The 42,750-nt window shown below is 55.4% G+C and carries 40 protein-coding genes and 1 pseudogene (1 of these 41 running past the window's edge); 19 read left to right on the forward strand and 22 right to left on the reverse strand.

Annotated features, from left to right (window positions below; translation table 11 throughout):
* Together NG99_RS02150 and NG99_RS02155 are read right to left on the reverse strand one after the other, a co-directional pair.
* Positions 1-826, reverse strand: the 5' portion of a protein-coding gene (locus NG99_RS02150) for a lytic murein transglycosylase (protein WP_034887927.1). Its footprint begins 293 nt before the window's first position; only the first 826 of its 1,119 coding nucleotides appear in the window; the start codon lies at positions 824-826; its stop codon lies beyond the left edge, outside the window.
* A 98-nt stretch (positions 827-924) separates the two neighbouring features.
* Positions 925-1,191 carry a YcgL domain-containing protein gene (locus tag NG99_RS02155; RefSeq protein WP_034887929.1) on the reverse strand — a complete coding sequence of 89 codons (267 nt, stop codon included), beginning with the start codon at positions 1,189-1,191 and terminating at the stop codon, positions 925-927.
* Between the two features lie 158 nt (positions 1,192-1,349).
* Here NG99_RS02155 and minC point away from each other — a divergent pair, with 158 nt between their 5' ends.
* The 3 genes from minC to minE are packed head-to-tail and all read left to right on the forward strand — an operon-like array spanning position 1,350 to position 3,173.
* A complete protein-coding gene (gene minC, locus NG99_RS02160; protein WP_034887931.1) occupies positions 1,350-2,045 on the forward strand; it encodes a septum site-determining protein MinC in 696 nt (231 codons plus the stop codon).
* Between the two features lie 42 nt (positions 2,046-2,087).
* Positions 2,088-2,900 (forward strand): septum site-determining protein MinD, encoded by an 813-nt coding sequence (gene minD / locus NG99_RS02165; RefSeq protein WP_034887933.1) that lies wholly within the window; start codon positions 2,088-2,090, stop codon positions 2,898-2,900.
* A 3-nt stretch (positions 2,901-2,903) separates the two neighbouring features.
* Positions 2,904-3,173, forward strand: coding sequence for a cell division topological specificity factor MinE (gene minE / locus NG99_RS02170; protein WP_034887935.1), 270 nt, complete (start codon positions 2,904-2,906; stop codon positions 3,171-3,173).
* A 50-nt stretch (positions 3,174-3,223) separates the two neighbouring features.
* On the opposite strand, the gene rnd is transcribed toward minE, so the two are convergent.
* From rnd to NG99_RS02195, 5 genes are all read right to left on the reverse strand, one after another.
* Entirely contained in the window at positions 3,224-4,333 is a 1,110-nt protein-coding gene (rnd, locus tag NG99_RS02175; protein ID WP_034887936.1) for a ribonuclease D, read from the reverse strand.
* Between the two features lie 110 nt (positions 4,334-4,443).
* On the reverse strand, positions 4,444-6,126 hold the full coding sequence (gene fadD / locus NG99_RS02180; RefSeq protein ID WP_157032530.1) for a long-chain-fatty-acid--CoA ligase FadD: 1,683 nt from the start codon (positions 6,124-6,126) through the stop codon (positions 4,444-4,446).
* Between the two features lie 207 nt (positions 6,127-6,333).
* On the reverse strand, positions 6,334-6,930 hold the full coding sequence (locus NG99_RS02185; protein WP_034887940.1) for a Slp family lipoprotein: 597 nt from the start codon (positions 6,928-6,930) through the stop codon (positions 6,334-6,336).
* A gap of 56 nt (positions 6,931-6,986) precedes the next feature.
* On the reverse strand, positions 6,987-7,688 hold the full coding sequence (gene tsaB / locus NG99_RS02190; RefSeq protein WP_034887942.1) for a tRNA (adenosine(37)-N6)-threonylcarbamoyltransferase complex dimerization subunit type 1 TsaB: 702 nt from the start codon (positions 7,686-7,688) through the stop codon (positions 6,987-6,989).
* A 56-nt stretch (positions 7,689-7,744) separates the two neighbouring features.
* On the reverse strand, positions 7,745-9,655 hold the full coding sequence (locus tag NG99_RS02195; RefSeq protein ID WP_034887944.1) for an ATP-dependent DNA helicase: 1,911 nt from the start codon (positions 9,653-9,655) through the stop codon (positions 7,745-7,747).
* A gap of 136 nt (positions 9,656-9,791) precedes the next feature.
* On the opposite strand from NG99_RS02195, the gene NG99_RS02200 reads away from it, so the two are divergent.
* Positions 9,792-10,136, forward strand: coding sequence for a RidA family protein (locus NG99_RS02200; protein WP_034887946.1), 345 nt, complete (start codon positions 9,792-9,794; stop codon positions 10,134-10,136).
* 21 nt (positions 10,137-10,157) lie between these two features.
* Here NG99_RS02200 and NG99_RS02205 read toward each other — a convergent pair whose 3' ends face one another.
* The gene (locus tag NG99_RS02205; RefSeq protein ID WP_034887948.1) at positions 10,158-11,156 is read right to left on the reverse strand and encodes a hypothetical protein; all 999 of its coding nucleotides are present in this window, start codon (positions 11,154-11,156) and stop codon (positions 10,158-10,160) included.
* 27 nt (positions 11,157-11,183) lie between these two features.
* Positions 11,184-11,432 carry a YoaH family protein gene (locus NG99_RS02210; RefSeq protein ID WP_034887951.1) on the reverse strand — a complete coding sequence of 83 codons (249 nt, stop codon included), beginning with the start codon at positions 11,430-11,432 and terminating at the stop codon, positions 11,184-11,186.
* A 111-nt stretch (positions 11,433-11,543) separates the two neighbouring features.
* Here NG99_RS02210 and pabB point away from each other — a divergent pair, with 111 nt between their 5' ends.
* From pabB to NG99_RS02230, 4 genes are all read left to right on the forward strand, one after another.
* Positions 11,544-12,908 carry an aminodeoxychorismate synthase component 1 gene (pabB, locus tag NG99_RS02215; protein ID WP_034887953.1) on the forward strand — a complete coding sequence of 455 codons (1,365 nt, stop codon included), beginning with the start codon at positions 11,544-11,546 and terminating at the stop codon, positions 12,906-12,908.
* Complete coding sequence (locus NG99_RS02220; RefSeq protein WP_034887956.1) at positions 12,901-13,488, forward strand: CoA pyrophosphatase; 588 nt, start codon at positions 12,901-12,903, stop codon at positions 13,486-13,488. The genes pabB and NG99_RS02220 overlap by 8 nt, the downstream gene beginning before the upstream one ends.
* A gap of 329 nt (positions 13,489-13,817) precedes the next feature.
* Positions 13,818-15,182: an L-serine ammonia-lyase gene (locus NG99_RS02225; protein ID WP_034887958.1), complete on the forward strand. Its 1,365-nt coding sequence runs from the start codon at positions 13,818-13,820 to the stop codon at positions 15,180-15,182.
* Between the two features lie 259 nt (positions 15,183-15,441).
* Entirely contained in the window at positions 15,442-17,004 is a 1,563-nt protein-coding gene (locus NG99_RS02230; RefSeq protein ID WP_034887960.1) for an EAL domain-containing protein, read from the forward strand.
* A gap of 39 nt (positions 17,005-17,043) precedes the next feature.
* Here the strand turns inward: NG99_RS02230 and NG99_RS02235 are convergent, their stop codons facing one another.
* On the reverse strand, positions 17,044-18,609 hold the full coding sequence (locus NG99_RS02235) for a TerC family protein (protein ID WP_034887962.1): 1,566 nt from the start codon (positions 18,607-18,609) through the stop codon (positions 17,044-17,046).
* A gap of 536 nt (positions 18,610-19,145) precedes the next feature.
* On the opposite strand from NG99_RS02235, the gene manX reads away from it, so the two are divergent.
* From manX to NG99_RS02255, 4 genes are all read left to right on the forward strand, one after another.
* Entirely contained in the window at positions 19,146-20,117 is a 972-nt protein-coding gene (gene manX / locus NG99_RS02240; protein WP_034887964.1) for a PTS mannose transporter subunit IIAB, read from the forward strand.
* Between the two features lie 66 nt (positions 20,118-20,183).
* The gene (locus tag NG99_RS02245; protein WP_034887966.1) at positions 20,184-20,984 is read left to right on the forward strand and encodes a PTS mannose/fructose/sorbose transporter subunit IIC; all 801 of its coding nucleotides are present in this window, start codon (positions 20,184-20,186) and stop codon (positions 20,982-20,984) included.
* A gap of 16 nt (positions 20,985-21,000) precedes the next feature.
* On the forward strand, positions 21,001-21,861 hold the full coding sequence (locus NG99_RS02250) for a PTS mannose transporter subunit IID (RefSeq protein ID WP_034887968.1): 861 nt from the start codon (positions 21,001-21,003) through the stop codon (positions 21,859-21,861).
* Positions 21,862-21,956: 95 nt separating this feature from the next.
* Positions 21,957-22,415 (forward strand): DUF986 family protein, encoded by a 459-nt coding sequence (locus NG99_RS02255; protein WP_034887971.1) that lies wholly within the window; start codon positions 21,957-21,959, stop codon positions 22,413-22,415.
* Here NG99_RS02255 and rlmA read toward each other — a convergent pair.
* From rlmA to NG99_RS02275, 5 genes are all read right to left on the reverse strand, one after another.
* Positions 22,396-23,241, reverse strand: coding sequence for a 23S rRNA (guanine(745)-N(1))-methyltransferase (rlmA, locus tag NG99_RS02260; protein WP_034887974.1), 846 nt, complete (start codon positions 23,239-23,241; stop codon positions 22,396-22,398). The two genes, NG99_RS02255 and rlmA, sit on opposite strands and share 20 nt — an antisense overlap.
* Before the next feature lie 171 nt (positions 23,242-23,412).
* Positions 23,413-23,622: a transcription antiterminator/RNA stability regulator CspE gene (gene cspE, locus NG99_RS02265; RefSeq protein ID WP_001062678.1), complete on the reverse strand. Its 210-nt coding sequence runs from the start codon at positions 23,620-23,622 to the stop codon at positions 23,413-23,415.
* Between the two features lie 21 nt (positions 23,623-23,643).
* The gene (locus NG99_RS27870) at positions 23,644-23,784 is read right to left on the reverse strand and encodes a DUF2627 domain-containing protein (RefSeq protein WP_072017508.1); all 141 of its coding nucleotides are present in this window, start codon (positions 23,782-23,784) and stop codon (positions 23,644-23,646) included.
* A gap of 534 nt (positions 23,785-24,318) precedes the next feature.
* Complete coding sequence (locus NG99_RS02270; RefSeq protein WP_034887982.1) at positions 24,319-25,323, reverse strand: MBL fold metallo-hydrolase; 1,005 nt, start codon at positions 25,321-25,323, stop codon at positions 24,319-24,321.
* A gap of 24 nt (positions 25,324-25,347) precedes the next feature.
* Complete coding sequence (locus NG99_RS02275; RefSeq protein WP_034888022.1) at positions 25,348-25,617, reverse strand: YebO family protein; 270 nt, start codon at positions 25,615-25,617, stop codon at positions 25,348-25,350.
* A 247-nt stretch (positions 25,618-25,864) separates the two neighbouring features.
* Here NG99_RS02275 and NG99_RS02280 point away from each other — a divergent pair, with 247 nt between their 5' ends.
* Positions 25,865-26,101 carry a YobH family protein gene (locus NG99_RS02280; protein ID WP_034887984.1) on the forward strand — a complete coding sequence of 79 codons (237 nt, stop codon included), beginning with the start codon at positions 25,865-25,867 and terminating at the stop codon, positions 26,099-26,101.
* Positions 26,102-26,136: 35 nt separating this feature from the next.
* On the opposite strand, the gene kdgR is transcribed toward NG99_RS02280, so the two are convergent.
* Positions 26,137-26,928: a DNA-binding transcriptional regulator KdgR gene (kdgR, locus tag NG99_RS02285; RefSeq protein ID WP_034887987.1), complete on the reverse strand. Its 792-nt coding sequence runs from the start codon at positions 26,926-26,928 to the stop codon at positions 26,137-26,139.
* A 194-nt stretch (positions 26,929-27,122) separates the two neighbouring features.
* Here kdgR and NG99_RS02290 point away from each other — a divergent pair, with 194 nt between their 5' ends.
* Positions 27,123-28,499 (forward strand): MFS transporter, encoded by a 1,377-nt coding sequence (locus tag NG99_RS02290; RefSeq protein ID WP_034887989.1) that lies wholly within the window; start codon positions 27,123-27,125, stop codon positions 28,497-28,499.
* A 60-nt stretch (positions 28,500-28,559) separates the two neighbouring features.
* Here NG99_RS02290 and htpX read toward each other — a convergent pair whose 3' ends face one another.
* From htpX to NG99_RS02310, 4 genes are all read right to left on the reverse strand, one after another.
* Complete coding sequence (htpX, locus tag NG99_RS02295; protein WP_034887991.1) at positions 28,560-29,441, reverse strand: protease HtpX; 882 nt, start codon at positions 29,439-29,441, stop codon at positions 28,560-28,562.
* Between the two features lie 249 nt (positions 29,442-29,690).
* Positions 29,691-31,730, reverse strand: coding sequence for a carboxy terminal-processing peptidase (prc, locus tag NG99_RS02300; RefSeq protein WP_034887994.1), 2,040 nt, complete (start codon positions 31,728-31,730; stop codon positions 29,691-29,693).
* 19 nt (positions 31,731-31,749) lie between these two features.
* Positions 31,750-32,433 (reverse strand): RNA chaperone ProQ, encoded by a 684-nt coding sequence (gene proQ / locus NG99_RS02305; protein ID WP_034887997.1) that lies wholly within the window; start codon positions 32,431-32,433, stop codon positions 31,750-31,752.
* Positions 32,434-32,529: 96 nt separating this feature from the next.
* Positions 32,530-33,030: a GAF domain-containing protein gene (locus tag NG99_RS02310; protein ID WP_034887998.1), complete on the reverse strand. Its 501-nt coding sequence runs from the start codon at positions 33,028-33,030 to the stop codon at positions 32,530-32,532.
* Positions 33,031-33,252: 222 nt separating this feature from the next.
* On the opposite strand from NG99_RS02310, the gene yebS reads away from it, so the two are divergent.
* From yebS to rsmF, 3 genes are all read left to right on the forward strand, one after another.
* Positions 33,253-34,497, forward strand: a complete 1,245-nt coding sequence (gene yebS / locus NG99_RS02315) for a membrane integrity lipid transport subunit YebS (protein WP_034888024.1) — start codon at positions 33,253-33,255, stop codon at positions 34,495-34,497.
* Positions 34,466-37,102 (forward strand): PqiB family protein, encoded by a 2,637-nt coding sequence (locus NG99_RS02320; protein ID WP_034888000.1) that lies wholly within the window; start codon positions 34,466-34,468, stop codon positions 37,100-37,102. Before yebS ends, NG99_RS02320 begins: the two co-directional genes overlap by 32 nt.
* An 88-nt stretch (positions 37,103-37,190) precedes the next feature.
* On the forward strand, positions 37,191-38,630 hold the full coding sequence (rsmF, locus tag NG99_RS02325) for a 16S rRNA (cytosine(1407)-C(5))-methyltransferase RsmF (protein WP_072017509.1): 1,440 nt from the start codon (positions 37,191-37,193) through the stop codon (positions 38,628-38,630).
* 5 nt (positions 38,631-38,635) lie between these two features.
* Here the strand turns inward: rsmF and NG99_RS02330 are convergent, their stop codons facing one another.
* Positions 38,636-39,283 (reverse strand): metallophosphoesterase, encoded by a 648-nt coding sequence (locus NG99_RS02330; RefSeq protein ID WP_034888005.1) that lies wholly within the window; start codon positions 39,281-39,283, stop codon positions 38,636-38,638.
* Between the two features lie 258 nt (positions 39,284-39,541).
* Positions 39,542-39,841, reverse strand: a complete 300-nt coding sequence (locus NG99_RS02335) for a hypothetical protein (RefSeq protein WP_034888008.1) — start codon at positions 39,839-39,841, stop codon at positions 39,542-39,544.
* Between the two features lie 296 nt (positions 39,842-40,137).
* On the opposite strand from NG99_RS02335, the gene NG99_RS02340 reads away from it, so the two are divergent.
* Both NG99_RS02340 and NG99_RS02345 read left to right on the forward strand, forming a co-directional pair.
* Positions 40,138-40,974 carry an MBL fold metallo-hydrolase gene (locus NG99_RS02340; protein WP_034888010.1) on the forward strand — a complete coding sequence of 279 codons (837 nt, stop codon included), beginning with the start codon at positions 40,138-40,140 and terminating at the stop codon, positions 40,972-40,974.
* A 420-nt stretch (positions 40,975-41,394) separates the two neighbouring features.
* Positions 41,395-42,750 (forward strand): annotated as a pseudogene (locus NG99_RS02345) (hypothetical protein); the annotation flags it as partial.

A 42,750-nucleotide genomic window follows, 5' to 3' on the forward strand; every position in this document is an offset into this window, starting at 1 on the left:
GCACCACCTCCCTTCCCCAGCTTTCACCTGGTTTCCAGCCTTCCTGCGCCAGGTAGTTAGCCGTAGAGGCAAATACGTCGTCCACGCTATTCCAGATATCAATGTTGCCGTCGCCGTCGCCATCTTTGCCATAGCGCAGAAAAGAGCTGGGCATAAACTGATTTTGCCCCATCGCGCCGGCCCAGGAACCTTTCATCTCGTCCGGCGCGATCTGCTGCTGTTGCATAATTCGCAATGCCGCAATCAATTCGTTAGTAAAGAACGCTTCGCGGCGGCCTTCAAACGCCAGCGTGGAGAGCGCCGAGATCACCTCTTCTCTGCCCTGAATTTTACCAAAGCTACTCTCCATCGCCCAAAGCGCAATGATATATTGCGACGGCACGCCGGACTGCTGGCTTATCGGCATCAGTTGCCCCTGATAGCGCTGTAAATTGTCACGTCCCTGCTGAATTTTCTTATCGGGCATCACTTTGGCGAGGTAGTCGCTGAGGGTTATTTTCTGCTCCGGCTGGTTACGGTCAGACACAATGGCGCGATCGACAAAATGAACGTCGGCAAAAGCGGCGGTCAACGTTGCCGGATCGATTCCCTGCCGGCTAGCCTGCGCTTTCAGCTGCTCAACATAGGCAGGAAACTGCGCCGGATCGCGCCCGGTGGTGGCCAGAGTGGCTTTGGCCGGCTGCTGAAGAAAACCGCCCTGAGCGGGGGCTGGAGCGGCAGGTTTCGCGGGGACGGGCGCTTCTGGCGCGGGAGCCGCGCTGTTTTTAGCGGCGCAGCCGGCCAGAATCAGGGAGAAAATAATGCTGCCGAGGGAGGTGAGCTTCATGCGGGCATCCTTTTGTTACCTGTGCCGCCACAATTTAAATCTAAAAGACTGGGCCCGTAGCGGCGTTATATTTTGCAGATGATTCCTAATTAGTTCTTCTACTCTTTTGCAAGATGAGTCTTAAGCAGACTTTCAACTGGAGGCGGAACCTGTAAATAATAGCCCTGCTCTTCGAGCATAGCTTTCACTTTCGTCAGGTCAGCGTTAGCCAGCTTCTTACTGCCGTCCAGCGGCAGCAGCATCGCCAGCTGCGGTTTTCCGAAGCCCTGCATCAGTTCGGCGGGAACGCGAGAGAAATCGTCTTTTTTTTCGACATAAAGATAAGTCTGGTCACGTTTGGGGCTTCTGTAGATCACACAAAACATATTTTTTACTCGAATTAACCTGGATGGTGACTTGCCTGAATATAGTAGTAACTATAACATGCTTGCAGAACTTCGGAATATTGTCCCAACTCGATTAAATGTCCTTTTACTGACATAATTTCGCTGGGATATGAAATAACAGGACTGAGCCGGGACAGATGTCGCAAACGCCAATCGAGTTAAAAGGCAGTAGTTTTACTCTGTCTGTTGTGCACCTTCACCACGGCGACCCCGATGTGGTTCGTCAGGCGCTACAGGATAAAGTCAATCAGGCCCCAGCCTTTCTGAAAAATGCCCCGGTAGTGCTCAACGTTGCCTCGCTGAGCAGTGAGGTCAACTGGCGTCTGATGCAACAGGCCATCACCTCGACCGGGCTGCATATCGTTGGCGTTAGCGGCTGCAAAGACGAGGCGTTAAAACGCATCATCAGCCGGGCCGGGCTACCGCTGTTGTCGGAAGGGAAAGAGCAGAAAAAAGCCGTTGAGGTGATCGAACCGGTCAAGCCAGCGGCTGAGCCTCCGGCCTTCAAGACCCGCGTAATCAATACGCCGGTGCGCTCCGGCCAGCAGATTTATGCCAAAAACAGCGATTTGATCGTCACCAGCAGCGTCAGCGCCGGGGCAGAACTTATCGCCGACGGGAACATCCACATTTACGGCATGATGCGTGGTCGCGCGCTGGCTGGCGCCAGTGGCGATCGCGAGTGCCAGATTTTTTGCACCAGCTTGTCAGCTGAATTGGTTTCCATCGCCGGTGAGTACTGGATTATGGACCAAATTCCGGCCGATTTTTTTGGAAAGGCGTCACGCCTCTGCTTAAGAGACGGCGCAATGACTATACAGCCCCTGAACTGAGCCAGGCTCACGAGCCCTTTCTTTTCTTAAGGAAATTATTTTATGGCACGCATTATTGTTGTTACATCGGGTAAAGGAGGCGTGGGCAAGACCACGTCCAGCGCGGCCATCGCTACCGGTTTAGCCCAGAAGGGTAAAAAGACCGTCGTTATCGACTTCGATATCGGTTTGCGTAACCTCGATCTGATTATGGGTTGTGAGCGCCGCGTGGTGTACGATTTCGTGAACGTGATTCAGGGTGATGCCACGCTGAATCAGGCGTTGATTAAAGATAAGCGCACCGAGAACCTGTTTATTCTGCCTGCGTCGCAGACCCGTGACAAAGATGCGCTGACCCGCGAAGGCGTTGAGAAAGTTCTCGACGATCTTGGCAAGATGGACTTTGATTTTATCGTCTGCGATTCGCCTGCGGGCATCGAAACCGGCGCGCTGATGGCGCTCTACTTCGCCGATGAAGCCATCATCACCACTAACCCGGAAGTCTCTTCCGTGCGTGACTCAGACCGTATCCTCGGCATCCTGTCTTCCAAATCCCGCCGGGCGGAAAATGGGCAGGACCCGATTAAAGAGCATCTGCTGCTGACTCGCTACAATCCGGGCCGCGTAAGCCGTGGCGATATGCTGAGCATGGAAGACGTGCTGGAGATTCTGCGTATTCCGCTGGCTGGCGTCATCCCTGAAGATCAGTCGGTGCTGCGCGCCTCTAACCAGGGTGAGCCGGTGATCCTGGACAATGAGTCCGACGCGGGCAAAGCCTATTCCGATACCGTTGACCGTATTCTCGGTGAAGAACGTCCCTTCCGCTTCATTGAAGAAGAGAAGAAGGGTTTTCTGAAACGCCTGTTTGGGGGATAAACCATGGCCTTACTCGATTTCTTTTTATCCCGGAAAAAACCGACAGCCAATATAGCCAAGGAGCGGCTGCAAATTATTGTGGCAGAACGCAGGAGGGGCGACAGTGAGCCCCACTATCTGCCGCAGCTGAAGAAGGATCTTCTGGAGGTGATTTGCAAATACGTGAAAATTGATCCAGAAATGCTGAGCGTTAAGCTGGATCAAAAGGATGATGACATTTCGATTCTGGAGCTCAACGTGACGCTTCCGGAGGCAGAAGAAACGCCTAAATGATCCTCTCCTGCGCCTGTTTTTCCCCTGCTTGCTGAGCAGGGGAAAAACCTTCAGTACGCCTTCAGGATCGCTTCGATGCCGTCGTGAAGCAGTTCACCCCGCCAGCCGTCTATCAGCTCAGGCTTTCTGTCCGCCGGTTTAAGCCGCCAGTGCCAGCTCAGCAGCTGATTGATTTGCCGACGTGAAGCCAGCAATTCCTGGCTGACGCCCTCTTTCTCCGCGACTTCGGCCATCAGCGCCTTCAGCTCTTTAAATACTTTCTTATATTCCGGGTTATCTATCAGGTTAGCCAGCGGCTCCGGCAGCTCGCTCTCTTCCAGCGTCTCTGCCTGGGCGACCATCGCCACCAGCGCTTTACCGTGGAAACGAATCTCCTGTCCGGCCAGACCTAATTGATCCAGCTCGCCCAGTGAACCAGGCATGTAGCGCGCCACCTTCCACAGATTCTCTTCCCGCACCACGAAATTCACCGCCATGTCTTTTTCGCGAGCCAGCTCCAGCCGCCAGGCGGCCAGCAGGCGCAGAGCCGCCAGCTGGCGCGGTTTCAGCTGCCATGCATTGGTGATATCGCGCCAGGCGTCTTCGGGCGCTACCACCCGCTGACGACGCTGGCATAGCAGGCTGCACTCATTCAACGCGGCCGGGAGTTTGCCCGACGCTTGTGCCTCAGCCATCAGCTTGTGGGCAATCGGCAGCAGGTAGAGCACGTCGGCGGCGGCATACTGGCACTGTTTTTCCGTCAGCGGACGGGCGAGCCAGTCAGTGCGGGATTCGCTTTTATCCAGCGCAATGCCGGTGAAGGATTCGACGATAGTGGCAAATCCACAGGAGAGAGGTCGGCCGGTAAACGCCGCCAGAATTTGCGTATCGATCATTGGCAGCGGCAGCACGCCGAATTCGTGCAGAAACACTTCTAAATCTTCACTGCCAGCGTGCAGAAACTTGATCACCTGTTCATCCAGCAGCAGATCGCGGAACGGCGTCCATTCACTGATTGGCAAGGGATCGATGAGCGCAATCTGCTCTCCGTCATACAGCTGGATCAGCCCAAGGCCGGGATAGTAGGTGCGGGTTCTGACGAATTCGGTATCCAGCGCCAGTGCCGGAACCTGACGGGCGCGGTGACAAAGGTCAGCCAGCGCCTCGTTGGTAGTTATCATGGTGTAATTCAAAATGGTCCTCTCGCTGCGGCGTTTCGCGCCTCAGTGTCATCTCAATAAAAACGCCGGCTTGACCGGCGTTTTAGCGTTCTCAGAAAGCATCGGCGGAATCAGCTGGCTTTGGCCGATTTTATCGCCTCATCACGCAGCTCACGGCGAAGAATTTTGCCAACGTTAGTTTTCGGTAACTCTTCGCGAAACTCAACAATTTTAGGAATTTTATAGCCGGTAAGATGCTTTTTACAGTGGGCGATTAGCTCGTCTTTAGTCAGCGAAGCGTCTTTTTTCACCACGCAGATTTTTACCACTTCTCCCACCACCTCACTGGGCACGCCGATCGCCGCCGCTTCGCGCACTTTGGGATGCAGCATCAGCACGTCTTCAATTTCATTAGGATACACGTTAAAGCCCGACACCAGAATCATGTCTTTTTTTCGGTCGACGATGCGGATAAACCCTTCGTGGTCAACGGTAACAATATCACCGCTTCTAAGCCATCCATTTTTCAACACTTCATCCGTCGCGTCAGGCCTTTGCCAGTAGCCCAGCATCACCTGCGGCCCTTTGATGCACAGTTCGCCCGGCTCACCTTCCGGCACGTCGTTGCCTTCGTCATCCACCAGCTTAATGTCGGTAGAGGGAACCGGCAATCCGATGCTGCCGCTGTGGTAGCGAATATCATAAGGGTTGACTGAAACCAGCGGTGAACATTCGGTCAGGCCATACCCTTCCAGCAGATAGTGGCCGGTCAGCTTTTCCCAGCGTTCAGCAACGGCTTTCTGCACCGCCATCCCGCCGCCGGCAGAGAGGCTGAGGCTGGAGAAGTCGAGCTTCTGGAAATCTTTATCGTTGAGCAGCGCGTTAAACAGCGTGTTAACGCCGGTAATGGCGGTAAAACGCACCTTCGACAGCTCTTTGACCAGCCCGGGAATATCTCGAGGGTTGGTGATCAGCAGATTGGCTCCGCCGAGGTCGATAAACAGCAGGCAGTTCACCGTGAGTGCAAAGATATGGTAAAGCGGCAGCGCCGTAACCACAGTTTCCTTGCCATCCTTCAGCAGCGAGCCGTAGGTAGCTTTGGTCTGTTCGAGGTTAGCCTGCATGTTGCGGTGAGTTAGCATCGCCCCTTTCGCCACGCCGGTGGTTCCACCGGTGTACTGAAGGAAGGCCAGGTCATCATTAATGATGTCCGGTCGTACATACTGCATACGGTAGCCCTGATGGAGCGCGCTGCGAAACGAGATTGCATCCGGTAAATGGTATTTCGGCACCATCCGTTTGATGTACTTCACCACAAAATTGACCAGCGTCGCCTTTGCCGGGGCCAGCTGATCGCCCAGCCGGGTGAGAATAACGTGCTTCACCTGGGTTTTGGCTACCACTTTTTCCAGCGTATGGGCGAAGTTAGAGACGATCACAATTGCGCTGGCGCCGCTGTCGTTGAGCTGGTGCTCCAGCTCACGCGGGGTATAAAGAGGATTGACGTTAACCACGATCATTCCCGCCCGCAAAATACCAAACAGCGCGATGGGGTACTGCAACAGATTCGGCATCATCAGCGCCACGCGGTCGCCTTTTTTCAGACCCAGCCCTTGCTGCAGATAGGCGGCGAACGCCCTGCTGCGCTCTTCAAGCTTACGATAGGTCATTGCCTGCCCCATATTCATGAAGGCGGGCTGATCGGCGTAGCGTTTGGCGGCCTGTTCAAAAAGATCTATCAACGAAGAGTAGCGGTCAGCACTGATCTCTGCCGGAACGTCTGCCGGATAGCGGTTTAACCAAACCTTATTCAAGGAAACACCTCGGAAAGTCGTATTCGTTGTCATGGGCTGCAACCGTCGCATGTTTTTAACATTATTTTAACTCAGCGTACCAGTTTGCTCAGTTCTCTGTTTTGAGGTTGCGAAGCCCATCACTAAATTAATTTTGTCCCAACTGGAACAATAAAAAACGACCCGAGGACAAAGAGTCACCGGGTCGTCAATAAGCATAACGTGTCACTATTCAGTCAGGATGGTTTGTACCTGAGCTGGCCCGCTGTTGTAATAGCCAAACGGCGGAGGTCCCCAGTATCCGCCACCGTGTCGACCGCGCGGCGGGCCGTACCAAATCCACGGATCGATAGGTTGGTTAGGCGAGACAATTTGCTGGGTCAGATGCCAGCGCTGGTAGCCGGTCACCTCAACGGTGACAAAATTGTAGGACGCCTGGCCAACCGTACCCTTCTCGGTGCCTTTTATCGGCCCGACAACGGTAACAATTTGGTTATTAAAATCGATCGGGTCCACGAAGCCTTTAATGTCAGCATAAATGCGCCCAATCGACGGCGTGCCTAACCGCGGCCTTGCGGTATCATCAAGGCTCTGCGCGGCGATCTCCAGCCGGGTCATGCCATCTTTATTCACCACTTTGACCACCTTGCCGCCAAAGCGCGACTCCTGACCAACGTACAGCTGCGGGGCGTTCAGCACCCGAACTAAATCCTGCTGTGGCGTAGGGGATGAACCTTTCACCGAATCCGGCACGCTGATACAGCCGGAAAGCAGCGCCGAGGCCAGTAACAGACTACCTAACTGCAACAAAACACGTTTACGCATAAAGTTCTCCAGGATACTGATTACTCAGACTGCTTCCTTGTTAAATAGTTGCTGAGTTACTCGCGACCAGGCAATTTTTTCCAGGCCACCGTGTTTCTGAGGTAGGTAGGTTCAGCCTTCTCTACCGCCACCGCGCGTCCTTCAGCCCAGGCCGTGGCCGCCAGCGGCAGCATATCTTCGGCGCAGGGCAGCTCTACCTCGGTGACCTGCAACTCAGGGCCTGCCGACTCAACCAGCTGCGGCCAGGCTTTCCAGCCGGTTCCAACCGTCGCCCACTCGCCCGTTAACGCCGCCATTCTGGCCTGAGCCGCTTCAGGCGTCAGCACCGCTTCGGTCTCTTCACCCTGCCAGCGCCCCTGCTCGTCGCGCTGATACTCCGCCCAATAAACTTCGCCCATGCGGGCATCAATGGCGGCCAGCACGCGGGTGGCGCCCCGCAAACGCCAGGCGCTCTGCGCCATCGTTTTCAGCGTAGAGACACCGACCAGCGGCAGCCCGGCGCCCAGGGCCAGTCCCTGAGCGATGCCGATACCGATACGCACGCCGGTAAAGCTGCCCGGCCCCTGACCAAATGCCAGCGCGTTCAGCTCGCTCAGCGTGATTTTTTCCTGCTGAAGCAGAGTCTGCACCATCGGCAAAATACGCTGCGTGTGCTCACGGGCACAGAGCTCAAAGTGGGCCGTGACGTTACCGTCGTTCAGCAGCGCAACTGAGCAGGCTTCCGTAGCCGTATCAATCGCTAAAATACGCGTAGACATACACACCTCTGGCGGGAAAAATTTTCGGCGCGCAGCATAGCACACTGCGCCCCGGATTACTGCGCTGACGACGGTTTAAGAAAGTCGACCGCCTGCTGAATATCGCGGGTTCTCGGCGTAGGCGGCAGGCTGTTGAGGAAAACTGCGCCATAGGGGCGCATGACCAGGCGGTTATCGCAGATCACCAGCACGCCCCGATCGTCCACGTCACGAATCAACCGGCCAACGCCCTGTTTCAGGGTAATTACCGCATCCGGCAGCTGCACTTCATCAAAAGGATCGCCGCCGCGCAGCTTGCAATCTTCCATTCGCGCCTTCAGCAACGGGTCATCGGGCGAGGTAAACGGCAGCTTGTCGATGATCACCAGCGAAAGAACATCGCCACGCACGTCGACCCCTTCCCAGAAGCTGCTGGTGGCAACCAGCAAAGCATTCCCGGCGGTAACAAACTGTTTGAGTAACTGGCCCTTGCTGGTCTCGCCTTGCAGCAGCACCGGCAGCGTCAGCATCGCGCGGAACTGTTCTGCCAGGCCACGCATCATCTGATGCGAGGTGCAGAGGAAAAAGCAGCGTCCGTTGTTCGCCTCAATCAGCGGCAGCAGCATTGTTGCCATCTGCTTTGCCCCACCCGGCTGATTTGGCGAAGGCAGGTTGCGCGGCACGCAGAGCAGCGCCTGACGGGCAAAATCAAACGGGCTGTCGAGAATCATCGTCTTCGCGCTGCTGACTCCCAGCCGATCGACGAAATGGGTCATCTTCTCGTTAACGGCCAGCGTCGCAGAGGTAAAGATCCAGCTGGCGGGACGCTCATCCATCACCTCACGGAAGCGTTCTGACACCGACAGCGGCGTCAGCGCCAGCACGAAATGACGGGAGTTGCATTCGTACCAGTAGCTGTAGCCAGGCTGAGTGATATCCTTCAGCCGCTTAAGGCGGCCCCGATACAGCGCCGCTCGCTCAAAGGCCGCATCCAACAGCGCTGAACGCCCCAGCGACATTTTAGCCACGTCGTAGCACAGCTCCAGCGCGTCATCCAGCAGCAGTAGCGCACGCTGAACGTTGGCTAGATTTAGCACCTCGCGCAGATTGCCGCGAAAACCGGGATCGCCCAGCACCAGCCGGAAATCCTGCGCGCTTTGCGCCAGGCGGTCGGCGGACTTTTGCAGTTGCTGAACGTCGCGGACTTCCGTGCGGTAGGCGATAGTGATGTCCTTCGCCAGATCGATCAGCTGCTTGCTGGAGAGCTGCTGCCCGAAATACTGGCTGGCAATATCCGGCACCTGGTGCGCTTCATCGAAGATCATCACGTCAGCCTCCGGGATCAGCTCCGCAAACCCACTCTCTTTCACCACCATATCCGCGAGAAACAGATGATGGTTAACCACCACCACATCGGCATCCATCGCTTTACGCCTGGCTTTGACCACGAAACAGTCTTTGTACTGTGGGCAGTCGCTGCCCAGGCAGTTGTCATTGGTGCTGGTGACCAGCGGCCAGAGGGTGCTGTCTTCCGCCACGCCGCCGCAGGTGCTGATATCACCATCAACGGTTTCGCTGGACCAGCCGCGCAGGTGTACCAGATCGCTCATTGCCTGCACGGCCAGCTCGCCGCCAGCCATCGACTGCTGCTCCAACCGTTCAAGGCAGAGGTAGTTAGAGCGCCCTTTTAGCAGCGCCACCTGACCTTTAAATTTTAGCGCTCTGGCTACGGTGGGAAGATCCCGGCTATAGAGCTGATCCTGTAGCGCTTTGGAACCCGTAGAGACGATCACTTTTTTACCGGAGCGCAGCGCGGGCGCGAGATAGGCATAGGTTTTACCGGTTCCCGTCCCCGCTTCAACCACCAGCTCACGCTTATTCTCAATCGCTTCGCTGACCGCCAGAGCCATCTGGCGCTGCGGTTCTCGCGGTTTAAAACCAGGGATTGCCAGCGCCAGCGCGCCATCTGCTGCAAAATCGTCTGCCACACATCCTCACTGCCGTTTTTAAAAACACTGTAATTATGTCAGTATCCGCGTCCCCACTCCACCCTTTAGGTGACAGCCAGCCCGAAACTGTGCGAGGCTACGACCCACTTTTAGCAGCGATGATGAGAGAAAGCTGATGACTATTGAACGTCTCGATCCGGAACACCGCATGTCGGAAGCGGTTATTCATAACGACACGGTGTATTACACCAGCGTACCGGAAAACCTTGATGAAGATGCTGAGGCACAGACCGCAAATGCCCTGGCAACGATCGACAGAATACTTACGCGCGTAGGATCGGATAAGAGCAAAATTCTGGATGCGACCCTTTTCCTGGTCCATAAGAAAGATTTCCAGGCGATGAATCGTGCCTGGGATGCCTGGGTTTCACCGGGCAACGCGCCGGTTCGCTGTACCGTTCAGGCAAACCTGATGAACCCGAAATATCTGGTGGAAATCAAGATAATCGCTGCGAAGTAAGGCCCTGGCAGGCGCCGCCCGTCAGGGTGTAAATAGCGCCTGTCGTCCCTCCTTCGACGGGAAAACGCAGCGCACGTCATGCGCGCAGCCCGGCACCACGGTGAGTTTGTGCGGCGTGACTGGCTTCAGCACCTCGCGCTCATATTGCTGATAGTTCAGCCCGCGATCCAGCCTGAATTCACCCTGAGCCATAGCCGCGCAGGATTTGTCCAGGATCTTCCAGTAACGGCCTGGACCTTTGCCGCGATCGTCGGCACCTTCGAGATAGTGCACGTCAGCCAAACGATAGCGTTGACGGGCTGCTGCCGCCGTCTCGTTCAGCCAGCCGGGGAGATCCTCAACGCCATATTTCCATCGGCTGGCGTTCGGGCAACCAGTGACCTTCCGCTGATCAAAATAGAGCCAGCTGCCGGGGTCGCCTGCCACGAAACGCAGGGCTACCCCCTCAGGTGGATGCGCAAAGCCAATATAGTGCTGTACAAATTGTCCACCAGCGGAAAATCCGGCCACGGTAACGTTACGTAATGCTGGCCAGCGCTGCTTCAGTGTAAGCAGCAGGTTATCCATCGCGGCAAAAGCCGTGATTCGCTGTTGGCTGTCCGGTTCGCCTCCCAACCACGAACGGCAGCTCCACAGCGCATCGCCAGCTGAGGCTGCCGGTAGCCCTGAGGAGCGGCAGCGGCTGTCACGGCTGGCAGCAACCTGAAAAAGAGGCGCTACAATTGCCGTATTGCTGGCGGCAGGTACCCCCTGCGCGGCTTCAGCGGCGGCCGCTAACGTGTTACCTACATCGCGGGGATGGCCGTGCAGCACAATTAGCGCCGAGACGATCGGCTGATGCTGTCGGGTATTCAGGGAGTAATAGTGGAAATTGCCCGCCTGAGAGGGAAGAGCAAAGCTGTTTTCACTGACGTCAGCAGGCCAGCCCTGCTCAGCCGCACGGCCCTGCTGGCTGAACGGCATCCAGCCGGCCAGCATCAAAGCCAGCGGCGTAAACAGGCCGCGGATTCTCCCGCTCACCCGTTACGCCCCGCTCCATCAGGCAATCTAGTCGTCGTAGTCGTTATCATACTGGTCTTCGTCTGGCTGATGGCCCAACTGCTGGTCCCGATCTTCATCTTCGTCTTCATCATCAAAACGCGCGGCAACCATGCCGCCGGTGTGCGTTTCGCGAATTTCTGCGGCCACCAGTTGAATTGCCTGTCCGCTGCTCATGCCTTCTGACATCAACTGCTGGATACGTTCCACTGCCTGCTGCTGCTGTTCATGCGACAGCGCCGGTAAACCTGTAATCATATGCACTCCTGTCCTCGGGCGCGGATTATTCCACGCGCAACAAACAGATGCCAGCAGAGGAAAAATATGCCAGGCTTATCGCCTGTTATTGACCCTGTCAGCTGAACCATCATGTCACCTGTTTATTATCCTCTTAAGTATACGCCTGAAGCCATTGAGAATCTGTTTGGTTTTGTTGCCCATCAACCCTGGGCGATGCTGCTGCATTCCGGCTTTGCCGATCACAGCGACAACCGCTTTGATATTATGGTGGCCGATCCGCAAACCACGCTGACAACGCAGGGCAGCGTGACCCGCATTCAGCGCGGTGACAGCGTGGAAAGCAGTGGGGAAGATCCGCTTAGCCTGCTGGAAAGGGCACTGAAGCAGAGCGGCTTAGCGGCGCAGGAACATCCAGATTTCCCCTTTCAGGGCGGCGCGCTGGGGCTGTTCGGCTACGATCTGGGTCGCCGCTTTGAGCAACTGCCCTGTCTGGCGAAGCAGGACCTGAAGACGCCGGATATGGCGGTAGGGATCTATGACTGGGCGCTGATCGCCGATCATCAGCGGCAGGCGCTAACCTTAGTGGCGCACGGTGACGGAGAAACGAGGCTGAACTGGTTGAACGCCCTGCGGCCAGCGGGTCAGCCCGTCCCTTTTCAACTGACCAGCCCCTGGCAGTCCAATATGACGCGTACAGAGTACGGTGAAAAGTTCCGCCGCGTTCAGCACTGGCTGCGCAGCGGAGACTGTTATCAAATCAACCTGTCACAGCGCTTTTCCGCCAGCTATCGCGGCGACGAGTGGCTGGCGTTCCAGCGGCTTAATCAGCAAAACCGCGCGCCGTTCAGCGCTTTTCTGCGCCTGCCCGGCAGCGCCATTCTCAGCTTGTCGCCAGAGCGTTTTCTGAAAATAGAGGGGGGCAGGATTGAAGCGCGGCCGATCAAAGGCACGCTCCCCAGGCTGAGCGATGCTGAGGCGGATCGCCTTCAGGCTATCAGACTGGCGAATTCGCCCAAGGATCGTGCTGAAAACGTAATGATTGTCGATCTGCTGCGCAATGATATCGGCCGCGTCGCCCAGCCCGGCAGCGTCGCCGTGCCGCAACTCTTCGCCGTCGAGCCCTTCCCGGCAGTCCATCATCTGGTCAGCACCATCACCGCCCGGCTCTCCTCTTCCTCAAGCGCCTGCGACCTGCTGCGGGCCTGCTTTCCCGGCGGATCTATCACCGGTGCGCCAAAAGTCAGGGCGATGGCGATCATTGATACGCTGGAACCTCACCGGCGAAATGCCTGGTGCGGCAGCATTGGCTATCTCAGCGTCTGCGGCAAAATGGATACCAGCATCACCATCCGCACGCTGACGGCGGAGCAGGGAAATCTCTATTGCACGGCGGGCGGCGGTATTGTGGCGGATAGCGACGAACAGGCCGAATATCAGGAGACGTTCGATAAGGTGCAGCGGATTCTACCCTGCCTGGAGCAGCCGGATGTCTGAGGCGCATATCACGCTGGAAGACTTTATGAGCCGCTTTGTTTTGCTGAGGCCCGATGCGCCCTCCGCTCAGCTTCCGGTTCGTCGGGCCGCCGTGCTGGTGCCCGTCGTCGATCGTCCCCGCCCTACGCTGTTGCTAACCCGCCGCGCCGCCGCGCTACGTAAGCATGCCGGCCAGGTAGCTTTTCCGGGCGGCATGATGGATGCCGACGACGGCTCGCTAATTGCCACGGCCTTGCGGGAAGCGCAGGAAGAAGTCGCCATTTCGCCCGCCAGCGTCAGAGTGGTCGGCGTGCTGCCTCCGGTCACCAGCAGCACCGGCTTTCAGGTCACGCCCGTGGTAGGAATTGTGCCGCCTTCACGAAGCTGGCATGCCAACGAAGGTGAGGTGGAGTCCATTTTTGAGATGCCGCTACAGGAAGCGCTGCGGCTGGGTCGCTACGCTCCGCTGGATATACAGCGACGCGGTGCCAGCCACCGCGTCTGGCTCTCGTGGTATGAGGACTATTTTATCTGGGGCATGACCGCCGGGATTATTCGCCAGTTAAGTCTTCAGCTGGCGAATCAGCCAGCAGGCAAGTAATACGCCGCCCAAATTCCTGTGAACCGCGCCACATTTAGCGTTTCCCACTAACTATTCCGCCATTCTTCGCGTTAAATCACTACACATTCTGCCCGAATCATTTATATTGCACCACATTAGTGCGGCAGGCGATCGCCAAAAGCAGCATCAGCCCCTTTTGCCCTAGCTGATATTGGGCAACTAAGCGCCTGATGTACCGATTGATCGCCGCCAGCCATAACTTTTCTGGATCATCGTGATTAGTTTATTTCATGCGACCATTGGTCTCAGGATAATTACAATTACAGCAGTATTTTTATCAGCCTTGCGGCTCAGTTAAGGAGCATAGTGTGATTAGCGTTTTCGACATGTTTAAAATCGGTATTGGCCCCTCCAGTTCCCACACGGTTGGACCGATGAAAGCCGGTAAACAGTTTGTCGACGATTTGGTCGCTAACGGCTTGCTGGACAGCGTAACGCGCCTTGCCGTAGACGTGTACGGCTCGCTGTCCCTGACCGGTAAAGGTCACCATACCGATATCGCTATCATTATGGGGCTTTCCGGCGCCACGCCAGAGAGCGTGGATATCGACGGCATCCCTGCCTTTATCCGCGACGTGGAAGATCGTCAGCGCCTGCTGATAGCCAACGGTCGTCACGAGGTCGACTTTCCACGCGAGGGCGGCATGGTTTTCCGCAGCGACAATTTATCGCTGCATGAAAATGGGATGCGCATTCATGCCTTCAACGGGGATACCCTTCTCTACAGCAAAACCTATTACTCGATCGGCGGCGGTTTCATCGTCGACGAAGAGCATTTCGGCCAGTCAACGCTGAATAGCGTCACCGTCCCTTACCCGTTCAACTCAGCCAGAGAGATGCTGACGCACTGCCATCAGCAGGGCCTTTCGCTCTCCGGCATGGTAATGAAAAACGAGCTGGCGCTGCATAGCCGTGCCGAGATCGAAAGCTACTTCGGCGACGTCTGGCAAAGTATGCGGGAGTGCATCGACCGCGGGCTAAATACCGAAGGCGTGTTGCCGGGACCGCTACGGGTGCCGCGCCGCGCTTCCGCACTACGCCGCCTGCTGGTTTCATCAGGCAAGCTTTCCAGCGACCCAATGATCGTCATTGACTGGGTCAATATGTTTGCTCTGGCGGTCAATGAAGAGAACGCGGCAGGGGGACGAGTGGTCACCGCCCCCACTAACGGCGCCTGCGGCATTGTCCCGGCGGTGCTGGCCTACTATGATCATTTCATTGAGCCGGTCGGCCCGGACATCTTTCTTCGCTATTTCCTGACGGCTGGCGCGGTCGGCATTCTGTATAAAATGAACGCCTCTATCTCCGGTGCGGAGGTTGGCTGTCAGGGCGAAGTGGGCGTAGCCTGCTCAATGGCGGCGGCGGGCCTGGCCGAGCTGCTGGGTGCCAGCCCGGAACAGGTTTGCGTGGCGGCTGAAATTGGTATGGAGCACAACCTCGGCCTCACCTGCGATCCGGTTGCCGGTCAGGTGCAGGTTCCCTGTATTGAACGTAATGCAATTGGCGCGGTTAAAGCGATCAACTCGGCGCGGATGGCGATGCGGCGCACCAGCGAGGCCAGGGTGTCACTGGATAAGGTGATTGAAACGATGTACGAAACGGGTAAGGACATGAATGCCAAATACCGGGAAACCTCGCGTGGGGGCCTGGCTATCAAGGTTCAGTGTGACTGATACCGGCTTTGTCTTGCGCTCTGATTGCAGACGCTGCCCGTACGGCAGCGTAAACTGTTGCCCGGTTAAATTTTTTTTTACTGCCCCTTCTATCTCCTCTGGCAGGAAACCGCTAGAGTGTGGTTGCAAACAATGCAGGATAAGTGACTGTTTTACTTAATTCTGCTTTTCTCTTCAGCAAGACTAAACTTAATTTTCATTTTGCCGATAACACTTATTCGGTCTCTGTGTATGCGTCTTGATCTAAGGGTGGTTACTGATGCAAATGTCCCAGGAGGTTTTAGGACAGTTTCGCCGCAAGCGGTTGTTAATCGCTGTGGTCGTTTCCGCGTTGGTGCTCATTCTTACGTTAGCCTTCCGCTTTATGGAAGAGAAAGGCCGGATTGAGCAGCAGTCGCGAACCTTTGCCGATAACGCTATTCAGCGGTTCGATCGGCTGTTCTCACCGCTGGACGTGGCGGCCAGCAATACGCTCGGTCTGGTTGGCCTGCCCTGCGAGCAGGTTCGTTTTCCGCTGATTGAAAAGCTGGCTTCACTGCAAACGGTACGATCCATCGTGCTGGTCGACAACGATAGCATGTATTGCTCCAGCATCTTTGGCGCAGGCGACAGGCAGTTCAGCGCCATCTATCCGGAGCTGGCGATCAATAATCAGCGCATGATGCTCAGTACCGATCAATATCTGCTCAAGGGCTCGCCGATTCTGCTGCTGTGGACGCCGCACGATAACGCCAACCGCTCTGGCATCCTGCAAACCATCAATATTGAGATGATGAGTAACTACCTGCTTGAGCCAACGCTACCGTGGGTGGAACGCGCCGTATTCAATGTTGGCGGGAAAAGTCTTGAGTACGGCAATCCGATGATTGAGGAAGCTTTCCCTTCCGATGATGAAGTGAGCTACGAGAAAGCGTCGCTGCGCTATCCGTTTACCATCACCCTGTTTGGCCCTTCACCGTCCCGTCTGGCGCTATCAACGCTGCCGTCTCAACTGCCGCTGGCGCTGCTACTTAGCCTGCTGATGGCCTATATCGTCTGGCTGGCGACGGCAAACCGCATGAGCCTTTCCTGGCAGATCAGCTACGGCATTACCGCCCGCGAGTTTATGGTTTACTGCCAGCCGCTCATTAATTCAAAGACCGGCGATTGTAACGGTATTGAGCTACTGCTGCGCTGGCACAATCCACGTCAGGGCTGGATACCGCCGGACGTTTTTATTCCTCTGGCCGAGCGGCAGAACCTGATTGCTCCCCTGACCCGTTTCGTACTGCGCGAGGTCGTTCGCCAACTGCCGCAGATGCCAGCTTGCCCGTCGTTCCATATTGCGATCAACGTAGCGGCCAGCCACTTCCACAATCGCGAAATCATTGATGATCTACAGCGCCTGTGGTGGCCAGCCAACCCGGTGCCGCAGTTGGTTGTTGAGCTGACCGAGAGAGATTCCCTGCCGGAGGTCGATCAGCGGGTTGTGACGCATCTGCATAAGATTGGCGTCAAGCTGGCGATTGATGACTTCGGCACCGGACACAGCTCGCTTTCGTATCTGAAAACGTTAAGCCCCGACGTGCTGAAAATTGACAAGGTATTTACCGCCTCGATCGGCACGGATGCCATTAACGCAACGGTTACCGATATGGTTATTTCGCTTGCTCAGCGTCTGAATATCGGCCTAGTGGCGGAAGGCGTTGAAACGGCGGAACAGGCGGTTTATCTGCGGGAAAAAGGCGTGGATGTGCTACAGGGTTATTTCTACGCGCGTCCAATGCCGCTGAGCGACTTTCCGAAGTGGCTCAGCGAACATAAATTGACGCTGGCAATCTGATCGGAAAAATCAGGGGGAATCTCTTCCCCCTTCTGACTGTTACGCTTCTTCGTCCTCTTCATGACGCTCACGCGCACGAGTCACCCGGACCAGGTCGACGCGGTAATCCGTCGCTTCGATAATCTGGAAGGTAACCGGAGGCAGTTCAATCACCTCGCCTGCAACCGGCAACTGGCCCTTCTGCGCAATCAGCAGGCCAGCCAGCGAGGCGTGGTCATCGTCTGGGTTCACCAACACCTGGGTATCCAGCAACTGTTGCAGTGAGTGAAGATCCGTTCCGCCTTTGACCAGCCAGCCGTCTCCGTCGGCGATGATGTCAGGCGTTTCGTCTTCGTCAGGGAATTCACCCGCAATAGCTTCCAGCACGTCCAGCGGCGTGATCAGCCCCTGCACCACGCCAAACTCGCTGGTCACCACCACGAAGCTGCCCTTCGCCCGGCGCAGCACGCCAAGCAGGTTAATGGGGTCGAGCGTTTCCGGTACGATAATCGGCGGAGACGCGGCGGCAAAGGTGGCGACGTCAATGCCGTGATCCAGCGCAACCAGCAACTCTTTTGCCCGCACCACGCCAATAATCTCGTCCAGCTCTCCGCGACAGACTGGGAACAGGCTGTGCGGCGTGTCCAGCAGCTGAATACGCACTTCATCCAGCGAGCGCTCGGCGTCAACCCATGAGATTTCACCGCGAGGCGTCATAATACTGCGAACGGAGCGGGACGCCAGCGTCAGCACGCCGTTGATCATGTAGCGCTCTTCATCTTTAAAAGCTTCCTGCGGCAGGATCGCCGCCACTTCGCTGCTTTCGCTGCTGCTGCTCTCCTGGCTGCGACGGCCGCCCATCAGACGAAGAATGGCCTCGGCGGTGCGCTCACGCATCGGCCGTCTCGCCTGATGGCGCATAAAATTGACCCGCGCGATCTGGTTGAACAACTCAATCAGAATGGAGAAGCCAATCGCGGCATACAGATAGCCTTTCGGGATGTGGAAACCAAAACCTTCGGCGACCAGGCTTAAACCAATCATCAGCAGGAAGCTAAGGCACAGCACCACCACGGTAGGATGCGCATTGACAAAATTAGTCAGCGGTTTCGAGGCCAGCAGCATAATGCCCATCGCAATGACCACCGCAGTCATCATAATGGCAAGGTTATTTACCATCCCGACGGCGGTAATCACCGCATCCAGCGAGAAGACGGCATCGAGGATAACAATCTGCACCACTACCGCCCAGAAGCTGGCGTAGCCTCTACTGCCGTCACCCCCATGCTCGCGGTTTTCCAGCCGTTCGTGCAGCTCCATCGTCGCCTTGAACAGCAGGAACAATCCGCCCACCAGCAGGATCAAATCCCGCCCGGAAAAGCTGAAGTCGCCTACACTGAACAGCGGACGGGTTAACGTTACCATCCACGAGATCAGCGAAAGCAGGCCCAGCCGCATAATCAGCGCCAGCGACAGGCCTATTAACCTTGCCTTGTCGCGCTGCTTTGGCGGCAGCTTGTCGGCCAGAATGGCGATAAAGACCAGGTTATCAATACCCAGTACGATTTCGAGCACGACCAGCGTCAGCAGACCGGCCCAGATTGAGGGGTCTAAAAGAAATTCCATTACAGACTCCGAAAAAAGGATCGGCAAAGCACAGCAGGCGTTCGTAAGAACACGATGCGGTCAGTGGCGCAGAGGGGGTAAAGGGTGTCGTCCGGGGACGAAATAAAGCTGGCCGGATGACCAGATGGCAAGGTAAAGCGACGTCGGTGACAGTCCATAGGGAGGGCTGAAGCCGGTACTCCTGTGTTAAAAAAGGATCTCTACTCTAAACAGGCCCCCGGTCTGCGTCAAAATATTTAATTACATTTACAGAATGCGGCCACTTTTCATGCTGCTCTTTTGAGCGATAGCGCTTAAGAGGTGAAACTGGCGTCTAAATAGCTGAGCACGGTCACATAATTTATTTTTTCGCGTACTAAAATAAATCCCGTCTTAAGGTTTGGATCAGAGACAACTCTGGTGCAGCAATTAAGAGTGTTACTGGTTCAGAAAAATAACAGCACGTTCAATCCAGGCTGGGGGAAATCTTCAGCTGGATACTCGTACGGCTCGCCTGCTTTTGTGGGCCGCTGAATATTGGATAAGGAGGGTAGCAAGTGACTATTGCTATTGTGATCGGCACGCACGGCTGGGCCGCAGAGCAGCTGATAAAAACAGCTGAAATGCTCCTTGGGGAACAGCAAAACGTCGGGTGGATTGATTTCGTACCCGGCGAAAATGCGGAAACCCTGATCGAGAAATATCAGGCGCGACTGACCGATTTGGATACCAGTAAAGGCGTACTTTTTCTGGTAGATACCTGGGGAGGCAGCCCGTTTAATGCCGCCAGCCGCATCGTTGTGGACAAGGAAAATTACGAGGTAATAGCCGGGGTCAACATTCCCATGCTGGTGGAAGTCTTTATGGCTCGCGACGATGACCCAGGCTTTGACGAACTGGTGGCCGTGGCCGTCGAGACCGGTCGTGAAGGCGTCAGGGCGTTAAAAGCCAAAGAACCTGAGCCCGCCCCTGCCCCCGTCGCCGCCGCAGCACCGAAAGCCGCACCCGTTCCGCAAAAGGCGATGGGACCCAACGATTACATGAAGATCGCCCTGGCAAGGATCGATGACCGTCTGATTCATGGTCAGGTTGCAACGCGCTGGACGAAAGAGACCAACGTCACGCGTATCATTGTGGTCAGCGATGAAGTGGCGGCCGACAACGTGCGTAAAACGCTGCTGACCCAGGTTGCTCCTCCAGGCGTTACCGCTCACGTCGTCGATATCGCAAAAATGATCCGCGTGTGGAATAACCCACAGTACGCTGGCGAACGCGTGATGCTGCTGTTTACCAACCCAACGGATGTAGAACGACTGGTGGAAGCCGGGGTAAAAATCCCGAGTGTCAATATTGGGGGAATGGCGTTCCGTCAGGGCAAAACCCAGGTCAACAATGCTGTTTCAGTTGATGAAAAAGATATTGCAGCCTTCAGGAAGCTAAATGAACAGGGTATTGAGCTGGAAGTCCGTAAAGTCTCCAGCGATCAACGCCTGAAAATGATGGACCTGATTGCCAAAGTGGCTCAGTAAGCTGCATTTATTATTGCCTGATCGTTCAGGTTTAACTCAGTTCACGAATGTCAGAGGAGAAGTGCAATGGAGATTACCACTCTTCAAATTGTGCTGATATTTATTGTTGCCTGTATTGCAGGTATGGGATCTATTCTCGATGAATTTCAGTTTCACCGTCCGCTGGTGGCTTGTACCTTAATTGGTGCCGTTTTAGGCGATATGAAAACCGGTATTATTATCGGGGGTACGCTGGAAATGATCGCCCTGGGCTGGATGAACATCGGCGCCGCCGTGGCCCCGGATGCCGCCCTTGCCTCTATTATTTCCACCATCCTGGTTATCGCCGGTGGTCAAAGCGTGGGTGCCGGTATAGCGCTGGCCATTCCGCTGGCGGCTGCAGGTCAGGTACTGACGATCATCGTACGTACCATCACCGTTGCATTCCAGCACGCGGCAGATAAGGCAGCCGAAAAAGGCAACCTGTCGGCCATCTCGTGGATCCACGTCTCGGCTCTGGTTTTGCAGGCAATGCGTATTGCTATCCCTGCGGTCATCGTAGCGGTCTCCGTCGGAACCAGCGTAGTGCAGGGAATGCTCGAATCCATCCCTGAAGTGGTGACCAACGGCCTGAACATCGCCGGCGGTATGATCGTGGTGGTAGGTTACGCAATGGTCATCAATATGATGCGTGCGGGCTACCTGATGCCTTTCTTCTACCTCGGTTTCGTTACCGCGGCCTTCACCAACTTTAACCTGGTTGCGCTGGGTGTGATTGGTGTGGTGATGGCGGTGCTGTATATCCAGCTGGCGCCGAAGTATAACCGCGTGGCGGGTGCACAGGCCTCCGGCCCTGCGCACAACGACCTTGATAACGAATTAGATTAGGGAAAGGGTGAGAAAAATGGTTGATACCGCTACTACCACAACATCTGCCGTGCAGAAAAAGCTGACTCCGGGTGACGTGCGCGGCGTATTCCTGCGTTCTAACCTGTTTCAGGGTTCCTGGAACTTTGAACGTATGCAGGCGCTGGGCTTCTGCTACTCAATGGTGCCGGTGATCCGTCGCCTTTATCCAGACAACAACGATGCGCGTAAGCAGGCGATTAAGCGTCACCTGGAGTTCTTTAACACTCACCCTTACGTGGCCTCTCCCGTGCTTGGCGTGACCATGGCAATGGAAGAGCAGCGTGCCAACGGCGCACCTATCGATGATGCTGCGATTAACGGCATCAAGGTGGGGCTGATGGGACCGCTGGCTGGCGTGGGCGACCCGATTTTCTGGGGTACCGTCCGTCCGGTATTTGCCGCGCTGGGCGCTGGGATTGCCATGAGCGGGAGCCTTCTCGGTCCGCTGCTGTTCTTCGTGCTGTTTAACCTGGTGCGTTTACTGGTTCGCTACTATGGCGTGGCGTATGGCTACCGCAAGGGCGTCGATATCGTTAGCGACATGGGCGGCGGCTTCCTGCAAAAACTGACCGAGGGGGCGTCCATTCTCGGCCTCTTTGTCATGGGGGCGCTGGTCAACAAGTGGACGCATGTTAACGTTCCGCTGGTAGTCTCGCGCATTACCGATCAGACAGGAAAGACCACGGTCACCACCGTGCAGTCAATCCTCGATCAGCTAATGCCCGGCTTAATCCCTCTGCTGCTAACCTTTGGCTGTATGTGGCTGCTACGCCGCAAGGTTAACGCACTGTGGATTATCATTGGCTTCTTCGTGATTGGGATCTTCGGCTACTGGATTGGGCTGTTAGGTCTGTAAGCCTGCTGGCCGGAGGCAACTCCGGCCTTATCAAAGACCAGCCGCTATCGCTTATAACTGAACGATAGCGGCTGTTTTTTTCAGGGGAAGTAAAGATGTCACTAACTGATTACGTCATCGTGCTGTTTATCGCGCTATTTCTGGCCTATGCGATCTACGATGAGCTGATAATGACGCGGCTGAAAGGCCCGACCCGGCTGAAGGTGCTGTTGAAGCGCCGTAACAAGCTGGACAGCCTGATCTTCGTTGGGCTGATCGCCATACTGATCTACCAGAACGTCAACAACCAGGGGCCCAGAATCACCACCACGCTGCTGATGGCGCTGGCCTTTCTGTCGGTCTATCTGTTCTGGATCCGCCTGCCTAAGCTGCTGTTCAAGCCCGAAGGCTTTTACTACGCCAATATTTTTATCGACTACCGACGGATCAAAAATATGAATCTGTCCGAAGACGGGATTCTGGTGATCGAGCTGGAAAACCGACGCCTGCTGATCCACGTAAGAAAGCTGGATGACCTGGAAAGCATCTATCAGTTTATGGTGCAGCAGCCGTAACGCCCTGCGTCGCGTTGCGCTGCCAAAGCCGCAGCGTGAAGTCAGTTTCACAATCAAACGCCGTAGTGGTCGCCAGCACGCCCCACACTTCCGGGCGGGCGCGCCAGGCAAACGGCGTCATTTGCAGCAGCGCGGCTGACTCCTCGCTGTTCAGTCGCAATGGGTAGTTCAGCGAGTGCTGTTCGACCAGTTCAAACCCCGCCATCTCTTCCGGCGTCTCATCGTGCAGCTTCACGTCCTGATAGATCAGCGCCTTAAACTGGATCAGATGGCGCGGTCCCGGCGTGACGGTCAGCACATAACCCCGCTCCTTCACCACCCGCGCCAGCTCTTCCGCTTTGCATGGGGCATATATGCGTAGAACGGCGTCAAACTGCCCCGCGGCAAACGGCAGACGATGGCTTGAAGCCACACAAAACTCAACGTTGTGGTAGCGCTTAGCGCCGAACCGCACGGCCACCTTCGAGACGTCCAGCCCGTGAACCGCTGTCTCTCCCCTCGCCTGTAGCCGGTTAGCTACGGCGTGCGTGTAATAGCCCTCGCCACAGCCGATATCCAATACGCCCGAGGCCGTCGCTGGCAGGATGCGCTCAAAGATCTCACAGACTTTTTGCTGAAGCGGCTGATAGTGTCCGGCATCAAGAAACTCGCGGCGGGCCAGCATCATATCGGCGCTGTCTCCCGGTTGCTTTGAGCGCTTGTGCTGGACCGGCAGAAGATTGACGTAGCCCTCTTTAGCCCGGTCGAACTGGTGCCGGTTTGCGCAGCGCCAGACGGCGGCTTCGGGCAGCAGGGGCTGATGGCAAAGGGGGCAAAGGTAAGACATAGCAACTCTCCATAAACGGTTCGGGCGGCAGTTTACCGGAAAGCCTCGTGTAGCGGCAGACCTTATTGCTTTTGCCATAGAAAAAGCCCCGCCATTACTGACGGGGCTTTAACATTCAGATTCTTGCCTGGACTGCTCGCCGCGCGGGCAATAGCAGGCGCAGATCGAAAATTAGATAGCGGTGACGTTCACTGCAGCAGGGCCTTTCTGGCCGTCCTGGATTTCGAACTCAACGTTCTGGCCTTCAGCCAGAGTTTTGAAACCATTACCCTGGATTGCAGAGAAGTGTACGAAGACATCTTTGCTGCCGTCTGCTGGGGTGATGAAACCAAAACCTTTAGACTCGTTGAACCACTTAACCTGACCTTTAATCTTTGCCATTTTGCAAATTCCTTAGAGAGTTTATTCGCCCGAGGGCTTTACTTTACGTACTGAAAAACCAGAGACATTACTGCATGAGGCACGATATAAAGGCTCGGCAAGGAAGCGGTATTCAACGTCAACGTCTTTACTCAAAACTTCTTTACTGAAGATGCCATACATAAACAGAATTGTACCTCGTTTGACCCTAAAGCGTTATCACATATTCGTTAATTAATGGCAAGTCATTTTTAAACGGTGATAGAGATGACGCACAGAATTGAAACATTCGCGGCACATATTGCACATTACATACGGAGGAGTGAAACGGTAGCCGGGAAAGCTAACGTTACCCAACCTTATTCACGCTCAAAACATGAGGCTATCATAGCCTGCCGCCGTGCTTAAGTCTATTGCTTGTGCGGGCATATCGGTCAGTATGACCTGAATTTATTGCACAATTATGGCATAGCTTACGCAAAAAAAATCCTTTAAGCGTTTAACCGGCGGCATTAAGCGCAAAGCATCCTGGGGCTCAAAAAGAAGCGCCTGGTACACTTTTAATTTAAATTGCACCAAAATCAGGAAACTGAAATACCCCCTGCCCCATTTAAAAGCACCGGCATCATCTATTAATTCCCGGACGTACCCTCAGTCCATTTACATTATTTGACTGTGCTCTCATTTTCGCCATATGTTAAATTAATTCTTTTAAGATTAATCCTGGTTGATATTATTCAGCGCCTTTTTCGAGCCTATTCGGCAGGCCTGGAAGCGGCTTTCGTCCAATCCTGCTGCCCGCATTGCTTCTGACAGCACATTCGGCGGTTCGTCCAGTGATTCATCAGCCAGTTCAAACACCCCCCAATGGATCGGAATGCTGTGCGGTTCCCCCAGAGCCAGATGCAGCGAAACGGCCTGCTCCGGGTCCATATGCTGCGCGCGCATGAACCATTTTGGTGCATAGGCGCCCACTGGCAACGCCGCAAGATTAAAAGGGCCCAGCCTGCGTGGGATCTCCAGTAAATTTTCCGTATAGCCGCTGTCGCCGGTAAACCAGAAGCTCAGACCCGGCGCCTTAATTACCCAGCCACACCACAGCGAACGATTACGGTCACGCAGGCTTCTCATGCTCCAGTGACGGGCTGGAACGGCGTGTAATGCCATTCCCCCCACCTCTTTGCTTTCCCACCAGTCCAGCTGCGTGACGCGCTTTGCGCCCAGCTTTCTGAACCACGGCTCAAGACCAAGCGGCACGACAAACTCCACCTGCGGGAAGCGCTGGAGAATTTTTTTAATCGAGGGTCGATCCAGATGGTCGTAGTGGCTGTGCGAAATTAGCACACAGTCAAGCGACGGCAGTTCAGCGATCTCCAGAGCTACAGGCGTTTTGCGCTGTGGGCCAAAGAAGCTAAACGGCGAAGCCCGCTTCGACAGCGCAGGATCGATCAGGGTGTATTTTCCCGCCAGCCTTAGCAGCAGACAGGCATGACCCAGCCACCAGACGGCATCGTCCTCGCCGGCCAGATCGGCCCGCTGCCACCACTCGGCGATAAAATTGTCATAACCCGCGGCGGGAGGAAAAGGTAACCCAGCCGCCTTGCGTTCTTTCCGCCAGCGTTGCAGATCGCCATTCTGGCGAAGCTCCGCTTCGGGATTACGGAAACCTTCAGGCGTATGGTGCGCCTTGCTGGGGTCGTACCAGGGATTTTGCCAGGCCATTGCCAAACATCCTTGAGTGAGAAATTAACGTTCCGGGATCAGGTGGGTGAAATCTTTATTCTCCGGTTCACTGGCGTCAGCTTTTTCTTTGCCTGCTACCGAGTCCGTCAGGCGACGCAATAGCGCATTTTGCCGCTTTTGTTCTTCCAGCAGAGCCTCCAGTAGCTGCACCTGCTGACTGGCCTTTACGCTGGCGCGATTGACAAAGAACCAGGCTATCAAGCCAGCAATCACCAGCGCTACCGTAAATCCCATTGACGCAAAGCCCATCGCGCCATTTGCTATCTCGTTCATAAATGCCTCAAAAGTGCCGACGTTCACTGCAATACTGACTGCTGCAGACCTCACAGGATTCTACCAGGTCGGACGCGAATTGATAGCCAGCTCACATAAATTTAAGAACCTTCGCGCAGGCGAATCTCCCGACGTTGTGTATCCTCAAGGCTAAATGCGTACACCATCACATCTTGCTGCTATGATTAGCGCTGGCAGCGAAGTGGAAACGCCAGGATTGCTGTCTGATAAACGATAAGGGGAATACATGAGATTTTTAGTTCGCATTATTGGGCTACTGGTGATCATCTGGCTTGCGCTGCTGGTGACCGGATATGGGGTGCTGGCAGGAAGCTCGAAAAACGTGGCTGGACTGGGCTTGCAGTGCCAGTACATGACGGCTCGAGGCATGGTGACCGCCCAGTATCTGCATACTGACAGCGGGGTTGTCGGCGTGACCGACTGCCCGCTGCTGAAGAAAAGTACTGAAGTGGTCGACAACTGAGTCAGCCAGGGCCAGAGAAATTCTGGCCCTGGGTCTTAAAACGGGTAGCTATGATAACCCATCTGTTCGGAAATAATTTTCGCCGCATGGTGCAGCAGCGATACATAGTGACTTTTCTCTTCCTCAGAAAAACGAATCGTCGGGAACGAAAGACTTAACCCGGCGATAACCACGCCAAAGCGGTCAAATACCGGCACCGCGATACAGCGCAGCCCTTCTTCCTGCTCCTCATTATCTTCGCCGTACCCCTGAGCCCTGACCTTGTCCAGCACCGGCAATAGCTCTTCCGTGCTGCCGACGGTTCTCGGCGTGCTGCGACAATACGACACTTCGGCCATAATCTCTTTGACCTCCGCAACATCGCGCCAGGCCAGCAATACTTTGCCGATAGCGGTACTGTAAAGCGGATTGCGTCGCCCTATCCGCGAATACATACGCAAATTATAGAGCGAGTCCACTTTGTGAATGTAAACGATGCTGTCCTCTTCCAGCGCGCCAAGGTGAATCGTCTCTTTGGTCTGGCGAGAGATTTCCCGCATTTGAATGTCGGCACTGCGGATCAGGTCAACGTTTTGCAGGGCTTTAGCACCCAGCTCAAACAGCTTTAGCGTCAGCGTGTATTTTTCCGAATCGCCTTCCTGATCGACATAGCCCAGGGTTTTCATCGTCTGCAAAAACCGGTATACGGTGCTTTTTGACATCATCACGCGCTGTGACAGCTCGGTGATACCGTGTTCGCGCTCTTCACCAAGCGCCTGCAGGATGCCAAATACCTTCAGCACCGAAGAGACCGAATCCGGCTGTTTATCCACTTCGCCATTCGCCATGACAGGACCTTTTTATTGTTTTATAAAAAATGGAACAGTATTTCTAGTATACGTATTGCAGGCGCAACGGCGCAACGATCGGCGGAAATTTCGCCCTGACATATCTGCTGATAGTTTTCGCTGCCTAACCACCTGGAATAGTTTGCGAAAAATCATTAGCATAATGATATTCACTCTCCTGACTACTTTGGTCTATGCCACAAACATCTCAATCAGACGGATTACCCGTCCCACAGCGTTACGGCGCCATTCTCGCCATTGCGCTTGGCATTACCGTTGCCGTCCTTGACGGCGCTATCGCCAATGTTGCCCTGCCGACCATCGCCAGAGAGCTGCATGCCAGCCCGGCAGAGTCGATCTGGATAGTGAACGCCTATCAGCTGGCGATTATCGTTTCGCTGCTGTCGCTGTCATTCCTCGGCGATATTCTCGGCTATCGCCGCATCTATCAGGCTGGCCTGGTCCTCTTTGCCTGTACGTCGCTGTTGTGCGCCCTGTCGACCTCGCTGGAAATGCTGACTTTTGCCCGCGTGCTGCAAGGCTTTGGCGGCGCAGCCCTGATGAGCGTCAATACCGCGCTGATCAGGATCATCTACCCGCAGCGCTTTCTCGGTCGCGGCATGGGCATTAACTCGCTGATTGTCGCCGTTTCCACGGCGGCTGGGCCGACCGTCGCCGCGGCGGTACTGTCGGTAGCCTCGTGGAAATGGCTGTTTCTGATTAACGTTCCGGTTTGCCTGGCCGCACTTTATCTGGCTTTGCGCTTCTTACCGGATAATACGCAGAAGACGCAGGAGCAGCGCTTCGACATCCCCAGCGCCATCATGAACGCGCTAACCTTCGGCCTGATGATCTCCGCGCTAAGCGGTTTCTCTCAGGGACAAAGCGGCAAGCTGGTGCTGGCCGAGCTGGTCGCGCTGGTGATTGTTGGTTTCCTGTTTATCCGCCGCCAGCTGAAGATGCCTGTCCCGCTGCTGCCCGTTGACCTGCTACGCATCCCCATTTTCTCTCTCTCGCTGGGCACATCCGTCTGCTCTTTCTGCGCACAGATGCTGGCGATGGTCTCGCTGCCCTTCTTCCTGCAAACGGTGCTGCACCGTGGCGAAGTGGCAACTGGCCTGCTGCTGACGCCGTGGCCGCTGGCAACGATGGTTATGGCCCCGATTGCCGGGCGACTGATTGAACGCTACCACTCCGGGCTGCTGGGCGCGATAGGTCTGGCAATGTTCGCCACCGGCCTCTACTCCCTCGCGCTGCTGCCTGACTCACCTACCGACCTGAATATCATCTGGCGCATGGCGCTTTGCGGCGCGGGTTTTGGCCTGTTCCAGTCGCCGAATAACCATACCATCATCTCTTCAGCCCCACGCCATCGCAGCGGCGGGGCCAGCGGGATGCTCGGTACCTCACGCCTGTTGGGGCAGTCCAGCGGCGCGGCGCTGGTCGCCCTGATGTTCAACCTGTTCGGCGAGCACGGCACCCACGCTTCGCTGCTGCTGGCCGGTAGTTTCTCCACGCTCGCGGCCGTGGTCAGCGCCCTGCGCATTACTCAGCCCAAAGCGGCAGCCTGAACAAACGTCAGGCATAAAAAAACCGGGCGTCTGCCCGGTTTTGCTTTTATCAGCCCAGCGTTATTTCAGATACTGCCCGCTGCGCAGCGCTTCAATGCGCTTATCTAACGGCGGGTGAGACATGAACAGTTCGCTCAGCGACTTTGATTTGCCGTTAATACAGAAAGCCATCATGGTGCTGGCCTCCTGCGGTTCATAGCTGGTTTTCAGACGTTGCAGAGCGGCGATCATTTTCTCGCGCCCAACCAGCCTGGCCGATCCCGCATCCGCATGAAACTCGCGATGACGGGAGAACCACATAGTGATAATGCTCGCCACGATGCCAAATACCAGCTCCAGCACCATCGACACCGCGAAATAGACCAGCGGGTTGCCGTTGTTGCCTTCACCCTCATCCCTGTTGCCAGACAGGAAGCCAGCGGCTATCTGCGCCAGAATGCGCGAGATAAAGATCACAAAGGTGTTCACAACCCCCTGAATCAGGGTCATGGTGACCATGTCACCGTTAGCAATATGGCTGATTTCATGGGCCAGCACCGCTTCAGCTTCGTCACGGCTCATGTTCTGCAACAGACCGGTCGAAACCGCCACCAGCGACGCGTCGCGGCGTGCGCCGGTTGCAAAGGCGTTAATGTCCGGCGCGTGGTAGATGGCCACCTGCGGCGTCTTGATACCCGCCTGCTGGGACTGCTGGATAATGGTCTGCATCAGCCACCGCTCGGTTTCGTTTCGAGGCTGTTCAATCACCTCACCGCCGACGGAGCGCAGCGCCATCCACTTTGACATCAGCAGTGAAACAAACGCACCGCCGAAGCCAAACAGACCCGCCATAATCATCAGGCCCTGTACACTGCTTGACTGGATCCCTGTCAGGCTGAGAATCAGCCCGAAGACCAACATCACTCCCAGGTTGGTCAGCAGGAAAAGCGCAATACGCATCATAAAATTTCTTCATCCTCAGTTAACAAAATTCGCCTGTAGCGGATAACTATCCTATGGGCACAGGAAAACATTTCAAGCACTCTTAACCTTTAAGTGCCTAAAAAGACATAACTTTACATTTTGACGCATCCCCAACTCAGGCGTTGAGTCGCAGGGCCAGGGTCGTAGAGAAAAAAGCGGTAAGGCCGGGAACGGGAGAGGTAAAAGCGGGATAATAAAAGGGCACAGACTGTGCTGTGCCCTCCCCGATTATTTTGCTGCGGCCGCCGGCGTCTGCGCTTTTTCAAGCTGCGCCAGGTCGTTAGCAATATTGACCGTTTCATCCAGATAAGGATCCGGTTCCTTATAGTCTTTCGGCAGGTCGTCCAGCTTAGCCAGCGGCTTTTTGCCTTCCTGCTGCAGACGAGCGTTAATCCGCTCCAGACGCAGCGCATCATCTTCATGATTCTCTTTCTCCCGCTCGGCGAGGTTAAGAGAAATGATATTGCGCTTGTCCTTCTGGGCGTTAAAGCGCGCGATATCTTTGATGATGTACTGGAACTCGCGATCTTTGGCAATGCGGTCCTGGTGTTCTTTAATCAACTGCGGCTCCAGCGGAGCTAAATCGCCCGACCTGGTGTAGCTCGCGGCGTTGACGCTGTCCCAGGGCAGCGCATTATCTTCAAACTTCTCGCCAGTCTCTACCGCTTCCACGCCGGTCGGCATCAGCAGATCTGGCGTCACGCCTTTACGCTGGGTGCTGCCGCCATTGATGCGATAGAATTTCTGAATGGTGTACTGGACAGAGCCCAGCGCAGGCCATTCAGGGCGCAGCATCTGATCGTAAATGCGGTTCAGCGAGCGGTACTGCTGGACGGTGCCTTTACCGAAAGTAGGTTCACCGACGATCAGCGCACGACCATAGTCCTGCATCGCTGCGGCAAAGATTTCAGACGCCGAGGCGCTGAAACGGTCAACCAGCACCACCAGAGGCCCTTTATAATAAACGATGCCGTCGTTGTCGCTGTCTTCACGAACCTTGCCGTTGTTATCCCGCACCTGAACAACCGGGCCGCTGGGAATAAACAGACCGGATAGCGAAACCGCTTCGGTCAGCGCGCCGCCGCCGTTGGTTCGCAGGTCAATCACTACGCTGTCAACGTTCTGCTTTTGCAGTTTCTGCAGCTGCACCTTTACGTCGTCCGTCAGGCCAACGTAGAAACCGGGAATATCCAGCACACCAACTTTCTTGCTGCCAACGTTGTGCACGGACATTTGCACCGCGCGATCTTCCAGGCGGATCTTCTCACGCGTCAGGGAGATAATGCGGGTTTTGGTGCCCTTCCCGGCAGGCAGCACTTCCAGGCGAACTTTACTGCCCTTCGGCCCTTTGATCTGCGCTACCACGTCATCAAGACGCCAGCCGATCACGTCGACCATCGGTTTGCCCGGCTGGCCCACGCCAACGATACGATCGCCAACGGTAATGGATTTACTCTTCGCCGCCGGGCCGCCGGCCACCATTGAGTTAATCACCGTATAGTCATCGTCCATCTGCAACACGGCGCCAATACCTTCCAGAGACAGGCTCATTTCGGTATTAAACTGCTCGGTGTTACGCGGAGAGAGGTAGTTGGTGTGCGGATCGATTTCATGCGCGAACGCGGTCATCGCCAGTTGGAAAACGTCTTCGCTGTTGCTCTGCGCCAGACGGCGAATGGCAAACTGGTAGCGTTTAGTCAGGACTTCCCGGATCTCTTTGTCGTCTTTACCGGTCAGCTTCAGGCTCAGCTCATCATATTTGACCTTGGCGTCCCACAGCTGATTCAGCTCTGCGGTGGTTTTCGGCCAAGGTGACTTGCTGCGGTCGATATCAATCGTATCGTTACCGGTGAAATTCATTGGCTTATTCAGCACCGACAGCGCGTACTGATAGCGCTCAAACCTACGCTGCTGCGCCAGGTTATATAAAGCGTAAAACACATCCAGCTTGCCGGACTTTAATTCATCGCTTAGCGTGGTTTTTTTGCTGGCGTATTGATCGATATCCGAGATCAGCAGCAGATTATGGCTGTAATCCAGCAGATTCAGATAGCGTTCGAATATCTTCACCGAAAAATCCTGGTTCAGATCGAACTGGCGATAGTGCGAGCGGGTAAAACGTGAGGTAACACGTTCACTCACCGTCGCGTGCTGGGCTTCCTGATGCAGCTGAGGAATTTGATCGGCGCGCGTAATGTTGTCGGCGGCAAAAACGTTCCCTGCCAGCAGCAGTCCTGCGATCGCGGTAGTTCTGAAAAAATTGTTCATGCCCTGATTGGCCTCCGTATCAGAACTGCAAGTGTTCTGCGCGTACTATCATTGCCAGGCCGGACGCCAGCTGTACCCGGACGCCATCTTTGGTAATTTCAAGAATGGTGGCATCCATTGCACTTTTGCCTGCGGTGACTTTGATATTCTGACCGACCTGCAGCGCTGCAGTATCGGTAACGGGTTTAGTCGGTGCTGGCTGACGCTCTGCGGACGGTGCGCGCTCCGCGCTTCGCTGCGGTTTGCTGCGAGCCTGACGCGGCTGCTCACCTTCAACAGCAGGTTTACGGGTGGGTTTGCGAGGACGACGCGGCGCGCTCTCTTCGCCGCTGGCTTCGCGTTTTTTCGCCTGCTGCTGCTCGCGCTGCGCCTGAACGCGCGCCTTTGCTTCTTCAAGCTGCTTACGCGCATGTTCAACATGCTGCTCGTCGAGGACGCCGCAGGCATTACCATCCAGATCAACGCGAATAGCACCCGCTTTGATACCGTACAGGTAACGCCAGCTGGAGGTATACAGACGCAGTGCGGAGCGCAGCTGAGTTTTACTCAGGCTCATTTCGCCCTGCACTCGGTCAACTAAATCCTGGAAGATGCCGATCTTAAGTGGTCTTGCTTCGCCTTCGGCGCTAAAGCATTGTGGGAAACGCTCTGCCAGAAAGGCGATGACTTCTTTACTGCTATTCAACTTGGGTTGATTTTCCATGAAATTTCCTGATTACAACGGGTAGCCAACAAGCCGCAGGCATGAACAGGCGTCATTATAATGACCCCATCGGCAATTGCTACGTGATCCAGCGCTTTAGCTGCGTTTCATGTGAATAAATTTTTCCACATCAGACCCGGCAAGCACCTCACACAGCCCGTCAGTGAGGGTTTTAAGCCCCGCTTCGTCTTCACTGTCGAAGCGGTTATATTCCACGCTATCGATATCCAGCACGCCAATTGTCTGGCCGTTCACCACCAGCGGCAGCACAATTTCAGCGTTGCTCGCCGCATCGCAGGCGATATGCCCCGGGAAAGCATGCACGTCATTCACACGCTGCACCTGGCTTTCGGCCACCGCCGTGCCGCAAACGCCGCGACCAACCGGAATGCGCACGCAGGCGATTTTGCCCTGAAATGGTCCCAGCACCAGCGTATCGGCTTCGGTTAACAGATAGAAACCTGCCCAGTTCACGCCGGAAAGACGTTCGTATAACAACGCGCTGCAATTGCCCATCACCGCCAGAAAACTGGTTTCACCCGCGAGAAGCGCGCGCAAATCACGGTTCAGGTCCAAATAAAACTCTGCTTTTGTCATTTTTTAACCATTGTGGAAACGTGCCATGGGGCCCATGATGACCCCTTTCTAAAGAAAGCATTAAATACCAGGACGGACAAGGTGAATCATTCCGTTAGTTAATATACCCTTAGTCTGTCTGAAGTCTTCAGCATGACCCTGACGTGTCATTACCACTTTAATGGCGAAAAACTTAACCCCCGCCCGGCACCTGCGCTGCCTGGGCCTGAGAACATCAGGATTATGAAAATACACGCCATTAGTCATGCTCTGCCTCAGGCACGTTATCAGCGTTGCCCCCAATGCGATACCCTTTTTTCCTTACCAGATGTGAAATCGAACCAGTCTGCGCACTGCCCGCGCTGCAATGCTCTTATTATGAACGGCCGTGACTGGTCGATGACCCGGCTGTGCGCGATGGCCATCACCATGCTGGTGCTGATGCCTTTCGCCTACAGTGAATCGCTGATGACCGTTCGCCTGCTGGGAACCAATATCCGCGCCAGCCTGCTGGAGGGAATTACGCAGATGGCGCAGCAGGGCGACGTCATTACCGCCTCAATGGTGGCCTTTTGCACCATCGGCGCGCCCGCCACGCTGGTCGGCTCGATTGCCTACCTCTATTTCGGCAACAGGCTGGGGATGAACCTGCGGCCGGTGCTGCTGATGCTCGATCGCCTGAAAGAGTGGGTGATGCTGGATATCTATCTGGTGGGTATTGCGGTGGCCTCAATCAAGGTGCAGGACTATGCCGATATTACGCCAGGGCCGGGGCTGATTGCGTTTATCTCGCTGGCGATACTTAGCCTGGTAACGCTGATTCACCTCAACGTAGAGCAGCTGTGGCACCGCTTCTACCCTCAGCCCCAGCCGAATGTTGTCCGCGAGACGCTACGGGTTTGCCTGAGCTGCCATCATACCGGGGTGCCCGACGAACGCGGCCGCTGCCCACGCTGCCACACGCCGTTGTATTTACGCCGTCATTTCAGCCTGCAAAAGTCCTGGGCGGCGCTGATTGCTTCAATAGTGCTGCTGATCCCAGCCAACCTGCTGCCCATTTCTATTATTTACCTCAACGGCGCAAAGCAGCAGGACACTATCCTTTCCGGGATCATGTCGCTGGCTTCCGGCAATATTCCGGTTGCGGTTGTGGTGTTTGTCGCCAGTATTCTGGTGCCATTTACTAAAGTCATCGTGTTGCTGACGCTACTGCTCAGCATTCATTTTAAATGTGAGCAGGGCCTGAAAACCCGCGTCCGTTTACTGAGGGTAGTTACCTGGGTAGGACGCTGGTCTATGCTGGACCTGTTCGTTATCTCGTTAACCATGTCGCTGGTCAATCGCGATCAGCTTCTTGCTTTTACCATGGGACCGGCAGCCTTCTATTTCGGCTCGGCGGTCATACTCACTATCCTTGCCGTTGAGTGGCTGGATAGCCGTTTACTTTGGGATGCACATGCAACAGGAAACGCCGACTACACCGACTAACGCGCGCATCAAAAACCGGCGAAAGATTTCGCCCTTCTGGCTGCTGCCATTTATTGCGCTGCTGATTGCGGGCTGGCTCATCTGGACCAACTACCAGGAGCGCGGCACGACTATCACCATTGATTTCGCGACGGCGGACGGCATCGTGCCGGGCAGAACACCCATTCGCTATCAGGGGGTGGAAGTTGGCCTGGTGCAGGGCATCAGCATGACCGATGATTTGCGTACCATAAAAATCAAAGCCAGCATTAAAAGCGACATGAAGGATGCCCTGCGCGACCAGACGCAGTTCTGGCTGGTGACGCCGAAGGCCTCGCTGGCGGGCGTCTCCGGTCTGGATGCGCTGGTTGGCGGCAACTATATTGGCATGATGCCGGGAACAGGCCAGCCGAAGGAGAATTTTGTCGCGCTGGACACCCAGCCGAAATATCGCGTGAATACCGGCGAAATGCTGATTCATCTGCATACGCCGGACCTGGGGTCACTGAATACCGGCTCGCTGGTCTATTACCGTAAAATTCCGGTGGGCCGCGTCTACGACTACAGCATCAATCCTGGCAACAAGGGCGTAACGGTTGATGTGCTGATCGAACGTCGTTTTACCAACCTGGTGAAAAAGGACAGCCGTTTCTGGAATGTCTCCGGCGTGAAGGCCGATGTCGGGCTGAGCGGAGCCAAAGTGCAGTTGGAGAGCCTCGCTGCGCTGGTAAATGGCGCGATAGCCTTTGACTCACCCGAACAGTCGACGCAGGCAAAATCCGAGGATAATTTCGACCTCTATCCTGACCTGGCCCACAGCCATCGCGGCGTCATTATCACGCTGGATCTGCCAAACGGCAAAAACCTCAAGGCCGACAGCACTCCGCTGATGTATCAGGGGCTGGAAGTCGGCACGCTAACCGGTCTGACGCTACAGGCCAGCGGCAAAGTGACCGGCGAGCTAACCCTCGATCCCTCCGTTACCGGCCTGATGCGCACCGGCACGCGCATAGAGATGCACAGCCCGAAAATCAGTCTCAGTGATACCAGCCTGAGCAGCCTGCTGACCGGCAACACGCTGGAGTTGATCCCGGGTGAAGGCGATCCGCAGGACCACTTTACGGTGCTGGAGAGCAATGCGTCGCTGCTGCAACAGCCCAACGCGCTTGAGCTGAAGCTTACCGCCCCGGAGAGCTACGGCATTGATGCTGGTCAGCCGGTGATGCTGCACGGTATGCAGATTGGTCAGGTTGTCAGCCGCACGCTTGGTGAGCAGGGGGTGAATTTTGCCATCGCTATCGCCCCTGACTATCGTCATCTGGTTCACGGCGACAGTAAATTCATCATCAACAGCCGCCTCGACGTCAAGCTGGGCCTCGACGGTATGGAGGTGCTGGGCGCCAGCGCGCGGGAGTGGGTTGACGGCGGCATTCGGCTCGATCCCGGCAGCAAAGGCGAAGTGAAATCAGGCTATCCGCTGTTTGCCAATGCCGAAAAAGCGGCCGAAGGCATCACCTCTAATCAGTTGCCGACTACCCTCACGCTGACTGCCAAAAGCCTGCCGGATGTGCAGGCCGGTTCAGTGGTGCTCTATCGCAAGTTCCAGGTTGGCGAAATAGTTGACGTTATTCCAAGGGCCGATGAGTTCGATGTCCGCGTGCACGTCAGGCAGGAGTATCGCAAGCTGCTGACCGCAAATAGCGTGTTCTGGGCCGAGGGCGGCGCGCGCGTCCAGCTGAACGGCAGCGGGCTGACGGTTCAGGCTTCCCCGCTCAACCGCGCGCTGAAGGGAGCGATCAGCTTTGATAACCTGACCGGTGCTGGCGCGGGCCTGACCAGCGGAGACAAACGCGTGCTGTATGACTCTGAAACGGCAGCCCGAGCCGTCGGTAGCCAGATAACGCTGCATACCTATGACGCCACCAAGCTTTCCGCCGGGATGCCGATTCGCTATCTGGGCATCACCATCGGCCAGCTGGAAGATCTGGCGCTCAGCCCGGACAGAAACCAGGTCATCGCCAAAGCCGTGCTCTACCCGGAATATGTGCAGGACTTCGCTCGTCTTGGTACGCGCTTCTCGGTCGTCTCGCCGGAGATTTCGGCGGCGGGCGTCAATCATCTGGAAACGCTGCTGACGCCGTACATCAACGTCGACCCTGGCAAGGGACGCGCTCAGCGTAGCTTTGAGATCCAGGAGTCGACCATTACCGACGCTCGCTATCTGAACGGGCTGAACGTGGTGATGGACGCGCCTGAGGGCGGCTCGGTCACCATCGGTACGCCGGTACTGTTCCGTGGTATTGAAGTGGGTACGGTCACCGGTACCTCGCTGGGTGCGATGGCTGACCGCGTGCAGATCACCCTGCGCATCAGCAAGAAATACCAGCACCTGGTGCGCAATAACTCGGTGTTCTGGCTGGCATCCGGCTATAACCTGAAGTTTGGTCTGATCGGCGGCGTAGTGAAAACTGGCACCTTCCAGCAATTTATTCAGGGCGGGATCGCCTTTGCCACGCCGCCAACCATTCCGCTGGCGCCGCAGGCAACTTCCGGCAAGCATTATCTGCTGGAGGACGAAGAGCCGAAAGACTGGCGTAAGTGGGGAACCGCACTCCCCGGTAACTAACCGGAACGGGCAGCCTGGCGCTGCCCGTTTTTTTTCGGCTGGCGGGATGTGGTAAACTCGTCCCACTTTTTTCCAGCGGAATTTTTCAGTGTCCTCTTCCTCACGCGTGTACTTTCCCGAACTCTTCTTAACTCAGATGCGCGAGCTGCTGCCCGCTGCGGCAGACTTTGACCATTTTATCGCTATCAGCCAGCAGCCGCTGCGCCGCAGCCTGCGCATCAATACGCTGAAGATCAGCGTGGCAGACTTTCTGGCGCTGGTTGCGCCTTATCAGTGGGCGCTGACGCCGATTCCGTGGTGCGAAGAAGGTTTCTGGATCTCCCGTGAAGATGCCGACACCCTGCCGCTCGGCAGCACTGCCGAACATCTTGCCGGCCTGTTTTACATTCAGGAAGCCAGCTCGATGCTGCCGGTGAGCGCGCTGTTTGCCGGCGGTACCGATCCGGTGACGGTAATGGACGTTGCCGCCGCCCCCGGCTCCAAAACGACGCAGATAGCGGCCCGCATGGGCAACCAGGGCGCAATCCTTGCCAACGAATATTCTGCCAGCCGGGTAAAGGTGCTTCATGCCAATCTCAGCCGCTGCGGCATCAGCAACACGGCAATGACTCATTTCGACGGCCGGGTGTTCGGTGCGGCGCTGCCGGAAGCCTTTGATGCCATCCTGCTCGATGCGCCCTGCTCCGGCGAAGGGGTAATCCGCAAGGACGTCGACGCGCTGCGCAACTGGAGCGTGGAAAGCACGCAGGAGATCGCCGCGACCCAGCATGATTTGATCGAAAGCGCCTTCCATGCGCTCAGGCCGGGCGGCACGCTCATTTATTCCACCTGCACCCTCAACCGGAGCGAAAACCAGCAGGTCATCAGTTGGTTGCAACAGCGGTATCCGGATGCGGTGGAGATTGAGACGCTCTGCGACCTGTTCCCCGGCGCAGAGCGGGCCATTACCCCGGAAGGTTTCCTGCACGTTTTCCCACAGATTTTCGACAGCGAAGGCTTCTTCGTGGCGCGGTTGCGTAAGCGGCAAAGCCTGTCCCCGCTGCCTGTTCCTGACTATAATTTGGGGAAATTCCCCTTCTTCCCGGTTAAACGTAATGCGCAGCAGGATATCACTGAGGCAGCAGCCAAAGCAGGGCTGGTCTGGAACAGCCAGACTCACAGCCTGTGGGAACGGGATAAAGAGATCTGGCTTTTTCCGCGAGCTATTGAACCGCTGTTAGTCAGGGTGCGCTTTTCGCGCATTGGTTTGAAGCTGGCGGAGACCTTCACTAAAGGCTATCGCTGGCAGCATGAAGCGATTATCGCGCTGGCCAATCCTGCTGCAAAAAACCGCGTTGAGCTGACGCTGGAGGAAGCCGGAGAGTGGTATCGCGGACGAGATATTTACCCAGAACGGGCGCTGCCTGGCGATGAGCTGATTGTCACCTGCCAGCAACAGCCGATTGGCCTTGCGAAGAAAGTGGGCAGCCGGATCAAGAACAGCTACCCGCGTGAGCTGGTCCGTGACGGTAAGCTGTTCTCTTCCTGACGGAGTCATTGCACCTTCACCAGCGTCAGCCGGTTGCCGTAAACCGCGCCGGTATCAATATAGTACTGGTTGTAGGCCACCAGTGGCTCCGTCAGCGGCGTATGGCCGAAATAGAAGGCATCAGCGCCAGTGATAGTTTGCCCCTTCCCTTTTTGCAGCCGCTCAATGCGGCTGCGACTCCAGACAATCTGAGTTTCATCGACCTCAGCTCCCCAGGCATAATGGGCAGCTGGATAATCGGCATGAGCAATAACGATAATGCGATCCTCAAGCTGAAGGTGCAGGATCAGCGGCAGATCGCGACAGCGGTTCAGTGCGTGCTTAGCTTCCATCATCGGCACGCCTTCCAGCTCGTAAAACCAGTCGCCCCCGTTAAACATCCATTGCTTGTGCGATCCGCTTGCCAGCGCGTTCAGCGCCATCTCTTCATGATTGCCCCGCACGCAGCGAAACCACGGCTCATTCAGCAGCGCTAGGCAGGCCTGGCTGTCCGGCCCGCGATCGATTAAATCCCCTACTGAGATCAGCAAATCCTCTTGCGTATCGAAGCCCAGCGCCACCAGTTGCTCATTCAATAGCTGTCTGCAACCATGAAGATCGCCCACAATATAAATGTTTCGCCAGTTTTCACCGCTAAGATATTGATACAGCATGATCCACCCTGAGCTTTTTTTACCAAAAATATTGACAGTCCGTTTAAGGAATACGGTCTAAAGTATAGGCTATTCATAGAACGGGAATTCGTACGCTTATGAACAACCGCAAACAGTTTTATCTCACGCTGGCGTTAATTACGGCAGGAAGCCTGTTAATTATTGAAGTGCTGGCACGGCTGGTGCATTTGATTATTGTAGGCTGACAGCGCCAGACTTTCAGGTCTGGCAACCTGCTGACGCTGCCGCTGAAGGGAGTTATTTCGTTTTTAGCGCGCGCGGATTTTTACTCAGCGAGGCTGTCCAGCTGTACTCTTTTACCTCACTCTCTTTCGCGGCTGATGCCTTACGCGGCTTCTTCGCAATCACAGCCTTAGTGGTCTCTTTTACCACTCGGTCCTTCATTACCATCCGCTTGGCCTCTTTAAGGATCTCCTTTTCCTCTTTCTTGCTGGGCACATGGCTCATCTTCTGCGTCAGGCTTTTCACCTTTGCCGCCACCAGCTCTTTTTCCGCTTCGGTGAACTGGTCGATCGAAATCTCTTTGTCGCTTTTCATCAGGTTGGCTCCAGGCCAGAACGGGGGACGCGAAATTCGCGTATCGTTGGTGCCCACTGAGGGTAGAGCGTTGGCGAAGGATAAACAAGATAAAGGGTAAAAACCTGCGGGTCTGGCTGGATTTCCTGCTCAAGCGGCTATTTCGCACGCTGCCCGCTGGCAATAATCGGTTGCAGGCCACCTTATCAGAAGTTAACAATTTTTCTGTAAGCTTTGCGGGAATCATGACACATTTATGCTGTCACATTCTCAATACCTGCCACGGCCACGCGGCTTTCTCACAACGGAGTCACTGAATGACTGAGCAACGCTCTTTCACAATCGGCAATTTGAAGGTAACCAAAATATGGGAACAGATGTTCAGCCTGCCGCAGGGGAAACTGTTTCCTGGTTCGGATGAAGACAACTCCGCCAGGCCTGATGATTTAGTTGCGATGAGCGTGCATAGCTGGCTGGTTGAAACGCCCAATCGCATCATGCTGATCGACACGGCTACCGGTAACGGCAAGGATCGCCCGTTTAGCCCCCTTTTCCATCGCCTGAACTCGCCCTGGATGGAGAACCTGGCTGCCGCTGGCATCGATCCTGCCGACGTGGACTACGTGCTGCACACGCATTTGCATACCGATCATATCGGCTGGAACACGGTGGCAACCGGCGACGGCTGGATTCCGACCTTTCCCAATGCCGTCTGGGTTTGCCCGCAGGCCGAGGTGGATTTCCTGACCTCTCCGGCTGGCGCGGCGCGAAGGGTCATTTATGATGACAGTATTCAGCCGATTATTGACGCCCGTAGGCTGGTGACGCTGCCAGCCGAACTCACGGAATACCTGCCCGGTATTTTCTTCTACCCAACTCCGGGTCACAGTCCCGGCCATATGAGCATTGTTTTTGTGACAGGGTCACATAAAGTAATTTTCTGTGGCGATTTGATGCACTCCGCCATTCAGGTAGCCCATCCACAGTGGAACTCAATGTTCTGCGGCAACGGTCCATTAGCAGCCGACTCCCGCCGCTGGCTGCTGGATTTCGCCACGGCAGAGAATGCCACGGTCTTTACCAGTCACTTTGACCACTCCTCCGCCGGACGTATTACCAGAGAGAATGATGCTTTTCGCTGGGAGTTTATTTGAGGGGGAATGGCTGCCCGCTATGGCCTGACCTCAACCGGAGAGTATATTGAGCCAGGCCAGGGGCGGTCATCTTCGCCATTCGTGGAATGTCATCAAAGAGCTGTTGTTCACTCCAGCACCATTAATAATGTGAAGGCATCAGCGGCATTCACAGGATGAGTCATTTTTTTGTATTCTTTTAATAATCAGTAAATTACTGTTTTTATACCACAGGTTATATTTGCGATAAAGTTTGAACTGAATCACACTTCCATAAGAATAACTTACGTTATTGAAACCAGACGCCCTTTGCCATCACTAAAACTTATCGTTGCGTGATTGGGAAAAAAGGCCAGCTCACTCCGCAAGGTTAACTGTGACGATGTCGCCTTTCAAACGGTGGGCATGGTCTGTGTTTATCGTCTTTGTGGAGTATGCGTCATGAGTCATTCTATAAATTCCGGGCATCAAAATCATTCCACCGTAACCAATAATGATATTGAGTTAGCCAGTTTTGCCAGAACCAATAATGCCCCCGGGACCAGCGCTGCGGAAACAAATACTGTCCAGAGCCCGGCAGACAGAGCAAGACAGGAGGAAATCGGCAGAATTACTCATTATCTGCAACAGCAGTTTCCTGGAGGAGATGAAGAAGGCGGCATCAGAGGACTGATCGCAAATCGCGCCGGGATACTGCATAACGAGATGCATCTGTCGCTGGATGACGTGAAGGATATGATCAACAAAGCCCACAAGCTGGACAGGATCACCTCTTCTATTGAAGGTGGCATGGGAGCCATTGGCTATGCCGCTTCCTCCGCGTTCCCCAAAGATACGGTCAATAAGCTGATGCTGGCCGCGCTAAGCTCGCATAATCTGCCCGGCGGCGCTTACGCAAGCGCATTTCTGTCTGGTGCATCTGGCGGCGGCGTTGCTGTCGCGATGAAAGCCTTACTGCAAAAACCCATTGAAAATGGCCTGAAGGACACCAAGTGGATGGAGGCAGATCGGGATGCGCTCGAGCCAGCGATGCAGCGAATCATGGACAATCGTAATACCCATGAACATCAGCTAAAACACGCGATGATGGGGGGAATGGGTTTTAATGCGCGTAATGTAGTGACCAATCTCGTCGTCGCGCCAGCGCTTCACAGCGCGGATAAAAGCCTCTCCTATAAGCAAGGGATCGCGCAAAATCTCCCTGCGACACTCGGTGCCGGGGCGCTAAGCGGCGTTATCCAAAATACCCGGTTTGCCAATAAATTACATGGCCCCGAATTTTTGCTTGGACGCACCGACTGGCGAGATCGCTGTCAGGCACTTCTTGATACCTCCGCGACGAAGCAAATGACCAGCGGTACTCTGGCCAGAGGAAAGGCAATGGTTAGCAACCTGCCGACCAAAGAAACCGCAGTAGGTATTTTAAAAAATACCATTTCACCGGTGCAATGGGCTGAAGATGCGGCACTTGCCGCCGGTCTGGGGGCGACTGATGTGGCGATGCTGGCAATGCGTTCCGCTATGGGAAGCGGCCCAGCAAGCTTTGCGGCTCAGCAGGCTATCGGTTTACTTCCCTCTGCACTTTCCTATGCGGCACAGGGCGTCGCCGGCACCGAGATGAACAGGCTGGTGGGTGATAAGTACAATAATTTTATGGATTCTTTATTTGGGACCGGTAAAAGCAAGGACAAAGGCAAAGGACCAGCAGAAGCGGAAGAAGAGGCCGTCATTCAGCCTGAAGACAGAACCAACAGGATGTCGGGCGTGGATACGCATTCTCCGGCTGACATCGAAGCC

The sequence above is a fragment of the Erwinia typographi genome (assembly GCF_000773975.1).
GTDB lineage: Bacteria > Pseudomonadota > Gammaproteobacteria > Enterobacterales > Enterobacteriaceae > Erwinia > Erwinia typographi.

Excerpts from the sequence above, each read along its gene's own strand:
- NG99_RS02155 (WP_034887929.1), bottom strand. The coding sequence starts at position 1,191 with ATGTTTTGTGTGATCTACAGAAGCCCCAAACGTGACCAGACTTATCTT.
- minC (WP_034887931.1), top strand. The coding sequence starts at position 1,350 with ATGTCGCAAACGCCAATCGAGTTAAAAGGCAGTAGTTTTACTCTGTCT.
- minD (WP_034887933.1), top strand. The coding sequence starts at position 2,088 with ATGGCACGCATTATTGTTGTTACATCGGGTAAAGGAGGCGTGGGCAAG.
- minE (WP_034887935.1), top strand. The coding sequence starts at position 2,904 with ATGGCCTTACTCGATTTCTTTTTATCCCGGAAAAAACCGACAGCCAAT.
- rnd (WP_034887936.1), bottom strand. The coding sequence starts at position 4,333 with ATGATAACTACCAACGAGGCGCTGGCTGACCTTTGTCACCGCGCCCGT.
- NG99_RS02185 (WP_034887940.1), bottom strand. The coding sequence starts at position 6,930 with ATGCGTAAACGTGTTTTGTTGCAGTTAGGTAGTCTGTTACTGGCCTCG.
- tsaB (WP_034887942.1), bottom strand. The coding sequence starts at position 7,688 with ATGTCTACGCGTATTTTAGCGATTGATACGGCTACGGAAGCCTGCTCA.
- NG99_RS02200 (WP_034887946.1), top strand. The coding sequence starts at position 9,792 with ATGACTATTGAACGTCTCGATCCGGAACACCGCATGTCGGAAGCGGTT.
- NG99_RS02210 (WP_034887951.1), bottom strand. The coding sequence starts at position 11,432 with ATGATTACAGGTTTACCGGCGCTGTCGCATGAACAGCAGCAGCAGGCA.
- pabB (WP_034887953.1), top strand. The coding sequence starts at position 11,544 with ATGTCACCTGTTTATTATCCTCTTAAGTATACGCCTGAAGCCATTGAG.
- NG99_RS02220 (WP_034887956.1), top strand. The coding sequence starts at position 12,901 with ATGTCTGAGGCGCATATCACGCTGGAAGACTTTATGAGCCGCTTTGTT.
- NG99_RS02230 (WP_034887960.1), top strand. The coding sequence starts at position 15,442 with ATGCAAATGTCCCAGGAGGTTTTAGGACAGTTTCGCCGCAAGCGGTTG.
- NG99_RS02235 (WP_034887962.1), bottom strand. The coding sequence starts at position 18,609 with ATGGAATTTCTTTTAGACCCCTCAATCTGGGCCGGTCTGCTGACGCTG.
- NG99_RS02245 (WP_034887966.1), top strand. The coding sequence starts at position 20,184 with ATGGAGATTACCACTCTTCAAATTGTGCTGATATTTATTGTTGCCTGT.
- NG99_RS02250 (WP_034887968.1), top strand. The coding sequence starts at position 21,001 with ATGGTTGATACCGCTACTACCACAACATCTGCCGTGCAGAAAAAGCTG.
- NG99_RS02255 (WP_034887971.1), top strand. The coding sequence starts at position 21,957 with ATGTCACTAACTGATTACGTCATCGTGCTGTTTATCGCGCTATTTCTG.
- rlmA (WP_034887974.1), bottom strand. The coding sequence starts at position 23,241 with ATGTCTTACCTTTGCCCCCTTTGCCATCAGCCCCTGCTGCCCGAAGCC.
- cspE (WP_001062678.1), bottom strand. The coding sequence starts at position 23,622 with ATGGCAAAGATTAAAGGTCAGGTTAAGTGGTTCAACGAGTCTAAAGGT.
- NG99_RS27870 (WP_072017508.1), bottom strand. The coding sequence starts at position 23,784 with ATGTATGGCATCTTCAGTAAAGAAGTTTTGAGTAAAGACGTTGACGTT.
- NG99_RS02270 (WP_034887982.1), bottom strand. The coding sequence starts at position 25,323 with ATGGCCTGGCAAAATCCCTGGTACGACCCCAGCAAGGCGCACCATACG.
- NG99_RS02275 (WP_034888022.1), bottom strand. The coding sequence starts at position 25,617 with ATGAACGAGATAGCAAATGGCGCGATGGGCTTTGCGTCAATGGGATTT.
- NG99_RS02280 (WP_034887984.1), top strand. The coding sequence starts at position 25,865 with ATGAGATTTTTAGTTCGCATTATTGGGCTACTGGTGATCATCTGGCTT.
- kdgR (WP_034887987.1), bottom strand. The coding sequence starts at position 26,928 with ATGGCGAATGGCGAAGTGGATAAACAGCCGGATTCGGTCTCTTCGGTG.
- NG99_RS02290 (WP_034887989.1), top strand. The coding sequence starts at position 27,123 with ATGCCACAAACATCTCAATCAGACGGATTACCCGTCCCACAGCGTTAC.
- htpX (WP_034887991.1), bottom strand. The coding sequence starts at position 29,441 with ATGATGCGTATTGCGCTTTTCCTGCTGACCAACCTGGGAGTGATGTTG.
- prc (WP_034887994.1), bottom strand. The coding sequence starts at position 31,730 with ATGAACAATTTTTTCAGAACTACCGCGATCGCAGGACTGCTGCTGGCA.
- proQ (WP_034887997.1), bottom strand. The coding sequence starts at position 32,433 with ATGGAAAATCAACCCAAGTTGAATAGCAGTAAAGAAGTCATCGCCTTT.
- NG99_RS02310 (WP_034887998.1), bottom strand. The coding sequence starts at position 33,030 with ATGACAAAAGCAGAGTTTTATTTGGACCTGAACCGTGATTTGCGCGCG.
- yebS (WP_034888024.1), top strand. The coding sequence starts at position 33,253 with ATGAAAATACACGCCATTAGTCATGCTCTGCCTCAGGCACGTTATCAG.
- NG99_RS02320 (WP_034888000.1), top strand. The coding sequence starts at position 34,466 with ATGCAACAGGAAACGCCGACTACACCGACTAACGCGCGCATCAAAAAC.
- NG99_RS02330 (WP_034888005.1), bottom strand. The coding sequence starts at position 39,283 with ATGCTGTATCAATATCTTAGCGGTGAAAACTGGCGAAACATTTATATT.
- NG99_RS02335 (WP_034888008.1), bottom strand. The coding sequence starts at position 39,841 with ATGAAAAGCGACAAAGAGATTTCGATCGACCAGTTCACCGAAGCGGAA.
- NG99_RS02340 (WP_034888010.1), top strand. The coding sequence starts at position 40,138 with ATGACTGAGCAACGCTCTTTCACAATCGGCAATTTGAAGGTAACCAAA.